Source organism: Acinetobacter sp. YH12136 (assembly GCF_013418545.1).
GTDB classification, from domain to species: domain Bacteria; phylum Pseudomonadota; class Gammaproteobacteria; order Pseudomonadales; family Moraxellaceae; genus Acinetobacter; species Acinetobacter towneri.
Genome location: NZ_VPBV01000021.1, coordinates 1 through 51334 on the forward strand (window position 1 = coordinate 1; position 51334 = coordinate 51334).

A 51334-nucleotide genomic window follows, 5' to 3' on the forward strand; every position below is an offset into this window, starting at 1 on the left:
GCGACTCATGAGTGCTCGGTTATATGCGGGCCAATTGGTTGTGCGGTAGATTTTGTGTGTAGGCTTCTTCATTTGAAAATTATATCGCTGAAAAAGCCTTTACAGATAGGTTTGTGCAACAAAGCCCCAAATATGTAAGAGAGGTGTTGATTTTCCTGAAATACTAAAATAATCGTTTAATAAAGTTGTGTAATAAATATTGGATGTGAGAGTGACAGTTGCTGCTGCTGTTTTTAAATACTGAACCCATTCTTCAGGAGTAAGAATGAGGTAAAAAGCAATAGAGCAAATTGATAATACAGTAAAAAAAGCTGGCGCTAGACGTAGCACTCTTCTTTGATAGAAGTGTTTAAAAGAAAATGATCCTGATCTATTTTTTTCCGACAGAATATTTTTTGTAATGAGATATCCTGAAATAACAAAAAATACATCTACACCTATAAATCCACCTGAAAAAAAAGAAAAATCTAAATGATTCAGTATTACTAGTAATACTGCAAGTGCACGTAAAATATCGATATGCGATTGATATTCTGACTTCATAGGATGCTAAGTCATTTTTTATAAATAGAATTTAAGGGAATGTAGCAGAAGAATTGCGATTTGAGAATCGCCTTATCATCTTTTGATGTTTTTCAGATATCAGAATAGTTAATTGATTTAATTCAAACTGACATAGCTCCTTGTTTGATGTGGACAAACTTGAAAAATTTGTCGTTATAAAAGCATGTCTATATGGACAAAATATAAAATTGAGTAAATTAATAGAATTCAATAATTTGGAGCGTGTCCATACAAAGTAACTTATGGAATGTTTAATATTAATGATCGTTGTTGCCATTATTGGTATTCTTGCTGCTATTGCGATTCCTGCGTATCAAAACTATACGATTCGAGCAAAAGTATCAGAGGGATTATCATTAGCATCTGCTTTAAAAACTGCGATAAATGAAAGTTTCCAAAGCAAGGGGCCATCGTCTATGGCGTGTACAAACGCTGTTACATGTGCAACCATTGGCACTAATCCGTTGGATACTACTGCTTTAACAGGAAACCTTAACGTGGCATCGGTTACAAGTGCTGCTAATGGTATTATTACTATTACCTATAAGCCAGCAGTAGTTCCTACAGCGACAAATCGTTTAACAATTAATCCTGTTGCTGCTAATGGTACAACGGCTTTAGATTTAAGTGCTGCTACTAATGCTGGACAACAAATAAATTGGAAGTGTGGCGGAACGGGCACAACTTTAGAATCTAAGTACAGACCTGCTAATTGCCGTTAATATTTTTTAAGTAGAAAGGAGTATTGATACTCCTTTTTACTTAAATTAGACTTTATTTAAAATGACCAAACGCTTTAAATTTTTTCTCAATCATTTATTTATTTCTTTTCTCATTGCTTCATTAGTAATTGTACTCGTCTTTTTTATTTGGTATCCGTCGCCACTTGCCACAGCTGTTGGCGTAACGCATATCTTTTTAATGCTATTGGTCATTGACGTAATTTTAGGACCTCTTTTAGGCTTATTGGTCTATAAAGAAGGTAAAAAAACACTTAAATTTGACCTCAGTGTCATTATTCTAATTCAAATCACGGCTTTGTGTTATGGAGTGTTTAGTATTGAACAAGGTCGTCCTGCATGGTTGGTTTATAATGTAGATCGTTTTGAATTGGTTAGAAAAAATGAATTAGTTGATACGAATATTCAGCACGCACAACCTCAATTCCAAAAGCCTTCATGGTTTAAGCCGCAATATGTTGCCACTGAATTTACCAAAGATACACAACAACGCAATGATGAAATGTTTGCAGAAGTATTTAGCGGTATTTCAATTGCACAGCGTCCAGAACGCTATGTAGAACTCACTCAAGCAAAAACCCAAATCCAACAACGTGTATTACCGCTTGTAGAACTGCAACAGTACAACCCCAAAACAGACGTTGAAAAAACTTTAGCAAAATATCCAAAAGCAGATGCTTGGCTACCTTTAAAAGCCAATGCGGTCGATATGGTGGTTCTAGTCAATAAAGAATCTGCAAGCATCATCAAAATTGTAGACTTAAGACCGTGGAAATAATGTCTTAAGTCAAAAATGGGGAATCTAAGTATTCCCCATGCAATTATCTCACTTCAAAACAGGTAGAATTACAATCAAACTTGCTACACAAAGCACTATCATCTTGCCTAAAAAAATATAACATAGAGCCAGTTTTTTGGTCTGTTTTTCTTATGAAATCTGCATTGCTATTTTTGGCTGCCATCCTCATCTCCCTTGCATGGTTATTGCCCATTCACTACCGCCCATGGGTTACCTATACAGGCGAACTCTACGCATTTTTTGCCCTGTTTGCCCTTGCAGCCTGCCTGTTTAAAGAAAAATTACAGATACCTAAAATTAGCCTGCCATTACTAGCACTGTGCAGTGTTCCCTTCTTTCAGTGGGGCTTTGGCTTAGTGTACTTCTTTGACAAAGCTCTGCTCAGCAGCGTGTATATCTTTAGTTTTTGGTTAGCAATCATTTTTGGTTACAACCTCACGCAAAACAACAGCGAACGTGAACGCATCTTCGCAGGCCTTAGTTATGTGCTGCTTGGCGTGGGAAGTATGACCGCATTCATGGCAATTTGCCAGTGGCTGACACTCGATCAATACCTGCCAATGATGGTGGATATTAAAATCGGGCAACGTCCTTATGCCAATTTCGCCCAACCGAATAATATGGCGACCTTTTTGGTGATGTCGCTTATGGCATGCCTATATTTATACGAAAAACAAAAACTTAAAACCGTATGGATTGTGATTGTTGCTGCCATGATTTTGGTCGGTGTGGTGTTGAGTCAATCACGGACTTCATGGTTGGCGTCGCTGTGTCTCTTGACCTATTTGAGCTATCAACAATACCGTGGCGTGATGCGGATTAAATGGCGCTATAGCTTGCTGTGGTTTGCCGCATTTATCGGGCTGATTTTTATCGCACCTGCTTTTAGTCAATTGCTCTCACAAAGTGCAGACCTTTCGGTGCAATCTCGTGATGTGGTACAGCGTGCCACAGGTGATATGTCACGTTTGGCGATTTGGCAGCAAATGCTCGCTGCAATTGAATATCAACCGTGGTGGGGCTATGGTTGGCATCAAACCAGTGTGGCGTATGTCACGGTTAGTGAATTTGTACAAGGTCCTGTGTGGATTCGCAGCGCACACAATTTCATTTTGGACTTTTTACTTTGGAATGGTGTGATACTAGGCGTGCCATTTTTGGCGTATTTGGGTTATTGGGGTTACCAGTTGCATAAATATACCCAGTCGGTGGAATCGGTTGTGGGGATTTTAATGCTCGGTGCATTTAGCGTACATGCTATGCTGGAATTTCCGCAAAATTATGCCTATTTTCTGCTGCCTGTAGGTTTTATTATCGGCATGGTTCAGTCACAACGTGTGTTAAAAGGCTTAATTTTATCGCCAATTTATTTACGCAGTACTTTTGTACTTGGCGCATTGTTGTTGATGCTGATTTATCGGGATTATGAGGTGATGGTGCCCAAACTGAATCAGTCGGTACGCTATGAACAGACACCTGAAAAAATCACCCATCAAGAGCGTATTTTGGTACTTGAAGAATTTAACCGCCGCATTGCGTGGATTCGATTAAATCCGTATAGCCTACAAACGCCTGAACAATTGCAGGATATCCATGAAATTGTGTTGAATTATCCAACCCGCTACGATTTATTGAAATATGCACGCGTATTAGCATTTAACGGTTATGAAGCAGAAGCCAAAAAGCAATTATGGTTGTTAAGCGCTTTGTGGCAGGTCAATGTAGATTATGCAACTTTATTGGATGAGGCAAAGCCGCGCTGATTTGTGTAGCGCAAGGAGGGGGATTTGAAAATAGTGAGCCAAATATGGTGAAAATTTTCAATGTTGAAAATCTCTCCCAACTTCTCTTTAAAAAGAGAGGGGGTATTCATTATAAAATTGATTTCATGTGCGAAAATTTAAAGAGATGCTGAACTTTTGTTCAGATAAAGGGGGTTGTGTTAGAATTGTATGATCTATTCACACAATAAGGCATGCTGATGGCGAGAACTACAAGTGTAACAATTGGCCCACAACTCGATAACTTTGTGAGCAAACTGATTGAATCTGGACGTTATGGTTCAACCAGTGAAGTGATGCGATCTGCACTAAGATTATTGGAGCAGCAAGAAAATCAAACTGCAGCTTTAAAGCAAGCGATTGAAGCAGGTGAGAACAGTGGAGAAAGTACACTTAGCCTAAAAGATATTGCGGCTCAAGTGAAGCAGAAGCATCGTGTATAAGCTATCAAATTTAGCTGTCGACGACTTCACTGCTATTTATGAATACACCTTACTTAATTTTGGTGTAGCTCAAGCTGACCAATACACGCAACATTTGGAAAATACCTTTCATTTGTTAGTGAGTTCACCGCTGATTGGTTATGCATGTGTAGATATTGGCGAGGGAATACGCCGTCACGATCATCATCAACATGCTATTTTTTATAAAAAACAGGATTATGGAATTTTTATTATTCGGATATTGCATCAACAGATGCAACCCATGAAACATTTTTTTGCGTTATAAATACTTTTTTATAAATCCAAGAATTTAAAATGCGCATAAGTAAAATATATTGATATTGAGAGCTTCTTCATTAGAGATAGGCAAGATACTGAATTTTAGGTAAAGTGCCCCAAAAAACAAAAGACTGGAAAACCAGTCTTTTGAGTTATCTAAACCAGATGAATCTTAGAGTTGGCTTTGAATATAGTTTTCAATGCCTACCGTTTCAACCAAATCAAGCTGTGTCGTTGCCCAATCTAAATATTCTTCTTCTTTCTCTAAAATTTCCTGAACCAAATCACGGGTTACATAGTCCAATTGTTGCTCTGCTAAAACCACCGCTTTTTGAATCGCTTCAATATTTTCTTGGACTTTACGAACATCGCAATTCAAAACTTCAACTGTATGCTGACCGATATACAATTTGCCCAAGTGTTGTAAGTTTGGTAGCCCTTCTAAAAATAAAATACGTTCAATAATTTTGTCAGCATGTTTCATTTGACGAATCGACTCTTTATATTCAGCCGAACCCAGTTGCTCAATGCCCCAATCATTAAACATACGTGAATGTAAAAAATATTGGTTAATTGCAGTCAGGTGATGATACAAAACTTGGTTGAGTTGATTAATCACATCACGATTGCCTTTCATTGCAGCACTCCATCAACAATTTCTGCCTTAAACCGCTTAAGGCAATCTATATTTCTATCTTAAACAAGACTGGGCAAAATGGCGAGTGATTTAGGGAACCGCAAATGAAAATCGCAATCAAAAACAATTAGCTAGGCGGTGTGAAGAAATGTAAGATAAGAAAAACCCGCTGTAGTCGAAAGCGGGAGAGGGAAAACCGAGTAAAAATTATAATACTGAAATGCGGGAGAACAATAAAACGTCAGCTTTAGGCAGCAACAGCAAGACGAGACGCAATCTGTGCAATTTCATCGCTAATGATGGCGCGAGTTTCAGGTGCACAGCGACCACAACAGGTGCCCAAGTCAAACATATCGCGAATTTCACGATAGCTGTCTGCACCATTGGCAACGGCTTCTTTAATGTCTTGATCTGTAATACCACGGCATAAGCAAACGTACATGAATGCAACCACAATAATGAAATAAGATAAGTGTTATTATTGATAATTATTATCGTTTGTCAATAAAAATCATTTAAAAAGTCATTTATTGTAATTGGGTTTTTGAATTAAAAAATGCCACTCAATAGGTGGCATCGTTTATTGGTTTTTAAGTATTTGAATGATAATGACTTATGAATTGATAATCACCACGCCATCCATTTCAACTAAAGCACCTTTAGGTAAGCTGGCCACACCTAAGGCTGCACGCGCAGGGTAAGGTTGTGCAAAGTATTCCCCCATAATCTGATTGACCAATTGGAAGTGAGATAAATCAGTCAGAAAAATATTTAGCTTGGCGATATCGGCCAAAGAACCACCCGCAGCTTCACAGACTGCTTTTAAGTTATCAAACACGCGGCGAATTTGCGCTTCAATGCCTTCTACCAATTCCATGCTGTACGGGTCTAAACCAATTTGACCTGATAAATAAACCGTATTCCCCACTAAAATGGCTTGAGAGTAAGTACCAATTGCTGCAGGTGCATTTTCAGTATGGATGACTTGGCGAGACATTGATTTCTCCTAAAATAATGTACGAACATCATAGACCATCCGACTGCATTTCAGTAGCCTTATGAGTCAATAATGCAAAAGCGGTGAATGTGCGGCACAGTAAAACCATGCAACACATTGAATTAACAAGCTTTGGCTTCTTCTACAATGCTGATGGGACGCGCTAAACGGCTAATCCGTGGGAAACCGTAGTGCATACGCAAATCACGAATAATTTTGGCAATTTGCTTACGGTTATTGACCACAATATTCACATGAGTCTTGCCATCGTGGCTGCGTACCATTTCCACACCCGTTTTGGCCTTACGACACTGATAGATCAAATCGGAAATTTGTTCGTCATTCATATCCATATCAATGCTGAGGTAAGCGGTAAAACTCACGTCATCGACATCTTCTGAAGTCCATTGTAGCGGCATGATATTTTCAGGATGTTGATGCTGCTCATGCAGTAAGTTGTTGCAGCGCGCACGATGCACAATCAAACCACGACGTGACAAGTTGCCCTGAATTGGATCGCCCAGCACCGGGTTGCAACAGTGTGCATATTTGACGTCAATACCTTCTGTACCTTGAATCAGACGGTCAGAATGTTCGTTGCTATCCTGATCAAGTGCGTAAATGTGGTTTGCCACCAACTGCGGCAATAAATCACCGACTGCAATTTGCTCAAATAAACGGTCTTTGGAGTCGATATGACGCCATTGCAACACATTTAACCAATCTGCTTCGGTCAAGTCTTGAATCGAGTGATTAAACAATTTCAGCGCACGGTTCAGGGCTTGCTGACCTACCAAACGCTGTTCTTCAATATCCTGATCACGCAGAATGTTTTGTAAGGCACGACGGGCCTTTTGGGTATTAATAAAACTTAGCCAGTCTGGGTTTGGTGTGGCTAACACATCGGTGATGATTTCGACCACTTGCCCGCTGATGAGTGGCGTCGAAAGTGGTTTGCTTTCACCATTAATTTTTGTACCGACTGCGTGGTTACCTAAGAACAAACTGGCTGCATAGGCAAAATCAACAGCGGTGGCACCTTGCGGCAATTCATGTAAATGTCCGTGCGGGGTATAAACATGAATTTTCTCTTGGTGCAGATAATCCAGTAAATCGCTAAATGTAGTTTTGGCACATTCACCATCAATCAACACATTCAAGCTTTTCATAGAGGCTTGAATGGCAGAACGACAAGCTTGTGGTGCGTTTTCACCCAAGACCACGCCAAAACGTGCGGCTTTACGCATCAATTCGGTTTGAATGGTGAGTGATAAGGTAGTTTGCTCACCTTTTAGACGCATCATCAGCGATTGGTTGCCACCTGGCAGTGGGCGACGGATATGATCTTCATAATGTAAGACCTGAAAGCTGTCACGTAAAATATCAGCCAAACGGTCACAGTCGGCAATGCTTTGCAAAATAATTTCGAAGGCGTGGCTGTGGGTCAGTTCTTGTAGATCAATATCGTTTTTAACAAAGTGGCGCAGTAATTCTATATTGTTATTTTTCTTTTTAATACGGCCTGCAATTTGATTGTCTTGCAGCAGGTCGGCAAGATTTTGTTCCCATTTAGATTGGTATTCGCAGCGTTTTGGTTTGGTGTGCAAAAGGGCAGCTTGCACATCGTTATACATATCTAAATCAAGATTTTGATAACACAGATGTTCAAGGTTATCCGCCATTTCATTCATACCCACGATACGTGCCATAGGTACAAACACATCAAAAGTTTCTTGGGCGATACGTGCGCGTTTGTCTGGTCGCAGCGCATCTAAAGTGGTCATGTTGTGATAGCGGTCTGCCAGTTTCACAATAATGACACGTGGATCCTGTAAGGTCGCTTGCAGAATTTTACGGAACGATGCGGCTTTGTTGTATTCCTTGTCGCTGGAATGGCTAAGTTTGGTCACACCATCGACTAGTTCGGCAACGGTGCGTCCAAATTTTTCTGTGATGTCATCTTTGCTGTAGTCAGTATCTTCAATGACGTCATGCAATAGGGCAGCAATGAGCGTGTCGGCATCCAAACGCATGTGCGCCAAAATACAACTGACCGCAATCGGGTGTAACACATACGGTTCACCACTTTTACGGGTAACGCCATCATGCGCATGCTCGGCATAATCGCAAGCCGTAAGCACCTGTTCGACTTCACTTACGCTAAGGTAAGGTTCGATCATGGCTTGAAGCTGTTGTTTGGCTTGGCTGACCATCGTGCCTGGCATATAACACCCTTTAAAATACAAGTGATAACGAATCTACAGTTAGACCTTATAATGAAAAGCATATTGCATGACTTGTCAATTTTTTTCGTACCAAAACATAAGGTCATTAGACCATTTAAAATTAGGTCTTAATCCTTATGTTATAACGGTTTTTAGCGCAAGATTAAAGTTCAGACAACAAAAAAGCCTAGTAAAAAACTAGGCTTTTTCAGAAAGTCGTTCTTATTGGAAAGAAAAACCATCTAAATTCAAGTTATTTGCTGAAAGTGCGAGGTCAAGACTCGAAGTTTGATAATCTTGATCACGTTGTTTCAAAATGTCTTTAGAAACGTGACCTTCTGCAATTTCACGTAAAGCAACAACGGTAGGTTTGTCGTTGTCCCACTCAACGGTAGGTTCTATGCCTTGACGTGCCAATTGACGCGCGCGCTTGCTTGCCACTAGTACAAGCTCAAAGCGGTTGTCTACATGGTCTAAACAATCTTCAACGGTAACGCGTGCCATAAGAATTCTCGTTCGAATAATAAATTTAAACAGACTGTGCAGTATAAGGTGCTTTGCTTATAGACTCAAGTTTTAATCACGCGCTTGGCGGGCTAATTAACTTTTGAATCAAGGCTTGATGACGATGTGCCTGCTGCGCCATCACCAAACGATTAGCCGTAATCACCGATTCTAAATCGTGCAGAGCCTTATTAAAGTCATCATTAATAATCACATAGTCAAAATTGACATATTGTTGCATGTCTTCAACTGCGCAGCCTAGACGATGTTCAATCACATCGACTGCATCGGTGCCACGGTTAGACAAACGCTCGCGTAAATCAAACTGACTTGGTGGAAGAATAAAAATTTGCTTCGATTCAGGAAAAAGATTGCGTACTTGCTGAGCGCCTTGCCAGTCAATTTCAAGTAACACATCGTGACCTTTGGCTAACTGCTCTTTAACGGTTGCTTGCGCAGTGCCGTAATAATTGCCAAACACTTCTGCATATTCAATAAAACCGCCTTGCTCTACCAAGTCGATAAAATCTTGTTTTTGCGTGAAGTGATAATGCACACCATCGAGTTCGCCGGGACGTTGACCACGTGTTGTGTGAGAAACTGAAACGTGTAAATTATTTACACGCTCAAGCAGGGCTTTAACGAGGGATGTTTTGCCTGTTCCTGAAGCGGCAGAAACGACAAACAATAGACCCGACATGATATTTTTCCTGATATGATAAAATATCTTCTCTATTTTAGAGTAGACGCCCCTTAAACAAAATAGCCAAGATGGCTTTTGTTGGCATAAATTTTTAAACATCCCACCTATTTAACTTCAACATAGAGGGTTCTATGGAAATTGTATTGGCGAATCCACGTGGTTTTTGTGCAGGTGTAGACCGAGCAATTGCGATTGTAAATCGTGCCCTTGAGTGTTTTAACCCACCTATATATGTACGTCACGAAGTGGTACACAATAAATTTGTGGTGGACGACTTGCGTCAGCGTGGTGCAATTTTTGTAGATGAGCTGGACGAAGTGCCAGATGACAACATTGTGATTTTTAGTGCACACGGTGTATCTAAAGCAGTACAACAAGAAGCAGAACGTCGTGGTTTAAAAGTGTTTGATGCGACTTGTCCATTGGTCACCAAAGTGCATATCGAAGTCACTAAATATGCGCGTGAAGGCACCGAAGCCATTTTGATTGGGCATGAAGGCCACCCAGAAGTTGAAGGCACGATGGGGCAGTACGACAAGAAAAATGGTGGCGAAATTTATTTGGTAGAAGATGAGGATGATGTGGCTGCACTTGCGGTTCAGCATCCAGATAAAGTGGCTTTTGTGACACAAACTACTTTGTCAATTGATGATACTGCTAAAGTCATTGATGCCTTGCGCCAAAAATATCCGAATATTCAAGGGCCACGCAAAGACGATATTTGTTATGCCACCCAAAACCGCCAGGACGCTGTACGTGACTTGGCTAATCAGTGTGATGTGGTGTTGGTCGTGGGTTCGCCAAATTCATCTAACTCCAACCGTTTACGTGAACTTGCAGAGCGTATGGGGAAACAAGCCTACTTGGTGGATAATGCAGATGAATTAAACCAAGCATGGTTTAAAGCAAATACCAAAATTGGTGTGACTGCGGGTGCATCTGCACCTGAAATTTTAATTAAACAGGTGATTCAACGTTTGCAGGATTGGGGCGCAACAGCACCTGAAGAGCTAGCTGGACGTGAAGAAAATATTACCTTTAGTTTGCCCAAAGAGTTACGTATTCCTGTAACACAGGCTTAAACTGCGAAGCATATAACACTTTAAAAAACTGATTAAAAATAGGCAGATAACCGTTGAATGACGGTTATCTGCTTTTTTATGCCTTTTATCCTGAAGTGTGAGGGTTTTGTAAAGTTGTTGGTTATTATTTTTAATAGGGCAATGTCTGTGTCTTGGGGGGAGTATGCGAGAAAAAGAAAACGGGTTCACCTTAATAGAATTGATGGTGACGATTGCGGTGTTGGCGATTATCGCGATGATGGCGGCTCCTTCGTTTGGGGATTTGGTTCAGAAACAACAGCTAAAAAAAAGTACAAATGAGCTAATTGGTGTATTAAGTCAAGCACGTTCCAAGGCTATATTGGAAAGACGTAACGTAAAAGTGGAATTACATGAATCTGAAACTATCTTGTCGGCTAATTCTCAAACAATAATGTATTGGATGCCTTATGGTGAAACGGTTTTAACGAGTTCTGTCAAGGAAATTGTCTTTGGTTTGAGTGGTGGCGTTGTTGGTGCATCAGCAGATACTACATTTGTATTATGTGGGAATGGAGTAAAGCAAGTTATTGCAGTTTCAAGAATGGGGACAGTCCAACAAGTTGATAAGGGGGTATGCTAATGAGAACAATAAAAAATCAGAATGGTGTTGGATTGATGGAGGTTTTGATTGCATTGCTGCTCTTAACTATAGGAGTAATGGGTTTTATTATCTTGCAATATAGAGCTGTTGAGGCAATAGCAGAAAGTGGATCAAGAGTTCAAGCTATTAATTTGGGGCGTGATTTGGCTGAAAGAATGCGCGTAAATCGAGGTGCTGAAAATGTTTATGCTTATCATTTGAATACACCTAGCAAACAATTAGATTCAAAAAATTGCTTTACAGGCTTGAATTGTACGAGCACTGACTTTGCAGATTTTGACGTAGCACAAATTGCACGTAAAGCACGTACTATGGGTATGACGATAAATTATCTATCGTGTCAGGGCAACGTAGATGGGAGACGTTGTATTTATGTGGCTTGGGGGGACACAGCGCCTACCCATGGTGATATTGATGAGGGTAACTGTACTGCGAGTACAGCATATGATCCTAATTCCACGTGCTTAATTATGGAGGTCTACTGACATGCGGAATCAAGTGGGCTTTACACTAATTGAGTTAATGATTGCACTGATGTTAGGTTTAATTATTAGTGCTGCTGCTATGTTATTGTTTTTTACAGCATCACGTAGCCAAACATTGCAACAAGGGCAGAGTGGTTTGCAAGATGATGCTAACTTTGGCTTAAATGCAATTGTCAAAGATATTCGTTTAGGAAACCTAAACGCAGTTCAGGCAAGTATCAATGATTATAGTGCCTTTGCAGGCATCGTATTTCGTTCAAGTGAGAATGCAATTGAAGTAAGTAGTGTAAATCGATCAAACTTACCGCTCACAATCGAGGGAGATACTGCCGATATTAACCTGCTTTCAAGAAGTCATGGTCATACTGTAGGGGCTAAACCTCAATGGACTGGTGATTCAAATGTAAATAACATTTTGAGTGATCAATTAACCATACAATATTTACCTCAATACATTAAGGATAATGATGGTGATTGGTATGGTGGTTTTGATTGTGAAGGTAACCCTCTAAAATTTACAGAGGCTGAAGGGCGTCAATATGTAGTTCAAAGATACTTTTTACGTGAGGATGATAATAAGTCTGATAATGAGCCCAATAAACCTTTAGCTCTTGCATGCGATTCTGGTCATTATGCAGTGAAAGATGATGCCATAGGAATTGGTGATCCGGATTCAATCCAAGACTTTGGTGATGCAGGTCAAATTATTTTAAAAAGAGCAGATTATTTTAGAGTTCTTTATAGTATTCAAAATGGTGCAAATCATCGCTATGTAGATGCAAAGACGTATCTAGATTTAGCTGCCCCACGTCCTCGTATATTAGCAGTACAGCTCGGAATATTAGGGCGTTCAAATCAGTCAGTTGGAAATGATAGTACCTTTAAAGATGATCAAGTATTTCAAGTTCTAGATCAGGCTGTAACAATTAAAATGCCTGCTTCGAATTTGCCTAAATATGCAAGGCAAGTTGTTACGCAGACTGTGGCATTACGTAATACATTTGGGGAGAGAGGATTATGATTAAACAGCAGCGTGGTGCTACGCTCATTGTAGTCTTGCTCATACTTTTAGCGATTTTAGTGCTTGGGACTTTGGCAGTGAAACAGGGGTTAATGTCTCTTAATATTGCAACGAATAGCCAGGCACAGCAGCTATTAATTCAAAACTCTGACTCTGCATATTTTAATATAGAAAAAGAAGATAATATTATTCAAGCACTTAGTAGTTCAGGTTTGTTTGGTTACATAAGTGGTGCTGATGACCGCAATAAAGAACTAGTTTTTTGTTATCGAGGGGCAGAACCGAACTTTTTTGATATTAACCGTGCAAGCATTATTTATTGGGAGGCTGGGAAATCTGCTCCAACAAACAATGAATTTGGTCTAGATGGATATTGTGATGCAAGTAAAAATGAAACTAGAAATTTTTTTACAAGTGGTCGTAAAGTTGTCATGACGCAGGTTGCAGTTAAGTTCTCCAGTATTGCACAAAATGATCCATTTTTTGGCGCTCAATTCGGTACCGATGAAGAGCTTGTAAAATTTGATCGAAGTAAAGCTGCAAAAGTTTTTGCGGTTTCAGTCATGCCGACGCTCTCAAATGCGTCATCTACAGATATTAATAGCTGTTTTGCAAACCATATGAGTGAAGTCACGATTCCTGAGGGTACAACAGTTCCAGATGAAGATGTTGATAATGCTAAGAGTGTCACAGATTGTTTAAGCGATCTGAATGTTCCGTTTACTTCTCACGTGACTGAATATGTCATTGTGCAAGACTTTGTATAGATTTGGAGTGATGAAATGAAACAACAAATAAATTATTTTCTAGGTTCATGTCGTTATAAAGTTCTAGCTGCAAGTGTTGCTGCAGTGTCAACGGCATTAATTACCACTAGTGTGACTCAGGCAAGTGATATTGAAATTTATCAGGATGCAAAGTCGGGAACTGTGACTTTGATGTTCGTATTAGATATTTCTGGAAGTATGGTTCAGAACAAGGATGGTTTCACTCAAAACAGGATGGAGCGTGTTAAAGTTGCAATGAAAGATGTGCTACTAGGTAGTAGTACAGTAAAAAAAATTGATGATGATAAAGTAGTAGGTTTATCCACCTTACCTTATTTTACAGGCTATAATAACACAGAAAAAAGAACACAGGTTGTTATTCCGGCGAGACGCTTAGATGCAAAAGTAACCGTGGGTGGAAATCAAATCACCCAACGAGAGCTGTTAAATAATACAATTCAAGGGTTGCAACGACAATCTGGTACTCCTACAGCAAATGCTTATGCTGAAACAGCAGCTTATTTATTTGGTGAGAAGACGATTGGCGAGCCACAAACGCTGAACTTAGATAATAAACTCAGATACCGTTCTTATCACTCTAGTTCAAGTGGGAGGTGGTATCAAGAATGTGTGGTATATGATGCGAATCATAATTGTACTTCTTGGAGTAAAAGGCAGTCAACGCCAATTGCTAGAGCTACAGGTACAGGAGATGAATATACATGTACCTTTACAGATGAAGGTTATCAACGCAAGGATCAAAAGTGTTGGAACTTCAAAGGTGAGTTAACAATAACTGATACCCCTAGTGGTTCAGGTTTTGATATAGCTTCTAGCGATACAAAAGTATCAGGGGGAGTTAAATATGAGTCACCTACCTCATTAACACAGACAGATGAGCAAAAGGTATGTAGTGGTCAAGGTATTTATTTGTTGACCGATGGTGAGCCTAATAATGGCGATCAAGCCGGTTCCATGATGAAACTGGCATTGGGTTCCAAAGCAAGCGATTTTAGTTGCAGTGAGAGTGGTAGTGGTTGGGATTGTATGCACAAATTCTCACAGAATCTACTCGATGCAAGTCGAAATCCAAAAAACATAAAATTTAAAACAGCTATAGTTGGATTTGGTAGTGGTTTCAATAACGTAACTTCATACGATCCGAGAAAAACTCAGGCCGAGAATATTAGCGCACTTGGTTTTATAAATACTGATGTAAAAAAAGCAGCATATCTCGGGATTATTGGGGAGGGTGGATGGTATTCAGGTAATAGTTCGCAAGATGTTGTTGATAGTGTTAATGCATTCATTAGTAACTTATCCAAAGATATTCCATCTGTGACGACAGGTTCTCCAACTGTACCGCGTGATGCATTGAATCCAGCAGAGTTACAGGACGATGCTTACTACCAAACATTCCAACCCACACCAAATACTAATTATCAGCTATGGGTAGGTAACTTAAAAAAATATAAAGTTGGTGTTGGCGGTGTATTGAAAGGTAGAAATAATGCAGATGTATTTAATGATAATGGTAGTTTAGTAGAGCCAACTTATGATGACAATGGCAATATTACCAATGCAACCTATGATTTCTGGTCTAAAGCGATTGATAATGCGGTAGCTACTAGTGATGAAAATACAGTAGGGAGTCGTAAGTTTGCGGCTCGTGGTGGTGCTTGGTCTCAATTGCTATTGGGGGCTAAAACTGATAATCAAACACCTCAACGTAAATTATTAACGAACCGTAAAGCTGTGGGCTCGGGAGCTTCAGTTGTATTTGGAGGAAGTAGCGATCTTCGCCAAGTTCAACTCTCAGATTTAACAGATTCTCCTTATAAAGATGATCCGAATCGTGGTCATTTGGTTTCATTATTAGGCTATAACATAGATGTTGATAGCCCACCAACCTCTATTTCAAATTTAATTGCACAGCCGACATTACGTCAGGTTGGTGCAGTTATGCACTCCTATCCTGTACTTGTCACAAACAAGGGGAAATTAAGTTATAACTCAACTGCTAAATTGATGGAGTCTACCAACAGGGAAGATTATATTTTATTCGGAACAACACAAGGTTTGCTGCATGTGGTTGATGCAAATACGGGGGTGGAAAAATTTGCTTTTGTTCCTGATGAAATGGTGAGTAATCAGAAAGATGCCTTCAGGTTATCAAGTGTAACTACCGGTGGTCTGCAAAAAATGTTTTATGGAATTGATGGCCCATGGACGCTGGATACACGTTATGTGGTCGATAATTCAGGTGCTTTAACAGTAGGTGCAGGTCGAACTTCTAAGCAAAAAGGTTGGCAAATCGCATATGGCGGTCTGCGCATGGGGGGGCGTAGCTATTATGCACTTGACCTCAGTGATATCGATACTCCAGCATTAAAGTTTCATATTGATCCCGCAACTCAAAAAGTCTATAGCGGATCATCAAGCAAAACATTCTCACAGTTACAATATATGGGACAAAGCTGGTCTAAACCTTCTATTGCATGGGTAAATTGGGGAGGTGTGCGTAAACGAGTTATGTTTGTAGGGGGGGGATATGATGCAGGTGGTGTAGATGGAGATGCGCGTGATAGTAGCCGTGTAAAAGGAATTTATGGTGGTTATGAAAATCATGACTATAACCAAAGCAATCAAAAAGGTGCGGGTGTCTACATGTTTGATGCCGATGATGGAGATCTATTGTGGTGGGCGAGTAATAATGCGCCTGAAACTTCTGCTACTACAGTGGCTGAAGGCGTAATTACTACAAAACACTCCAATCTACAATATAGTGTGACCAGCCAAATTCGTACAGTTGATCGCGATGGGGATGAGCTAATTGACCATATTTATTTTGGTGATTTAGGCGGACAGTTATTCAGGATTGATTTTGATAATAAGCAAAATGTAATAGGTGCAGTACCTCAAACTCCAGTTCGACTACTGGATTTAAATGCTGCCGAGAAGAGCCCTCGTTTTTATGATATGCCAAGTTTCTCATTATATAGCTCAAGTGGAGAAACATTTGCATTGATTTCAATAGGTAGTGGTAATCGCAGTCAACCATTGCAAGACTTTTCTGCTGCTGATAGTAGTTACGATTACGATGCAATTTACAATATTTATGATAAAGATGTAGCACGACGAGATCTTTTTACACGAACGATTACTGCAACTGATACAGGTTTAAATACGGAAAACATTACTAAATCTCAGTTAGGAGAGATTACGGATAGTAATCGCTTCTCAACGGCAACTTCAGTAGCCCCTTATTCAGCTAAGGGGTGGTACTACCAATTCCAAAATTGTACAGCTGGTGTCAAGCAATACGATCAGGAAGGTAAGTTAATACCAACCAAATGCGATCTCTATAAAAAGCAAAGTGAAAAAGTGTTCGGAACACCACTTGCAATGAATCGTAAACTCTATGTATCCACATTCGATGCAAGTAAGCCTGGTATTTCTGGCGATTGTGGAGCTGGAGTGAAAGGTGAAAGTATGATTACCGCCTTTTGTTTGCCTTATGGACAGTGTAAAGATACTTTAACAGAGGCACGTGGTGTCATTGGTGTCGGGATTCATACAGTGACTGTTGGAGGGTTAGATAATAGTAATAGTGGTGATGATAATGATGAGTGTGTTGGTGAGGATTGCCCTCCAAAAGATTGTGAAGGCGAGGCCTGTCCACCAATTGCCATTGGTGATACGAGTGCAAAGAACTATTGCATTGAAACTAGCGGACGAATTGCATTAACCGTAACAGGTGGGTTTGGTTCTGGTGAACAGACTAAAATGTGCTTAATTCCACAGCGTTGGTATGAAAAGCTAAGTAGCAGCAATTAGTAGGTGAAATATGACAAAACGTACTTTGCCTATGAATGGGTTTACTTTGATTGAGCTAATGGTTGTTGTTGTAATTGTGGCTATATTAGCCGCGATCGCAATCCCTTCTTATAACAGTTATGTGAGGCGTGCAAGCGCCTCAAAAGCTCAAGAGCAAATCCAACAAATTGCAATTGAATTAGATAAACATAAGTCGAGAAATTTTAGTTATTCGGACTTCATTCTTCCTAATAATCTTAATGTCTATCCAAAGGGTGCAAGTGGATCTAGTGTAAAATATCAGTTCACTTCGGTTGTTGATAGCACTGGGCAAGCTTGGGTTATTACGGCAGAAAGTAAAGATAAGAGTAATTATAGTTTCCTAATGTCAAATAGCGGCTTACGCTGTAAAAATAAAAGTTGGGAGAATATTAGCACTACGAATTTAACGTGTGGAGCAAAAGCAGCGGGGGCTGAAGAATGGTAAAAAATATCAGGGGCTTTACGCTAATTGAGCTCATGGTTGTAGTTGCAATTATTGGTATATTGGCAGCAATAGCATTTCCGTCCTATCAAGAGCATGTACAAAAAACAAAACGTGCGGAAGCACAATCCGAACTTCTTGACATAGCTCATAGGTTGCAAAAATTTAAAATTGCAAATTTTTCTTATATAGCATATGAAGTTGATGATGATGATCCAACGGTGGATAATCCAAAGCCAGTTACCTTAACTGATATTAATCATACAGGGTCTATTCCTGTACAAGGAGATAGACTCTATACAGTTGAGTTAGAAGATGTCGGTTTAACAACTTGGACGTTAGTTGCTACTCCTGTAGACGATACAGTAGTAGAAAATACTGGCGTAATTTGTTTAAATCATCGAGGTCAAAAGTTTTGGTCTAAAACAACAATGTCATCTGAATTATGCAAAGAGGGTTTATCTACTACCTCAAACTGGGACGGCAAATAACTTTTAAATTCAAATCTGCGGATAAATACGTTTTGATCTTTCATTCAGGGCAAATTTCACGTAAAATACTGCCCTCTATGAAAGGGGTTTGAAATGTATCGATGGTCGATGCAGGGATAATCCGTAAAAACTATAAGGTTGTATCATGGTAGTTATTCGTCTTACTCGTGGTGGTGCTAAAAAGCGTCCATTCTATCAAATCATTGTAACTGACAGCCGCAATGCGCGTGACGGTCGTTTCATCGAACGTATTGGTTTCTTCAACCCAACAGCGCAAGGTAAAGCAGAAAAACTTCGTTTAGATGCTGACCGTTTTGCACACTGGGTTGCCCAAGGCGCTCAACCATCTGAACGTGTTGCTTCTTTAGCTGCTCAAGCTAAAAAAGCTGCAGCTGCTGCATAATTTTTACAAATTAAGTAGTAGGTAGCCCATGACACCAACACAGAATGTACCCGAAGATCGTATTCAGATTGGACAGCTACGTTCAGCTTATGGATTAAATGGGTGGCTCTGGGTCTATTCCAATACAGAACCCATGAGCAACATATTTGACTATCTGCCTTGGTACATTGAAACCAAAGCAGGTTGGCAAATGGTCGATGTAAAACGTTGGAAACCACATGGCAAAGGCTTGGTGGTCAGCTTAAAAGGTGTGAGTGATCGCACCGCAGCAGACAACTTAGTTGGTGCAAATATCTGGATTTCAAAATCGCAACTGCCTCAACCAGGTGTGGATGAGTATTACTGGTCAGATTTAAAAGGCTTAACTGTGTTAGGTCTGGATGATGACGAACAGGAAATTAATCTCGGTCAAATCCATGAACTGTTTGAAACAGGTGCTAACGATGTGATGGTGGTTCGCGCAACTGCTGCCAGTGTCGATAGTGAAGAGCGCATGATTCCATGGCATAAAGATGTGGTGCAACGTGTTGATCTCGAAGCGGGTCGTATCTACGTGAATTGGGGTGTAGATTATTAATCCTTTCAGGATTCACATAGCAGGAAAATAGAGGAGTCTGCGGTGTTTTTTGCAGTCATTACGCTTTTTCCTGAAATGTTTGAAGCGATTACAGCTTACGGTATTAGCGGACGCGCAGCAAAACGCGATTTAATGCAAATTACTTGTATTAATCCACGTGATTTTGCACAGGGCAACTACAAACGGGTGGATGAACGTCCATTTGGTGGTGGTCCAGGTATGGTGATGATGGCGGAGCCGTTGGCGCAAGCAATCCAACATGCCAAAAACCTTGCACAGCAAGCGGGGGCAGTTCATGTGCCAGTGGTGTATATGTCACCACAAGGCAAAACCCTAAATGAAACTGCAGTACAGCAATTCGTTGAATATGATGGATTGATTGTATTGTGTGGTCGTTATGAGGGTGTCGATGAGCGTCTAATTCAGCATTATGTCGATCAGGAATGGTCGATTGGTGATTACGTTTTATCGGGCGGTGAACTGCCAGCGATGGTGTTGTTGGATAGTATTATCCGGAGACTTCCGGGTGCGATGTCTGATGAACAATCACATGTGCAGGACTCTTTTGTGGATGGTCTTTTAGATTGCCCACAATATACCAAGCCAGACCATTTTGAAGGGTTGGATGTGCCTGAAGTATTAAAGTCGGGTCATCATGCCAATATTGAAAAATGGCGGTTTTTGCAGCGTTATCAACGGACTTTAGAGCGTCGACCTGAGTTGATTGAAAAAGTTGAGTTGAGCAAGCAGCAGAAAAAATGGCTAAAAGATGAGCGAGGGTGAGTAAAGCATTGCTTTACCCGAGCGCAAGGCGAGAAGCTATGCTTCGAGCAAACTAAACTGCTTAATGTAAATTAAGTACTTAAATAGGCTCTTTATGCATTGAAGCGGTCAGGCATAAAGGGAAAGTCAATCGGGCCTATGCGCTTTAGCCTCTAGACCCAGTGGAAATCAGACCTCTTCTGACCCACACATACTGGAGATACCCCATGAGTGGTAAGCATCCTTTAGTACAAGCTGTTGAAAATGCACAGCTTAAGCAAGACATCCCAGCTTTTGCACCAGGCGATACAGTTATCGTTCAAGTAAAAGTAAAAGAAGGTGATCGTGAGCGTCTTCAAGCATTTGAAGGTGTGGTAATTGCGAAGAAAAACCGTGGTTTGAACTCTGCGTTCACAGTACGTAAAATTTCTAGCGGTGTTGGTGTTGAGCGTGTTTTCCAAACTCACTCTCCAATCGTTGCTAAAATTGAAGTGAAACGTCGTGGTGACGTTCGTCGTGCTAAACTTTACTACCTACGTGAACTTTCTGGTAAAGCTGCACGTATTCGTGAGAAATTACCAGCACGTAAACAAGGTTAATTTTAACTTTGCTTTACAGCTAAAAAATGCGCCGTTTAGGCGCATTTTTTTATGTCTGGTATTTGAGTTTATAAACCTTGCATTTTTAAGCGATTGGCATGTTGACGATATACATCAACAGGATCTGGTGCAAAGATATCTTTCATGCCCAAGAGTTGATTGACTTCATCTAAGTGGTTCCAATAGTAGTTATCACGAATGGTTTTACCAAATTTGGCGCTGCAGCGTGATACCAAACCATCATTATCACGACCATTATCAATCAACAAACTGGTCGCCAACATGGCTGAGTCTGGATCAAGTAAATTAGTGACAGCCGTATTGCCCGTAAATGAATAGAACTGGATGCCTTTTTCTTGATAAGCGCCCTCACCACAACTTGTCGTTGGCATACCCATTGGGAATTTGCTGTTAAATTGTGCTGAACCTGTGGTGCTCAAACTGTTGGCACCTGCCAATGAGTCATGTGGATAGCTATTTGGATCTAAACCTTGTGCCCAAGTAATGGTTTTAGACACTAAATTGACCATATCAATTAATGGTTTTTCTAAGGCCGAACCTTGGACTTTTAGAATAAAGTCGGCCACAGGTGAGCCTTTATTCGGTGCACCGACAGCAGTCAGCGATGCGACTTTAGATGGCATCACGCCTGCAACATAACGAATGGTTGGTCCACCATGTGAGTGACCAATTAAGTTGACCTTGCTTGCGCCTGTAATCGCAAGAATTTCATCGACTTGTTGTGCCAATTGTTCGCCACGAACTTCTGATGAGTTAAATGGAGATACGCGGGTTGCCCAAGCGTTAGCACCGTTACGTGCTAAATTGGGTAAAATTTGGTACCAATAATCGACACCTAACTGATCTCCACCAATATTGATAAAGCCTGCCATACCGTGAGTAAACACAATCGGATATTTGGTTTTGGCATAACTGGAGATCACGAAGTTAGATTTGACCTGTTCTGCATTGGATGCGTGCGCGGTACTGAAGGTACTAGCCGCAATTAAGCCTGCAATGAATAATCCATATTTCATATAACATCCTCTATTTTATTGTGCTTTCCTAGCATGACAATATCTATTGTCAAATATCATTATTCAGGAAATTTGCTAGATTGCAAGTTCTGAATGATTCATGGTTATTGAACTTCTTGCACTTGAGTTTCAAGCACAGGAAGATGGTTTTGCCAAGATTGAAATGAGCTTTACTATTACAAACCTTGTAATTTCAATCGGTTGGCATGTTGTCGATACAGTGCAACTGGGTCAGGTGCAAACAAGCCCGTTAAGCCAAACATCATGTTGGCAAGGTCGGTATGATTTAGTCGGTAGTTGTCACGAATGACGTGTCCAATGTGGGTACTACAACGTGCGACCATGCCATCGTTGTCTAAATTGCCATAAGACAGTGGGCCGAGTTGCATTAAAACAGTGTCAATATCCAGTAAATTGGTGGCTTGTGCTACACCTGTCCATGAATAGTAATGAATCCCGCGATCTACTTTGGCACCGCTGCTGCTGCAATTTGCGGCCAAGGCTGTGGTTGGAAAACGACGGTTAAAATCTGCAGACGCTGTTTCGGTTAAAGAAGCCATCGATGCATCAAAATCGACAGGCATGTCTGGCTGTTGCTGCGCCCAAGTAATGAGAGGCGCCACCATATAGTCGCCTAAAATATTAAACGCGGTGCGTGATAAACGATTATTTTGAATATCATCGGCAACTTTGGAGCCACGGAATGTACCTGCAACGCCCGTAATTGATGCCACATATTCAGGTTTGGTCGCAGCTACATAACGTACTGTTGGGCCACCATGTGAGTGACCAATTAAATTGACTTTGGATTTGCCAGTGATTGCCATGACTTCTTCGACTTGGGCAATCAGTTGCTCACCTCGAAATTCAGTACGGTGTGCAGGGGAGAGTTGTGCGGCAAATACGGTTGCGCCATTACGTGCCATATCTGGCAAAATTTGATACCAATAATCCATATTAAAGGTTTCATTGCCAATGCGTGACCATCCGAGCCAGCCGTGTACCATGAGCAATGGATATTTGGTTTTGGCATAGTCAGATTTGGCCTGTTCCTGAATAGGCAACACGCTTGGAGCAGCTTGAGCGACACCCATTGAACCGAGCAAGCAGCCAGTGACAGCCAATGTAATTGCCCGTATGTTAGAGATGATGGTCATAAAACAATCCTGTGTTCTTTATTTTTGTTACAAGTGAAGTGGTGGCTTCGCTTCCCTCTTGAAAGCTCAGATATGCAAATTGCCGTTGGTTACGGCACGGTGTTGTGAGTCATCCTCGACTATTTTTTGTACGCTCAGGTATTTTTTCATGCGTAATTTAGAAAAAACATATCATTTGGGGACAGTTATTGCGCATTGTCCCAGAGATTTGTAAATCTACATGCATATTGATATCTATTTAATATTTATAGACATTTGTATATTAAATCGTTGTGGTGAGTTTGTACTAAAACAGCTTTTCAGGCATAAAAATAGGGCATGTTGAATGCCCCAGTTGTTCTATGCAATATGTTAGTCAGCAAAAGGTAATTTTCCACCTTGATCATGTACCTGTTCAAAGGTTTCTAAACGCAATTGCTCTTGTGGATTTTGAAAATGCTGTCCGCGTAATTGTTTCACGGCTTGTTGCTTGGCTTGATCATTCATTCCACTTTGCATGATTTGATCACGCGTACTTAAATAATCCTCTACTCGTGATTTCCACTGACTGCGTTGCCCATCTAATTGTTCTAAACGCTGGGTGGCTTCAGGGCCAACCAGATTTAAACGCATTTGTCGAATTTCAGCAGCAGAGCCGCCGCGTGCTTTAATTGCTGCGGTTAAACTGCGCAAATCCTGTAAAGTATTTAACTGTTCTAAATTCTCCTGCCAATCTTGCGGGAGTTGTTTAAATAATTCTTGTAATTTCTGCGCTTTTTCAGCTTCGGACAATTTTTTATCATCCATCACCGCCATACGTTTTAAGGTGTATTCGTGGTAGATATCTTCCGTACCAAATAAACCTTCAATTTCATAATCTGAAAAATACTGTTTACGCAGGTTTTGCATATTGCTAAAAATGCTGCGGTAATATTGCGGATCTTCCTGACTCAAGTTCGGTGTTTGCAGTTGCCCCAACGCATTTCTGTAGTCTAAATAACGCTGCCATAAATCTAAAATTTGCGATAAAGCAGGCTCTTTATGGCTTTGCGTAATATAGGCTTTAAAATCTGTACTGATTGCTTCAAGGCTCTTTTCGCCATATTGGGTAATAAAATATTCAAAACAATTGCGGGTTTGTTCATTAACGATCAGACGATTACTTGCATCCAGTTTAAGCTGACAATTGACTTCGGTGTCCTGCTGACTTGGGCTTAAAAAATTTGCAGCAGGGTTATTTTGCATGGCTTGCTGCATGCTCAAAGCTTGAGATGTTTCATCATTTGAGCTTTGCTGGGGTGATGTATCGGGGGAGTTTGATTGTGGCATCAGCCAATACACCAAAGTTGAAATGAGCAGTATCACTACGCCTAAAACAATCCATATTTTATGTTTCTGCATTTCAATGCACCTGTATATCCATTTTATTTTTTTAATCATAAGCGCTCAAATATGCCATAAAAGTAAATCGCTGTTCTAGAAATGTTGTCATTTATCGCGGCAGATTGTTACCATGGCGCAGTTTTGCTTTGACTTATGTGTGCTATGAAATCATCTGCGGCTAAAATCCAGCGTCGTGCCATTAGTGGTGTATTTTTATTGAATAAACCTTTGGGCATCAGCTCCAATGCAGCATTACAAAAAGTGCGCTGGTTATATCGGGCGCAAAAAGCAGGGCATACAGGAGCATTAGATCCATTGGCTTCAGGTTTGCTGCCGATTTGTTTGGGTGAAGCGACCAAATTTTCGCACTATTTACTCGATTCGATGAAACGCTATCAAACCACCATTCAATTGGGACTTAGCACCACCACAGGAGATGTTGAGGGTGAAGTGCTGTTGCAGCAGGCTGTACCTGCATTGAGCCAAGAGCACATTGAGCAGGTATTGGCACAATTTCAGGGCGATTTGATGCAAGTTCCGCCTATGTATTCTGCCTTAAAAAAAGAAGGCCGTCCGTTGTATGAATTGGCACGACAGGGCATTGAAATTGAACGTGAAGCGCGCCCAGTCACCATTGATGCCATTGAATTGCTGTCTTTTACTGAACAGAGCATCACTTTGGATGTGACTTGTTCTAAAGGCACGTATATTCGTGTATTAGGTGAAGATATTGCCAAAGCCTTGGGCACTTACGGACATTTGACCTATTTACATCGGATTAAAACGGGACATTTTGACCTGATTCCGAGTTATAGCATTGAATATTTGGAAAGTTTAAGTGAAGCAGAACGTGAGGCTTTATTGCTGCCTGCGTATGCACCTGTGCAGCATTTTCTACACATTCAAGTCCCTGAAGGACGCGCTGAATATTTTAGTCGTGGCATGGAAAGTAATATTGACCATCCTGCAGCAGCGCAAGTGTTGGTCTTTGATGGTGAAAAGTGTTTAGGTTTGGCTGAAATTACAGATAAAAAGCGCTTGGTACCGAAACGGGTTTTAAATCTCTAAATTTTGCTCAGATACATAACTTGAATAAAGTGGGTAAGTGAATTAAAGCTTTCTATACAAATAGTTGCAGGAATTCGGATTGATCCTCTATACAGTAGCTAGAGGATTAAAAAACGAAATCAAAACTGACTCCAAAACCGATGTGGATGTGCGAGTAGATTCTTATCAATCTGTTCGCCGCGCATGGGTTAAAAATAGAGGGCTGCACATGAATATTTTTGAAGCTTTACGCCAAAGTCACGACATCCAACGAGATTTAGCCCGCCAACTGACGCAAACTTCAGGTGATAGCCCTGAACGTAGAGCGGTATTTGAACAACTTAAAAATGAATTATTTGCGCATGCAGTGGCAGAAGATCGCTATTTTTATATTCCCTTAATGATGACTGATGCGGGTTTAAATATCACTCGCCATGCTTTGGCAGAGCATCATCAAATGGATGAATTACTCGAACAATTAACCGAAACGGAAATGAGCAACACGGGTTGGCTGGCAATTGCCAAGCAACTGTCAGATAAAGTGCATCATCATTTAAAAGAAGAAGAACATGGCTTTTTTCAGCAGGCAGGCAAAATTTTGTCTGAACAGCAAAAACAAAGTCTAGCCAAGCAATATTTGGCAGAATATGAAAAATACCAACAGATGTCTAAAAACAGTTTGGTTTAAACATTCTGCGGCTGTTTGGATTTTTTTACTGCTCTAAAAGTAACGCCCACCGAAGCTAACATAATGCAGCATAACGCGAGCCATTGCAGTGAAGTAATTTTCTCACCCAACAATACCAAGCCTGTCAGTGCAGCCAAAGCAGGCGATAAACTGGAAAGTGTGCCATAACTCATTTTGCTGAGTTGTTTTAAGGCCTGTAAATCCAGCGCATAAGGAATGGCCGTGGCAAGCACTGCAATGGCAAGCGCCTTGCCCCAATACTGGGTTTCAAACAGTGCGGGGGCATTGTTATACAGTCCGAATGGAATCAAAGCCAAAGCCGAAATACTGATGGCGATGGTCAGCGCGTGCATGCCAATATTTTGTTGCACCACTTTTTGCCCAAAATAAATATAAAAAGCCCAGCACAATCCTGCACCTAAGGCACATGCTGCACCAAACAGACTAAAATGATCTCCCTGCGCTTGTCCCCAAGGCACCATAAGAATAATGCCTAAAATCGCCAACAATACCCAGACATAATCTTTACGGTTTTGAATGGACAATAAAGCTAAGCCCAAAGGCCCGACAAACTCTAAACCCACCGCAATACCTTGCGGCAACTTGCCCAAAGACAGATAAAACAGAATATTCATTAAGCCCAAGGCTGCGCTATAGCACAATAAATCACGCCATTTTAAATGTGCGAGCCGCGACAGAATTTGCCATGAGCGAAACATGATTGCCACAATTACACTGGCAAAGCACAGTCGCAAAATCGTCACAGTAAGTGGGTCAAGCACCTGAAACAATTGTTTGGCAAAAGAAGCACTGATTTGATAGGAGATCATGGATAAAACCATGAACAACACCGCAGTGAGTTGGGCGTTTGGCATGGGGCAGAAAAATACTCAACAGTGTGGAAATGGGAAGGTCAGGCAGATTATAGCAAGTTTAAAAATACAGGGCTGTGGCAACTCAAGGTTACTCATAGATCAGGCATAAAAAACCACAGTGCTAAGACTGTGGTTTTTTGTAGCATCAGCGTGTGGTCTTAGAACAAGACACGTACGCGAATTGTGCCTTCAACTTCGTGTAAAGTATCTAGTGCTTCTTTAGATGCAGTCGCATCAACATCCATCACTAAATAACCGACATCACCTTTGGTCATAAGTGACTGACCAGAGATGTTGATGCCGTGTTCAGCAAACAAGTTGTTGATTTTAGACAATACACCTGGAATATTTTGGTGAATGTGTAATAAACGGTGTTTGCCTTCGGTTAATGGTAGTGCAATTTCTGGGAAGTTCACTGCAGATAAAGTCATACCTTTATCTGAATATGCAACGAATTTCTCTGCAACTTCTAAACCAATGTTCGCTTGCGCTTCCATGGTCGAACCACCCACGTGCGGTGTTAAAATCACGTTTGGCAGGTTGCGTAGTGGAGAAACAAACTCTTCACCATTGGCTTTTGGTTCTTTCGGGAACACGTCAACTGCAGCACCTGCAATATGACCTGATTTGATCGCATCAGCCAAATCTTCAATCACCACACAGGTACCACGTGCTGCGTTAATGAAAATAGAGCCTTCTTTCATTTGTGCAAATTGTTCTTTTGCCATGAAATTGCGGGTAGAGGGTACATCTGGAACGTGTAAAGAAACCACGTCTGCATTTGCCAATAATTCGCCCATTGAGCCAACTTGACGTGCATTACCTAAAGGTAATTTGGTTACTGCATCATAATAAATCACGTGCATACCCATGCTTTCAGCTAAAACTGAAAGTTGAGAACCGATTGAACCGTAACCCACGATACCTAAAGTTTTACCACGTGTTTCAAATGAACCGACTGCAGACTTGTTCCAGCCACCTGCATGTGTATCGGTTGATTTTTCAGGTACGCGACGTAGCAATAAAATTGCTTCAGCCAATACCAATTCTGCAACCGAACGGGTGTTTGAATAAGGGGCATTGAAAACTGGAATACCACGTTCCATTGCTGCAGTTAAGTTCACTTGGTTTGTACCAATACAGAAACAACCTACCGCAATTAGTTTGTTCGCAGCTTCAAAAACTTCTTCAGTTAGCTGTGTACGTGAACGAATTCCAATGAAATGCGCATCTTTAATCGCTTCTTTTAACGCATCGCCCTCAAGCGCCGTTTTACGATAATCGATGTTGGTATAACCCGCTGCATTTAACACGTCGATTGCGTTCTGGTGTACGCCTTCTAACAACAAGAAACGAATTTTATCTTTAGGTAATGAAAGATGTTGGCTCATTACGGCTCCGCTACAAAGGCCAAATTTAGTGGCGGTATGATAACATAGGAGATGGGTCGATATACATTTCCTTTATGACCAAGAGTGCAGGTATTTTTTGTCAGATATAATCTCTTTCAGAAATATTGCCCAAAATTGCCCTGTTCTTACCACGTTATATTATCGGAATTGCCAATATTCACAGGTTTTTCAAAAAAATCGCTTATAATAAGCGGCGCACATGAAAGCCAACCCACGCTGTTGCTTTGATGCACATATTTAGTCTGCAGTATCTTCATCTTCAAATAGATCAAGATGTGCAGACAGTCGCTTTTCTTCCTGTTTAATTCTTGCTAGGTCTGCAAACGATGAATGCTCCAGTCGCTTTAACCCCTGAGTTATTGACCCAATTAACGGCAATAGTCGGTGAAAACCGTATTAAAACGGATGTCGATAGCCTCCAAAACTGGGGTCGTGACCATACAAAGCATTTTGATCCGAACCCATCGGTCATCGTTTTTCCATCAAGCACAGAGCAAGTACAAGCCATTGTAAAACTGGCGAATCAGTTTAATGTGGCCATTACTCCATCGGGCGGACGCACAGGTTTATCTGCAGGTGCAGTGGCAGCCAATGGTGAAATTGTCGTCAGCATGGACAAGATGAACCAAATCTTGGAATTTTTCCCTGCAGACCGTATGGTTCGCGTGCAAGCGGGTGTGGTGACTGAGCAACTACAAAACTATGCCGAAGAACAAGGCATGTATTATCCAGTCGATTTTGCATCTTCAGGTTCTTCACAAATTGGCGGTAATATCGGCACCAATGCGGGCGGTATTAAAGTCATTAAATACGGCATGACCCGTAACTGGGTGTTGGGTCTGACTGTGGTAACAGGCAAAGGAGATATCCTGCGTCTGAACAAAGGCATGATCAAAAACGCAACAGGTTATGCGCTGCAACATTTATTTATTGGCGGTGAAGGTACACTCGGTTTAGTGACCGAAGCTGAAATTAAACTAGAGCGCCAACCGCAAGATTTACAAGTGATGGTGTTGGGCGTACCTGATTTTAATTCGGTGATGCCTGTATTACATGCTTTCCAAGCTAAAATTGATCTGACTGCATTTGAATTCTTTGGTGAATTGGCGATGCAAAAAGTCTTGGATCATGGTCATGTGCAACGTCCATTTGAAACCGAATGTCCATTTTACGTGTTACTTGAATTTGAAGCGCCATTTGAGCCAATTATGGACAAGGCGATGGAAATTTTTGAACACTGTATGGAACAAGGCTGGGTGATGGATGGCGTATTGAGCCAAAGCCTAGACCAAGTTGAAAGTTTATGGCGTTTGCGTGAAGACATTTCTGAGTCGATTGCACCGTTTATTCCATATAAAAACGATATTTCAGTATTGATTACTCATGTTCCTGCATTTATTCAGGAAATTGATGCAATTGTGGCAGAAAACTATCCTGACTTTGAAATTTGCTGGTTCGGCCATATTGGTGATGGTAACTTGCACCTGAACATTCTTAAACCTGCCGATTTAAGCAAAGACGAATTCTTTGCCAAATGTCAGGTGGTAAATAAGTATGTATTTGATACTGTGAAGAAATATGATGGTTCTATTTCTGCAGAACACGGTGTAGGCATGACCAAAAAACCATATTTGGAATATTCACGTTCGGCTGAAGAAATTGAATATATGAAAGCGTTGAAAAAGGTTTTTGACCCTCAAGGCATTATGAACCCAGGCAAATTATTTGATTTGTAATTCCTTTCGCCTTTCATTTATTTAAGTGAATTGAAAAACGCATCCTCGTGATGCGTTTTTTTATGCCGCTGTTTTAATTTTACATTTCTGTTCTAGCGTTTCTGCTCGAACAAGGCATCATAGAAGCATAAATAATAATCAACATTTTGGAGGAGTTATGTTGCGTTTAATCACGGTTTCCGCATTGGGTGTTGCGTTATTGTCAGGCTGTGCGACTACACAGAATATTATTTCACAAGTTACGCCTGCAGAAACACCTTTGGCGCAGGTACTCAAACAACGTCCAGATTTGCGTAAAGAATTGGCTACCGTTGAAATTCGTCAATACTTTAACCGTGTCGAAGCACCAACTGCGGCAGAAGTAAAAATTACCGAAACAGGCTTAATGGATGATTCGGTACGTTCAATTCGTAGTATTTATCACTTTAAAAATATTAATGGACAATGGCAGCAGGGTGATGTGCAAACCGCTTACTTATGCGCACGTGGTAAAAATACCAAGACTTTCCAAAGCAAAAAATGTCCTTAAATTGCTGTAGGGCTTAGGTAAATCTTGCATGATGTTCTAAAAATGCAACAAAGCGTCTGTGGATAATACTCGTGTTATCCACAGCTTTTATTTAGGATGACTTCATTCGATTCAAAAACGTGTGAGCGCAGCATGTCCATCAAAACTCTAGCATTTCTACACCGCAATGATCGCCTCATTGCCGTGGGTAGTTTTATCCTGTACTTTCGGTATTTTCATATTATGAATTGGGCAATACCGTATCGCCTTAACCCGCTGAAGGAGGTGATGCCTAACTTGGTCTGATGTCACATCAAGTGCCGCAATTTATTTAACGGACTTAAAAAATGCGCCATAAATTTGCCATTCAACTCTGTTAAACTGCAGCTCAATTTTCTATTTTTATGGGCTAAACGCGGCTGACTTGCATCGTTTTGTCCTTTATAACTCATGCCACAGCAGCAAAAAAATACCATTCAACGTGCCACACTCATGTTTCCCTTGGCTTTGGTCTTGTTTGAGTTCGCGGTTTATATTGGCAATGACTTGGTTCAACCCGCAATGTTGGCCATCACACAAGATTTTGGTGTCAGTAGTGCATGGGCAGCTTCGTCCATGTCATTTTATTTGCTGGGGGGTGCTTGTGTGGCGTGGTTATTGGGGCCACTCTCTGACCGTTTGGGGCGCAGAAAAGTATTGTTGGGCGGCGTGGCATTTTTTACTCTGACCTGCTTATTGATTCTATTAACTCAGGATATTGAAAGTTTCCTAGCCCTTCGTTTTTTACAAGGGTTTGGCTTGTCGGTCATTAGTGCGGTCGGCTATGCGGCTATTCAGGAAAACTTTGCAGAGCGTGATGCAATTAAAGTCATGGCGCTCATGGCAAACGTCTCTTTACTTGCTCCCTTGCTCGGCCCAGTATTGGGTGCATTTATGATTGAGCATGTTTCTTGGCACTGGGGGTTTATTGGCATAGCACTGTTGGCATTTTTGAGTTGGTTTGGATTGAAAGCCAAAATGCCTGAAACTCAGCAAAGTATTCCTAAACGTCCGTTTCGAGATGTGTGGGATGATTTTAAGCATGTCTTTCAAAATACCAGATTCTTAGGTCTGACATTGGCGCTGCCTTTATTGAGTATGCCCTTAATGTTGTGGATTGCATTATCTCCCGTGATGTTGGTTGAAGATTTAGGCTTTAGCAGTCTGCAATACGGTTTAGCACAGTTTCCTGTTTTGGGTGGTTTGATTTTAGGCAATTTGGTGCTGATGAAAGTCATTGACCGTTTGCCTTTAGGCAAAACAGTCTTGATTGGCCTGCCTTTAATGTTGTTGGGCAGCGTGCTGATCGTACTGGGTGCAATTTGGCAAAGCTATTTTGTGTGGTGTTTGGTGATTGGCATGAGCCTGATCAGTTTTGGTGAGGGGATGAGCTTTTCGGTCTTATATCGTTTTGCCTTAATGTCATCGGAAGTGTCTAAAGGCACTGTTGCTGCCAGTGTTTCAATGCTATTGATGCTGTGCTTTTTTATTGTGATTGAACTGGTACGTGTTTTATATATTCAATTTGATATTTGGGCTTATAGTGTGGCTTGTTTGGTGCTGATAATGCTGTGGTTTAGTTTGCCACGCATGATGCTTAAACAGGTGATGCAGGAGCGAGTTGCTGCAGGGCAGTTTTAAGAGTGTAAATTTTTCTGCTGCATCATCAAATAAGGCGATGTTGTATCGCCTTGCAATATTTGATTTAGAAATCAAATATCAAATAATGTGTAATGTGATAAACGCTAAAAAGGACTTGTAGATTAAGCCTCTACAGGTTGTTCCATCTTTTTCAATTTAGCATCAAAAACAAATGGGCCAAAAGGTAAAATTGATGCAATTAAGCCCAAAATAAACATTTTAAGAGACCATTTTTGTTTTTCACAAACCACAAAAAGCACCACTAAAAATGCGATAAACAATACGCCGTGACCCATACCTACATATTTCACTAAAATTGGGTTATCGAACATATATTTCATTGGCATGGCAATAAATAACAACAATAAGAATGAAATACCTTCGAGTAAACCAACCAGACGTAATGTTTTAATGTTCATGCCAATCTTTTTAAAGTGGATAAAAATGCAGTGTAGCTGAAATTTAGATATTCGCAAAGATGAGCGGCTGTGATCTCTGCACATTTATAAGTTAGACAAGATGTTTGCAAAATTGAGCTGTTTTCTGCTAGTTCGTAGCAAGTTTTTCAAAAATTAGTGAGTGTGGATATGAAACACGACTGATATAAAGCGAGACGAGCTGCATTGAGCTTATTTTTAGAATAATCCACAACAAGATGATTTTACTTTTTTGCGGATAAGTCGAAAGGCACGTGTATAACCCTTAACTTATCCACAATTGATTTTAAATGTTTTATTGAAAATGTATAAAGCGGGTTTAAATGACCCCACAGGCGATTCGCTCACCACCACCGCCCAATGGTTTTGGATGGTCGGCATAGTTATCGCCGCCTGCATGAATCATTAAAGCCAATCCTTCAACTTGTGCCAATGTTAAACGTGGTGCAATCACGGTTACTTTGGCTGTTCCATCGCTTGCAACACTTAAAGCAGGTAAATCACCTAAATGTCCTGTCAGTGGTGTGCCATGATGCGGGACATTTTTCGGATTAAAATGCCCGCCCGCTGCCAAAGCAGCAACCATTTTTCCATCTTTTTCTGCTGCTGCACATGAACCTTTTTCATGGATATGAAAACCACGTTCACCTGCAGGGAGTTGCTGGAGTTGGGTGTGAATAACTAAGCCTGCTGCACTGTCACGCAGTTCAACCGTACCTAATTCTTTGCCAATACCTTGTGCTGAAACAGCATGCATTTTCACTAATTTTGATTTTTCTTGTGAGGTTGCAGTGGTGCTGCAGCCCATGAGTACGAGACCACTAAAAGCAGCAAGACTAGCAAATTGGAGTATTGAGCGCATAAAAGACATCCTGTTTGTTGTGCATAATATTTAGGGATGTCTTGATTGAAGCAAAGTTAGCTCCGTTACAATACAACGTTTGCGTAGTAGTATGTATGTACTGTGTTGAGCTGATTTATTCAGATCAACACAGCCATGTGAGCAATATGATCAGTAAAACAGCTTAATCAAGCTTTGAATTGGATGATGAATCGTCTTCAGGGAGATCATGCGCAAGGGTAGCTTTGGGCATCATTAATCCTTCATTGTTGTTTTCATGCAACCACTCACGCCAAATAGCGAGTAAGACTGCCAAAATCACAGGGCCAATAAATAGACCAATCAGACCAAAACTGGCAATTCCACCTAAAACTCCAAACATGATCAACAGGAATGGAATTTGAGTGGCACCCGAAATCACCAAAGGACGAATCACGTTATCAGCAGTGCTGACCACACACACGCCCCACGCCATCACACCAATGGCTTCCATGGTATGCCCTTGGCTAAATAACCACAGCGACACCGAACCATAAGCTAACGGTGGGCCAAACGGAATTAAGGCAAATAAGAAAGTCACAATGGTCAGTACCATCGGATTAGGTACCCCAGCGACAAAATAGCTCACGCCTGCGAGTAAGGCTTGCGCAATTGCGGTGAGTCCAACGCCATAGACCACAGCACGTGTGGTTTCAGAAATAGTATCTAAATAGTGATGAATACGTGGCCCAATCACCATTTCCAAAGCTTTGCTGACTTGATGCAAAATGGTGTGACCATCGCGGTAGAAAAAGAATAACGATAGCAGGGCAAAACCAAGTTTGATTAGGTTTTTGCTGACTTCATTAATCACCACTTTGCCGTAATTTAAATGCCCTTGAATCCATAAGGAAATGGATTGCACAATGCTGTTCGGATCGTGATTAATTTCTTTAAGGGTGCGGGTGACTTCTTTACCAATAATAGGTAAATTGCGAATGAAATCAGGGACATTTAAGTGTCCGGAAAAGACCTGTTTTTGTAATTCGTAATATAAGTTGCGACCTTCATGTTGCAGGATAAAAATGGCAAAAGTGAGTGGAATGCCGACCACCAACGTGACCATCAGCATCATTAAGGCTGCGCTAAGCGTAGGACGATGACCGCATAAACGTAGCACCGACTGATATAGTGGCCAGCTCATATAGGCAATGATTGCTGCCCAAACAACAGGAACAATAAAATATTTGAGTATGTGAAAACCCAAAAAGATCAGGACAAAAAACAGTCCAAACAATAAAATTTTTTGTAATGTTGGCGCGTACTGTTGCACTGAATTCACTGAAACATTCCTAAGGTCATGTGCCATATTAACTGAAAAAAAAGCTCCCGAAAACGAGAGCTTGGTAAGTTCTGGTGAATAAGTTCTAAACGGTGGCGATTCTAGGCTTTAAAACCATTGAGCAGGGTCATCTACAATGGCATTCAGTACAGGCTGCCATTGATCTTGCATTTGCAGATAAGTTTTTTGGGTTTTATCAAAAATACTTAAACCTTGCATTGCCAATTGTCCGTAAGCGGCACGTTCTGAAATCCATGCCACAGGCTGTTGCTCGATTTTCTGGAAAAAATCCTGAATATCTTTAGAGCTGGCAGAGTTGGGTTTGACCCGATTGGCCAACAGCAAAATTTGGACTTTGCCTTTACGAATCCGCTTAATGTCTTGTAAGTGTTTTAAGAAGCGACGGGTGGAGTCAATGTCAAAAAATGAAGGCTGTAGAGGTGTGATAATGGCATGTGCTTCGCTAATCAGCTGCTCGGCATGCTCACCCGATAACGCACCAGGTGCATCAATAATTAAATATTCAATGTTTTTGGGTGCATCGCCAATCGACTTTTCATGACGCCAATCTAAACTTTGAATTGGAGCGGCTGTTTCTGGTCGTTGTTTTAACCATTGCAGCGCAGATTTTTGATTGTCGGCATCCGCCAAAGCAACTTTATAGCCTTTTTGTGCAAGCGCAGATGCTAAACTAATAGCCGTAATGGTTTTTCCACAGCCACCTTTTTGGTTGGCAATTAATATAGTTTTCATGACCCTCGAATCGATTTTAATCTGCTCATCCCTAGCATATCATTGTTTTGTGCTCGGAATATGACAGTTGACAAAAGTCGTATCGAGTTCTGCAAAAAAGGTTTAGGAAGGTTTTATGTCAATCTGGATGGCGATGCTGATTGGTGCCTGTATAGGCGTGGTGCTGACCACCTTAATTTTAAGCAATAGCCGCAATGGACGGATTAAAGCCGAGTATGAACAATATATTGCAGAAATTGAACTGTCACATCAGCAGGCATTATTGCAGGCACAAAAGCGCAGTGTAAATACCAGTCGTGCGGTACTGAAAGGCAAAATGGCAGAGCAATTAGCACCGATTATGCCCGAATTTCAGTATTTACCGAGCGATGCCAAATTTTTAGGTGATCCTGTTGATTATATCGTGTTTGATGGCTATACCGATTATCGGGATGGCAATGGGCATGCCGAAGATATTGCAATCGTCCTAATTGATATTAAAAGTGGTGGCGCACGTTTGACCAAAGGTCAGCAAGCAATTGCGCAGGCCATTCAGCAGGGCAGACTGCGTTTTGAAACCATTCGGATTGATTTTGAGGATTGTGATTAAAGAGGTTTATGTACTCGCGCCAATAACATGCGCTGTGCAAGACTTGGAATGCCTGCAATATCAATATATTGGACTTCACCCAATTCAAAACCAGTTTCGAGTAGGGCAATTTCAATGTCACGGTTTAAGTGACAGCCATCTGCAACTTTTTTTTGAAGAGGCGTGAGCAGATGTTGTAAATGCTGAACATTCAAATTTTGTCGATTCAAAACGTGTTCTACGAGGTGCAAAGTACCACCTGGTTGTAAGACGCGATAAATCTCTCGTAGGCTTTGTTCTAGGTCTGGAATACTGCACAATCCACGTGGACACCACATGCTGCAATTGATTACTTGCAAAAGGCAATTGTTCTGCGCTTGCGGTGATCTGCTCAACCACGAACGGTGTTGCATCAATTGGTTCCTGCGCCAATTGGAAAATTACTGTATTGGGTTCTAATGCATACACGGTATCTACACCCTGATAAAAAGGTAAATTTAAACCTGTGCCAAAGCCAATTTCCAAAACTTCTCCCGATACGCTCAATAAAAGCTCTCGTCGCAAATCCATTAAGGATGGGGTTTGCATGACTTGATTCAGCAAGTGCGGAAAAATATGTTTTTGAAAAAATTTATCCACTGGAGCGTAAAACCTCGTGGTTCAGCACGAGGATATAAGCGACTGGAGTAAATCATATGAACGACACGAAATGTCTTTTTAAATACTTGTACTATAGTCACTATTAAGAAAAATACTGTTAAAATAATTGGATGAAGACACTCAAATTACGCATAAAAGACAAACATTGCAAGGTGCTAAATCAGTTAGCATCCGAAGTAAATTTTGTCTGGAATTATGTCAATGATTTGTGTTTTAAGCATCTACAACGTAAACAACAATTCTTTTCAGCATACGACCTTGCAAAATACACGAAAGGCACATCGAAAGAATGCAACTTGCACAGTCAAACTATTCAGGCAGTGACAGAAGAATTGGTCACAAGACGCAAGCAGTTCAAAAAAGCAAAACTAAAATGGCGTGTCAGTAATAAAAAATCAGCTAGACGTTCACTGGGTTGGATACCGTTTAAAAAGGTTGCAATCAAATATGCTGATGGCTATGTTCAATATGGCAAGCATCAATTTAAACTATGGGATAGTTACGGATTAAGTCAATACAATATCAAAACAGGCACATTCGTAGAAGATAGTCGTGGACGTTGGTATGTTTGTCTTGTTATAGATTCACCAAAGCAAGCTAAGCCAACGTCAAGCAAAGCCATAGGTATTGATCTAGGTTTAAAAGATTTAGCGACTTGTTCAGATGGCGTAAAACTTAAAGCCCCTCAAATCTATCGGCAATATGAGCGAAAACTTGGTATTGCTCAACGTGCAAAAAATAAGAAACGTGTCACAGCCATCCATGTCAAGATTAAAAATGTAAGACAAAACATGCTGCATCAATTCAGCCGAAAACTGGTGAATGAACATGCAGCCATCTTCGTTGGCAATGTGAATGCCAAAGCATTAGCGCAGACCAAACTAGCCAAGTCTGTGCTAGATGCCAGTTGGACAACACTAAGAACCATGCTCAAGTATAAATGCGAGAACGCAGGGGTATGTTATGAAGAAGTCAATGAAGCCTATACCACCCAAATTTGTTCGTGCTGTGGCTCACGCTCTAGTAGTCCGAAAGGTAGAGCAGGTTTAGGAATAAGAGAGTGGCAGTGTGTGGAGTGCGGTACGCTCCATGATCGGGATGTAAATTCCGCACTGAATATTCTTGCGCTCGGACATGAGCGTCTAGCAGTAGGAATCTCCGTCCTTTAGGTCGAGGAGGATGTCAAAGAGCATGTGCAGATCTAATTATTGATTTTTATGCCGATAAGCTTAGCTGAAATTACAGGGTTTTTGCCATGTCAGAATGAGCCAATGACTGCATTTTGTTACCAATTTCAACTATTGTATTCATAATCTGTGATTAAGATAAATATAGATAGATGAATTTGTTAGGTAGACTTTAGAATGAACACACATATTTCGCTAAAACTTATGGCATTGTTAATGACTTTGGCTTTGCCATGTTCTGTCTATGCCTCAGTCGAGCGTAATATTGCCAAAGGCTTGCCTCCTGTCGTGAAAGGTCAGTCGATTGAAGTGTTGCAACCTTTTAAGGGTGATTTTCGAATTTTGGGTTCAAAAACCTATCAGGATGATGCCCAAGCCAAATTTTCTCCGATTGATTATGCGGTGAGTTGGGGTTTATTTGCTGAGCCTGAAATTGCCCGTCATATTACCGTCAATCAATATGACCGCTATTTAAACTGGAAAATAGACCGTTTACCTGTGCCTGCAGATCAAGCCATGCAAATGGTATCTAATATGCATATCATTCCTGCCAACCCAAAAATTGCCAAAGACATTCAAAAAGTAAAACGTGGTGATTTGGTGCGTTTAAAAGGTGAGTTGGTTGAGGTGAAAGATCAGGACTTGGTTTGGACGTCATCGCTTACCCCTACCGATACGGGGGATGGTGCGTGCGAAGTATTTCGCGTCAGTTCAATTCAGTGGATTGAAAAGGTTAAAAGTTAGGACAGGGTGATGAATTGCTATTTGCGCATGGGTTTGAGTGGATGTGTTGTGGCATTGGGCTTAAGCGCATGCACAGGTATGAATTCAAGCATTGATGGGCAAACTTTTAAATTTACAGCGCAGCAGCAATGTCCCGCATTGTTAGAGATGGATGTCGGACAAACTTTAGAATTACAACTGAATGAAAACCCAAGTACAGGCTATCAATGGAGTTTGGTAGAGTCACTGAAGCTATTTGATGTAGAAAGTATTTATCATACTGCTGAAGCTTCATCTTCTGCTCAAGTAGGGCAAGGTGGACAAAAAATATTTTATTTTCAGGCAGTCAAGGCTGGTCAGGAATTGCTCCACGTGAAACATGCCCGTGCATGGGAAAAAACCGCAATACAAGAATGGCAATGTCGGGTGCGTATTTCTTGATATGTTTGATTATGCTAAACAGCTTGAATTGTTGTGAGATTTAGCAGCAAAAAATCTATAATTTTCTTAAAATAAAAAGCCGTGTGAGGCTGTTTATAATCAGTATCGCACGTCTTTCCTATCTAAATTTAAAACTAAAATACTAAAAATTATTTGGCGCTAAGGGCTAGCGTTTCAAACTGAATACCATCCCAACCGTGCTGCATAAACTGGCGGATATTTTGATGATCAATTCCTTCAGGTGTCGCAAGTACCGAAGCATAATGTTCCGCAAATAGGCTGAGGGTTTGCGCCTGATTTAAGCCATTGAGTTTCGCAAATGAAAAGATTTTGGCACTGCCTTGATTTTCAGTGGCCGCATTGTTTTGTTGTCCATTTTTAAATGCGGTTGGGGTGTGGTTATAGTGTGCTTCAATGAATGCAATCACATCGGCAAATGTTGCACTGCCTGCCTCAACTTGAGCCAATAATTCTTTTGCCATGACATCCTCCACATGTGCCTAAATTGAAATAATATGCAGACTAGCGCAATTTGGTTTTGAGTGGAAAACTTTTTCGTGTATTTAACTTATGTGATTTAGGAAGATGTAAAATCTGAGCAAAGATATGGATGCTTCGGGCAATAATATCTTGAAATACAGAGAGAGATCACATGTGACTAAAAATTATGGCTGTGAGAAATACACGACATAGCTGCAAAAAGGACAGTAGAACAGATGAATTGGCTATTGGTGGCAATTGGTGGTGCATTGGGGGCAAGTTTACGTTATGCCGCAAGCCTGTATTTATTTAAATCGGCACAGCATTTTCCATGGGCAACGTGGTCGGTCAATCTGTTTGGCTGCTTTTTGGCAGGTGTATTTTTTGCATTGAGTCAGAAATATCCTGTGTTGCAGCAGGAAGCCCGCTTATTACTGATGGTAGGTATTTTAGGTGGCTTTACCACTTTTTCCAGTTTTAGTTTGGAAACTTGGCAACTCTTAAGACATGGACAGCAAGGTATGGCGTTTAGTTATGCGCTTTCCAGTGTGGTTTTGGGAGTGATGTTGCTGGGATTGGGTTTTTATGTGATTCAACAGTTTTTAAAACATTAGATTAGGGTCTGTACCAAATCAATCGTTGAGTAGAAAAATCCATTAGATAAAAATTATAAATAAAAAGAAGCCCAAGCTGGAGGAGAGTGCTTGGGCTTTGAAGATAGAGGATATCCCATCGTTTCGATGAGCAATCTTGCTATGTTTAAAATATAAAACAGAAAACTTAACTGAATATGAAGTGATTGTGAGATTTTGCAATAAAACTCAAGCTTAGCGTTTGAAACGTGCAAAGCGTTTGTTGAAGCTTGCCACACGTCCTTCATTGCTGGTTTGACGTTGTTCGCCTGTGTAGAACGGATGCGATGCGCTTGAAATATCCAAAGTCACATAAGGATATACTTTGCCTTCATATTCTTTACTTTGGCTGCTTTGTAAGGTGCTGCCAATCACAAAATAGGCATTGGCGTTGGTGTCGTGAAATAAAACTTCACGATATTCTGGGTGGATATTCGGACGCATGAGATTTCTCCAAACTAAGTGTATATTTAAGTAAATGTTATAACATAACATTTGATTTGGCAAATAAAACCCACATGCATTCTTTCTAGTGAGTTTTACATAAAAATTATCCAATCTTTTTCTAAACCCGTTGTATAAGGGCTTTCATTGAGGGAATAGTGTCTGCACAGATTAAATAATTTTTTCTATTTGAAGTGAAAAGGCATCGTAAGAACAAGTTTGACCCGTGCTATTTTGAGGCATAAAATGGCATTTAGTGGTGTAAATGGAGCATATGATGACAACATTGGTAAAAAAACGGGTTCAATACACGGTTGATCAGGCAATTATGGAATCAGCAGAATACATTATGACAAAAGTTGGTCTGACGCCTGCTACTGTAATGAGCATGGTTTATGCTGAAATTGCACGAACTGGCAAAATACCTGTCACGACTCAGGTGAGTGACGAGGATTTGAATACAGCAAGATTAATCGCGATGAGCCATAATGTTCCTAGTGTAAAAGTGTCTAGCGCTGCGGATACTGCTGCTTTTTTAGAAGATGATGGCGGCTACTAATGACCCAACAACTCTATTGGGCTTATGTTGGCTTTACAGATATTGCCGATGGTAAGACCAGACCTGTGTTGTATATTCGCCAAACGGACACCGACTATGTTGTATTCCGTTTAAGTAGTCAGTACGAAAATAAGTCTGCTTTTATTAAAAGCAAATATGTGGAAATTAAAAACTGGCAACAGGCTGGTTTAAAAAAGCCATCGTGGATTGATACAGTACAAACATATCAGCTGCCTATCCAAAAAACACAACTCACTTATATTGGACAACTGTCTGCCGATGATCTGGAATGCTTAATCAAACACCTTGAAATTCAATAATTTGAATTTCATCGTTTCAACTTGAATGAATCGGTTTAGATAACAAAAAATCCTCCTACATTTGGGAGGATTTTTTGTCTGGATTATAATTTTAGTTACGGAGCATAAAACAGATTGGGCTTTATTTTCAGCATCCTTTGCTGAGTCCAAAGTTGAGTCTAAGCTCGCGGTGGAACCAACTCCTCAAAAATATCATTTAAATTATCATGTACTTTTAAATGAATTAAATTCCAATAATGCCCTGAAACAGTTCGATTCACCATTAAGGTATCGGGAGAAGGCTTAAACACATCCCAATATTTCAATGAACTTTTGACCAACTCAACGCCATCATGATGGGCAGAATTTTCAGCAAAATCATAATGTGTGGTTAGCGGACGCATCAGCACTTCTAACCATTGCGAATATAAATCTTCAGGGAATTTACCCAATGCAGAAATTGCCTGCAGTGCATCTAGATGCTGTTCAATTTCGGCAATATCTTGCGCACGCGCAGCATGAATCAGTTGTCGAAAATGATGCACTACATCATTCGATAGAGTTTTGACGCCGCCGTAATCATAAATCACCACAGAACCATCTTGGCGGAACGCAAAGTTGCCCGGATGCGGGTCGCAATGAAAGCGTTTTAAATAAAAGATTTCTTGACCCATGGCACGCAATAAACGTCGTCCCAAAGTGTTGCGGGTACGCTGTGACCATGTGCTTGCCGTTTCTATATTTTCACCTTGTTCCAAACTTAAGGTGAGAATATGCCGCGAAGAATAGTCTTTAAACACTTGTGGGATAATAATTTTATCATCCAAAGCCGCGTGAAAGGTACGCGCTACTTCTAGGTTTTGTGCCTCAATCTGGTAGTTCAGCTCATTGTCTAAACTTTCCTGAATTTCCTGAAATAGACGGTCTTGTAATTTACGGTCTATTTTAAGTACACCCATTAAACGCAGTGCCAAACGGACTTGTTTCAGGTCACTTTCGCAGGCTTCATCGACCCCAGGATATTGCACTTTGACCACCACTTGCTCGCCATTGGGTAAAATGGCTTTATGCACTTGCCCAATAGATGCGGCTGCAAACGGAGTTTCATCAAAGTGTTTAAAAATTTTGTCGAGCGGTTTACCGAGTTCTTTTTCAACTTGTGCCTTAATTTCAGCAAAAGGCATGGCAGGTGCTTGGCGCTGTAATTTACTGATGGCTTTGGCAACTTCAGGCGGAAAAATATCTTTATATTGCGAGGCAATTTGCCCGACTTTCATCACCGCACCTTTCATTTCGCCTAAGGTATCAGCAATTTGGATACCAATATCCTGAAACAATTGGCTGCGTGCCGCATTTTTTTGTTCTTCATCTGCGGTGAGGTTTTTAATCGAGTTCGATACCGTTTTGGTTGCAATACTTGCTGTCATGCTCGCAAGTTTCATAAAGCGACGACCAGGTGTACGCGCCGTTTTTGCCATGCGATGTTCCTCAAGATCATCTTTACTATCTTTTGATCATAAGTGTTCGTGAGCAAAATGCCTACTTTTAATTGTTAAAGTATTTTTTGATCACAAGACCCACGTGCCAAAACGTATTTTGGCATGTAGGTGAGTAGGCTGAGGTTTATGCTGTAAATTGGCGTTCCAGTCGTTGATTGTTGAAATATAAACGGGTCAGAAGTAACACACAGGCAATGCTTAAACCGACAATCAGCCCGACCCAAACCCCTGCAGCGCCCATACTGCTGTAACGAGTTAAATACACGCCAATGGGGAAAGCCACAACCCAATAAGCAAGCATGGTAATCCACATTGGGCCCTGAGTGTCTTGCATGCCACGCAAACAACCTGCTGCGCTAATTTGCCATGCATCCATGAGTTGATAGGCAATCGCAAATAATAATAGAGACATCGTCACTTGCGCCACTTGCGGGTCGCGGGTGTAAATTGAAATGATTTCAGGACGGAAAAACCACATCAGCGTCATTGTAGAAAAGGCAAATACAGTTGCAGTTGCAAAGCCTAAGCCTTGTACTTTACGCATGGCGTGAATATTTTGTTCGCCATAATATGTGCCAATACGAATGGTCAGGGCAATTGCCAAAGACATGGGAATCATAAATAACTGAGATGTGACTGACATGGCAATTTGATGGGCTGCCAGTTTGGTTTCTCCCAAAGGACTGATTACAATGGCGGCAGTACTAAAAATACTCACTTCAAAGAAAATGGCTAAACCAATGGGCAGTCCTAACAGCAAAATACGTTTAATCCAGACCGCATCAATCGCTTCCCATTGGCTAAATACCTGCGTGCTTTGATAGGCGCGACTTTTAAAAATATAAAATGCCAAAGTTATAAACATTAACCATTGCAAAATAGCAGTGGCAAAACCGCAACCCGCACTGCCCAGTTCAGGCAGAGGCCCCCAACCATACATAAACATAAAGTTCAGTGGAACCAATAAAACCAATGCCAACAGACTAATTACAGTCACAGGGCGTGGATAGCCCAGTGCTTCTGAATAACCGCGCAAGGCAGCATACATGGTCACGGCAGGCATCCCAAAACCAATGGCATGTAAAAATAAGCCTGCTTTGGGCTGTAAATTTTCAGGCACACCAAATAATGGCAATAGTGCAGGCATGAGCTGTAAAATCAGCCCTGCAATCACACCTAAAATAAACGCAATCCATAAAGACTGACGGGCGATGGTTGCAATTTTTTCTGGGGTACGCGCGCCTTTAGCCTCGGCGACTAAGGGTGTGGTAGCAATCATAATGCCACTGAACAGCAGCATAATGGGCATCCACAAACCGACCCCAACAGCAATAGCAGCTAAGTCGGTGGCAGACATGTGACCTGCCATAATGGTATCAATCAGACCTAAACCTGCTTGCGCAAATTGTGTGACCAAAATTGGAATCATCAGTTGAAAAAGCTGTTTTAATTCAAAACGGGTCGTGGTCACAGAATGTATATTTGACACAAAAAATCTCAATGCATGAGGTGCTTAGCGTTTGGGTATTAGCGTTGTAAAGTGAGAAGCACACCAATAAAAATCACCACGCTACCTAAAAGACGTTGCCAATTGATACTGACTTTTTCAGTGCCCAAGAACCCAAAATGATCAATCAGCATTGATGTGACCATTTGTCCAAAAATAATCACCCCAGACAAAGTAAGCAAACTTAGTTTTGGAGCACTATAAATACTCATGCTGATGGCATAAACCCCTAAACATCCGCCAATCCATAAATACCAAGGAATGTTGAGCAAGGTGCTGAGGTTGGGTTTCTCGACTTGTTGAAAAAATACCAGTATGGCTAAAACTATTGTACCAACCAAAAAAGAGAAAAGGGCAGCTTGTAGCGGAGAATATAAATATTCACGCAATTGGCTGTTGATTGCAGTTTGAAATGCCATTGCAATCCCGATGCCCATCGCCAGTGGCAAAATTAAGAGTAATTGGCTGGATATCTTCATCATTTTCACATTTTTTCTTATTAAACAGATTCTAGTCTAAAGCAAATTCTAGGGAATACATCAGTGTCCTGCTGTAGTCATGTTAAAATCTGTATCACTGTTTTGATTTTGCATTGAGCCTGTCTTTGAACCCACTTCATCCCATTGATATTCCTTTATCTTTATATATTCACATGCCGTGGTGCGTGCGTAAGTGTCCGTATTGTGATTTTAATTCTCATGCTGTGCCTGACGGTAAATTGAGTTTAGATTTAGAGCAAGAATATCTACAGGCTTTGCTGGAAGATTTTAAAACTCAGACTCAGTTTGCGCAGGGTCGAAAAATCCACAGTGTCTTTATTGGCGGTGGTACACCTTCGCTGATTTCAGCACAGGGTTATCAATGGTTATTTACACAGCTTAAAGCTGTGCTAGCTTTTGAAGATGGTTGTGAAATTACGTTGGAAGCCAATCCGGGAACAGTGGAGCATGATCCCTTTGCCGATTATTTGGCTGCAGGGATTAACCGTTTGTCGATTGGCGTGCAAAGTTTTAATACTGAGCATTTAAAAAAATTAGGGCGTATTCATTCTAATGATGATGCGATTGCCGCAATTGGCTTGGCGCGTGAAGCGGGCTTTCGGCGAATTAATGTCGATTTAATGCATGGCTTGCCTGAACAGACTTTGCAGCAAGCACTGCAGGATTTAAAACTGGCAGTGGAACATGGTGCAACGCATATTTCATGGTATCAATTGACTATTGAGCCTAATACTGTTTTTTTCCGCACTCAGCCAATTTTACCTGTAGATGATGTCTTGGAAGAAATTCAAGCGCAGGGTGAAGCCTATTTAACTGCGCAAGGTTTTGTGAATTATGAAGTGTCTGCATGGCGTAAAGAGTTGCCGTCTGCACATAATTTAAATTATTGGCAGTTTGGCGATTATTTGGCGATAGGTGCGGGGGCGCATGGCAAAGTGACTTTGCATGATGGTGTGTATCGCTTCCAAAAAACCCGTTTGCCGAAAGATTACTTAGCCAAAGTACCTGCGGAAAACTTGCAGTTTAAAGCAATTGCAGCCGATGAGTTGCCATTTGAATTTATGATGAATGCACTGCGCCTGAATGATGGGGTTGAGGCAAACTTGTATACTGCCCGCACAGGTTTAAACTTGGATGATTTGCAGGATATTTTAAATACATTGCGTCAGCGGCAATTGTTGCAGGATGATCCGAAGCGATTGGCATGTACTGCGCAAGGGCATGTGTTTTTAAATTCGGTGTTGGAAGCGTTTTTGTGATTTGAGTTCAGCTCAGGCATCTGTCCTAACGCTTATCGAATATTGTGCTAGAGCGACAGCTTGTGTCTTGCACTGCATGCTATTTAAGGTAAATTTTGTTATTGTAATGGCTTTGTTATTGTATCGCCTTGAAGGTTTGAGATGAACTCTACTAGTCCAAAAGTTTTAAAGGCTCATGGTGAATTAGTGGTAAACAAAGAGGAAAACCTTTCCCTCTTTGAATCAATCCCTTTTTATCCAGAATACCCAAGTAAATTTAAATTTATTGACCTATTCGCAGGAATTGGTGGATTTCGGCTAGCGTTACAAAATCTTGGTGGCGAGTGCGTATTTTCATCAGAAATAGACCTATATGCCCAAAAAACATATTCCGTCAATTTTGGTGAAACGCCTTATGGTGATATCACTTTAGAGTCTACTAAAAATGCGATACCTGATCATTTCGATATTTTATGTGGAGGCTTCCCTTGTCAGGCTTTTTCAATTGCAGGTAAAAGATCTGGATTTGAAGATACACGCGGTACGCTATTTTTTGACGTTGCGGATATTATAAAACGGAAACAACCTAAAGCTTTCTTTTTAGAAAATGTTAAAGGCTTAATTAGTCATGATAAGGGAAATACACTTAAAACTATTTTAAAAACATTAAGAGATGATTTAGGTTACTACGTTGCTGAGCCTCAAATTATAAATGCTAAAGATTTTGGTGTTCCCCAAAATAGAGAGCGAATTTTTATTGTAGGCTTCCATAAAGATACTGGAATTCAAAATTTCTCTTATCCACAACCATTAAATAAAAAAACCTGTTTTGCCGATATAAAGGAAACTCAGGTTGTACCTACTAAATATTACTTATCTACACAGTATTTAGATACCTTGGAAAAGCATAAAGCTCGACATGAAAATAAAGGAAATGGTTTTGGTTACGCTATTATTCCAGATCACGCAATTGCCAATGCCATAGTTGTAGGTGGAATGGGGAGAGAGCGTAATTTAGTTATAGATCATAGAATTACAGACTTTACTCCAACTACTAGAATTAAAGGAGAGGTAAATCGGAAAGGTATTCGGAAAATGACGCCAAGAGAATGGGCACGGTTGCAGGGGTTTCCAGATCATTTCAAAATCGTGGTTTTAGATGCCTCAGCCTATAAACAATTTGGAAATTCTGTTGCTATTCCAGCGATACAGGCAACTGCAAAAGAAATATTAAAAGCATTGAAGATTGGTGAGTATGATTACAGCAAATAAGGGGGAATGGAGTGAACTCTATGCCCTTTTTTAATTACTATGTGATGGGGGGTAAGTGCGGGTGATGAAAACTTAAATAAAATAAATAATTTAATTTATCCTGTAATTAGAATTTTACGTCAAGAACATCATCATTTATTCACTTATGTACCGCATAAATCAGAGGGTATAGTAGAGATTTTGCGGGGTGAAGATGTTTTTCAGATACCATTACAGGAACTCAGAGATATTACTCAGTTTTTGCTGGCAGAATTACAGAAAAAGCAAACGGCATCATTTACTATTCCAGATGTGGAAAACTTTATATCCAGATACCAATCAAATAAGATTAAAGCAAAATCTAGTGCGAAAAGTGATATTAGAATCGTAATTTATGATGCAAAAATTGGAACAATGCCTGAATTGGGATTTAGCATAAAGTCAAAATTAGGTAAACCATCCACATTGTTAAATGCAGGAAAGACGTAAGCGTCCGCTGAACACACCTTCTGAATTCATCCTATAAGCCTTAATTTAGTCCCCACTTAGAAACAAGTGGGGACTTAAATTTATGACTACAAATAATCAGACATCCATCGCATCTCTTGCGAAAAAACGAAGAACATACAGTGCTGAATTTAAACAGCAGATCGTTCAGGCTTGTAAAGCACCGGACGTTTCAATTGCTTCAGTCGCTTTGCAACATGGATTGAATACAAATCTTGTATCCAAATGGATTCGCTTAATTGATGCTAAGCCAGGGAGTGATCGCTCACCACTACCGAATAAACCTGCATTTATTGCCTTATCTTGCTCTGCACCATTAGATCCTACTCCTACTGACATGTTAAAAGTTCAAATTACTTTACCCCACTCAAAAGCAGAAATTGGCTTGAAATGGCAAGTATCAGAAATACCTGCCTTGGCAGAATTACTCAAGGTGCTGGCAACATGATCCGTTTCGATGAAATCTGGCTTTCTACCCAACCTCTGGATATGCGAGCAGGGATGGATACTGTCATGGCTCAGGTGGTGAGAGCCTTTGGCTACATTAAACCGCATTGTGCTTACCTGTTCTGTAATAAACGTGGCCATCGCATGAAAGTGCTGGTACATGATGGACTGGGCATCTGGCTGTGTGCCCGGCGGCTGGAACAGGGAAAATTCCACTGGGCTAAAGTTCACCAGGGTGAAAGCGTAGCTCTCAACCTGGAACAGTTACAGGCATTAATCCAGGGTTTGCCTTGGCAGCGCATTGGACGACAGCAGGTGGTCACGATGCTCTAAACCAAGCTCGGCTATTCTGCTATCCTCCAAACGTTCTATTTCATTCTTCTCATGACCTCAGGCATACTGCGGTCATGAATACGCTGCCAGATTTAAGCCAACTGACCCATGAACAACTGCTGGAATTCACCCAGCAGTTGGCGATGCAGCATCAACAACTCGCAGAAAATAAACAACAATTAGATGCTCAAGTTCAACATCTGGAAGTATCAAATCAACAATTAGATGCCAAAGTTCAACATCTTGAAGTCACCAATCAGCAATTAGATTCTAAAGTTCAACATCTTTCTATTCTCAATCAAAAATACGAGCATGAACTGGCGCTGTTTAAACAGCATAAATTCGGCAGTAAAAACGAACATCTCACCGCAAAACAAATCCATCTGTGGGATGAGGCGGTCGAAGAAGATATCGCAGCCGTTGATCTGGAATTAGAACGATTAAATGCAGATAAAACCCATGCAGCGACACAGAAAGCCACAGTCAACAAACCTAAACGTCGACTGCTGCCAGATCATCTACACACCATCCGTATTGAGCATGAACCTGCATCAACCCAATGCAGTTGTGGCTGCCAGTTACGTCGTATCGGCGAAGATATCAGTGAAAAACTGCATTTCAGACCGGCACAGTTCTATAAGGAACAGCATGTACGTGGCAAATGGGTCTGTGATCAGTGCGACACCCTGACTCAGCAAGCGATGCCCGCCTATGTGATTGATAAAGGTATTGCCAGTCCTGAACTGCTCAGCCATGTGCTGGTATCGAAGTATGCCGATCATTTGCCGCTGTACCGTCAGCGCCTGATCTATCAGCGGGCTGGCATTGATCTGTCCAGATCCACGTTATCTGACTGGATTGGTCGCTGCGGTGTGGAACTGGAACCTCTGGCCAATGCCTTAAAACAGGTGGTGCTGCAACAGCGGGTGATCCATGCCGATGAAACGCCGGTCACCATCATGCGGATGGGTGAGAATGATAAAAAACCGAAGAAAGGTTATGTCTGGGCCTATGCCACTACACAGTACAATCCAGTTCAAGCCGTGATCTATGACTTTCAGGATAGTCGTTCAGGTCAGCATGCTGAAGCGTTCCTGAAAGACTGGCAGGGCCATCTGGTCTGTGATGATTACAGTGGTTATAAAGCACGCTTTAAATCAGGTCAGGTCATTGAGGTGGGCTGCATGGCGCATGCGCGTCGTAAATTCCATGAACTGCATGTGACCAAAAAAAGTCAGGTCGCTGAACAGGCATTAGTGCTGATTCAGAAACTGTATGCCATAGAAGCAGAACTCAGGAAAAAGACCGATGGTACAGCAGAACAGCGCCGCGAATACCGACAACAGCATAGTCAACCGGTGATGCAACAACTGTATGAATTGCTCAACCAACATCAACTGACTGTGCCATCGAGTTCTCCAACCGCCAAGGCGATCAATTACACTCTGAAGCGTTGGCCAGCTTTAAGCCGCTATCTGGATGATGGCAATCTACCGATTTGCAATAACTGGGTGGAAGTGCGACACGAAGTCGCTTAATGAAGTTGTTCCCCCTGCGGGAACCACCCGTGTCACCGGGTGAATCTAGAAGGCTGAATAAAGAGCGCCTTCGACAATGTAACGAGGCACCGCAAGGTGCGGGGTATCAATCGTGAGAGGCGTACCCTTCTGGCAGCCATAGCCGGACAAGGGCTAGATAATCGGTATGGTGAACACATGTGAATCTGCGTAACGATCGTTAAGTTGAACGAGCGGAAATGGCTGATACGCTCGAACCAAAACGGTAATGGAGGTGGGAATTGCGTCTTTCGACTACGCATTCGTGACCCATACGCCTCCCGGTCGATAGCAGGCACCTAAGCCGATGTACTTCAGTAAGTGGAACGTGGAAATCCCGTATTACTCCCATTGGGAAAGCAGTTTGCAAAAACTGCCCATGGTGATGCGGGCGAAGGAACGAGGAAAAAGCGAATGCCAGTCTGTAATGGGTTGGATAGAGGTTGAAACATTACCCCACGCGAAAGCGGGCTGACGTCCTTATGGTCTCTCATCACAAGAGAGTGTGTAGAACCCTTTTAATGGAGGGAGAGCAAATGAATGCAGCAGTATCAGCGTGTGCACCTTCCAGCACATCGTGGGACAGCATCGATTGGATTGCTGTACAGCGTCATGTCAGAGGGCTGCAAGCGCGTATTGTGAAGGCGGTACAAGACGGCAGGCATAACAAGGCGAAAGCTTTGCAATGGCTGCTGACTCACTCGTTTAGTGGCAAAGCATTGGCCGTCAAACGAGTGTCTGAAAACAAAGGCAAAAACACGGCTGGGGTCGACAAGGTGACTTGGAATACACCCAAGGCCAAGACCGGTGCGATGATGTCGTTGAAGAGGCGAGGTTACACGCCCCTTCCGCTTCGGAGAGTCCTTAT

56 protein-coding genes and 3 pseudogenes are annotated in these 51334 nt (G+C 41.2%); 37 read left to right on the forward strand and 22 right to left on the reverse strand.

Annotated features, from left to right (window positions below):
- Positions 1-99: 99 nt before the first annotated feature.
- Entirely contained in the window at positions 100-543 is a 444-nt protein-coding gene (locus tag FTU71_RS10130; protein WP_180111943.1) for an acyltransferase, read from the reverse strand.
- 281 nt (positions 544-824) lie between these two features.
- On the opposite strand from FTU71_RS10130, the gene FTU71_RS10135 reads away from it, so the two are divergent.
- From FTU71_RS10135 to FTU71_RS10155, 5 genes are all read left to right on the forward strand, one after another.
- A complete protein-coding gene (locus tag FTU71_RS10135) occupies positions 825-1286 on the forward strand; it encodes a pilin (RefSeq protein ID WP_306669737.1) in 462 nt (153 codons plus the stop codon).
- 61 nt (positions 1287-1347) lie between these two features.
- Positions 1348-2082 (forward strand): TfpX/TfpZ family type IV pilin accessory protein, encoded by a 735-nt coding sequence (gene tfpZ / locus FTU71_RS10140; RefSeq protein WP_180111945.1) that lies wholly within the window; start codon positions 1348-1350, stop codon positions 2080-2082.
- Positions 2083-2234: 152 nt separating this feature from the next.
- Positions 2235-3866 carry a PglL family O-oligosaccharyltransferase gene (locus FTU71_RS10145; protein WP_180111946.1) on the forward strand — a complete coding sequence of 544 codons (1632 nt, stop codon included), beginning with the start codon at positions 2235-2237 and terminating at the stop codon, positions 3864-3866.
- A 218-nt stretch (positions 3867-4084) separates the two neighbouring features.
- Positions 4085-4327, forward strand: coding sequence for a type II toxin-antitoxin system ParD family antitoxin (locus FTU71_RS10150; RefSeq protein ID WP_004974509.1), 243 nt, complete (start codon positions 4085-4087; stop codon positions 4325-4327).
- Complete coding sequence (locus tag FTU71_RS10155) at positions 4320-4613, forward strand: type II toxin-antitoxin system RelE/ParE family toxin (RefSeq protein WP_070153485.1); 294 nt, start codon at positions 4320-4322, stop codon at positions 4611-4613. Before FTU71_RS10150 ends, FTU71_RS10155 begins: the two co-directional genes overlap by 8 nt.
- Positions 4614-4778: 165 nt before the next feature.
- Here FTU71_RS10155 and bfr read toward each other — a convergent pair whose 3' ends face one another.
- The 6 genes from bfr to gmk all read right to left on the reverse strand — a co-directional run bounded on the left by bfr (position 4779) and on the right by gmk (position 9669).
- The gene (bfr, locus tag FTU71_RS10160; RefSeq protein ID WP_131260631.1) at positions 4779-5243 is read right to left on the reverse strand and encodes a bacterioferritin; all 465 of its coding nucleotides are present in this window, start codon (positions 5241-5243) and stop codon (positions 4779-4781) included.
- A gap of 247 nt (positions 5244-5490) precedes the next feature.
- Positions 5491-5685 (reverse strand): bacterioferritin-associated ferredoxin, encoded by a 195-nt coding sequence (locus FTU71_RS10165; RefSeq protein ID WP_004974511.1) that lies wholly within the window; start codon positions 5683-5685, stop codon positions 5491-5493.
- Between the two features lie 171 nt (positions 5686-5856).
- Positions 5857-6240 carry a RidA family protein gene (locus FTU71_RS10170; protein ID WP_004809961.1) on the reverse strand — a complete coding sequence of 128 codons (384 nt, stop codon included), beginning with the start codon at positions 6238-6240 and terminating at the stop codon, positions 5857-5859.
- Positions 6241-6362: 122 nt separating this feature from the next.
- The gene (locus tag FTU71_RS10175) at positions 6363-8465 is read right to left on the reverse strand and encodes a bifunctional (p)ppGpp synthetase/guanosine-3',5'-bis(diphosphate) 3'-pyrophosphohydrolase (protein ID WP_180111947.1); all 2103 of its coding nucleotides are present in this window, start codon (positions 8463-8465) and stop codon (positions 6363-6365) included.
- A gap of 222 nt (positions 8466-8687) precedes the next feature.
- A complete protein-coding gene (gene rpoZ, locus FTU71_RS10180) occupies positions 8688-8969 on the reverse strand; it encodes a DNA-directed RNA polymerase subunit omega (protein WP_004809957.1) in 282 nt (93 codons plus the stop codon).
- A gap of 76 nt (positions 8970-9045) precedes the next feature.
- On the reverse strand, positions 9046-9669 hold the full coding sequence (gene gmk / locus FTU71_RS10185; RefSeq protein ID WP_004974513.1) for a guanylate kinase: 624 nt from the start codon (positions 9667-9669) through the stop codon (positions 9046-9048).
- Positions 9670-9803: 134 nt separating this feature from the next.
- Here gmk and ispH point away from each other — a divergent pair, with 134 nt between their 5' ends.
- From ispH to rplS, 12 genes are all read left to right on the forward strand, one after another.
- Positions 9804-10754, forward strand: a complete 951-nt coding sequence (gene ispH / locus FTU71_RS10190; protein ID WP_016658473.1) for a 4-hydroxy-3-methylbut-2-enyl diphosphate reductase — start codon at positions 9804-9806, stop codon at positions 10752-10754.
- Positions 10755-10917: 163 nt separating this feature from the next.
- A complete protein-coding gene (locus tag FTU71_RS10195; protein WP_180111948.1) occupies positions 10918-11355 on the forward strand; it encodes a Tfp pilus assembly protein FimT/FimU in 438 nt (145 codons plus the stop codon).
- Positions 11355-11861 (forward strand): type IV pilus modification protein PilV, encoded by a 507-nt coding sequence (gene pilV / locus FTU71_RS10200; protein WP_180111949.1) that lies wholly within the window; start codon positions 11355-11357, stop codon positions 11859-11861. The genes FTU71_RS10195 and pilV overlap by 1 nt, the downstream gene beginning before the upstream one ends.
- Position 11862: 1 nt before the next feature.
- Entirely contained in the window at positions 11863-12882 is a 1020-nt protein-coding gene (locus FTU71_RS10205) for a PilW family protein (RefSeq protein WP_180111950.1), read from the forward strand.
- Positions 12879-13649 (forward strand): pilus assembly protein PilX, encoded by a 771-nt coding sequence (locus FTU71_RS10210; RefSeq protein WP_180111951.1) that lies wholly within the window; start codon positions 12879-12881, stop codon positions 13647-13649. The genes FTU71_RS10205 and FTU71_RS10210 overlap by 4 nt, the downstream gene beginning before the upstream one ends.
- Before the next feature lie 15 nt (positions 13650-13664).
- Positions 13665-17486 (forward strand): PilC/PilY family type IV pilus protein, encoded by a 3822-nt coding sequence (locus FTU71_RS10215; RefSeq protein ID WP_180111952.1) that lies wholly within the window; start codon positions 13665-13667, stop codon positions 17484-17486.
- A gap of 10 nt (positions 17487-17496) precedes the next feature.
- Positions 17497-17952: a type IV pilin protein gene (locus FTU71_RS10220; RefSeq protein ID WP_306669738.1), complete on the forward strand. Its 456-nt coding sequence runs from the start codon at positions 17497-17499 to the stop codon at positions 17950-17952.
- Positions 17946-18440, forward strand: coding sequence for a type IV pilin protein (locus FTU71_RS10225; RefSeq protein WP_180111953.1), 495 nt, complete (start codon positions 17946-17948; stop codon positions 18438-18440). Before FTU71_RS10220 ends, FTU71_RS10225 begins: the two co-directional genes overlap by 7 nt.
- A 145-nt stretch (positions 18441-18585) precedes the next feature.
- Positions 18586-18843, forward strand: coding sequence for a 30S ribosomal protein S16 (gene rpsP / locus FTU71_RS10230; protein ID WP_180111954.1), 258 nt, complete (start codon positions 18586-18588; stop codon positions 18841-18843).
- Between the two features lie 28 nt (positions 18844-18871).
- Positions 18872-19420 carry a ribosome maturation factor RimM gene (rimM, locus tag FTU71_RS10235; protein WP_168418483.1) on the forward strand — a complete coding sequence of 183 codons (549 nt, stop codon included), beginning with the start codon at positions 18872-18874 and terminating at the stop codon, positions 19418-19420.
- Between the two features lie 42 nt (positions 19421-19462).
- Positions 19463-20203 carry a tRNA (guanosine(37)-N1)-methyltransferase TrmD gene (trmD, locus tag FTU71_RS10240; RefSeq protein WP_180111955.1) on the forward strand — a complete coding sequence of 247 codons (741 nt, stop codon included), beginning with the start codon at positions 19463-19465 and terminating at the stop codon, positions 20201-20203.
- Between the two features lie 206 nt (positions 20204-20409).
- The gene (gene rplS / locus FTU71_RS10245) at positions 20410-20781 is read left to right on the forward strand and encodes a 50S ribosomal protein L19 (protein WP_004974529.1); all 372 of its coding nucleotides are present in this window, start codon (positions 20410-20412) and stop codon (positions 20779-20781) included.
- Positions 20782-20849: 68 nt separating this feature from the next.
- Here rplS and FTU71_RS10250 read toward each other — a convergent pair whose 3' ends face one another.
- From FTU71_RS10250 to FTU71_RS10260, 3 genes are all read right to left on the reverse strand, one after another.
- Positions 20850-21818 carry a triacylglycerol lipase gene (locus tag FTU71_RS10250; RefSeq protein WP_180111956.1) on the reverse strand — a complete coding sequence of 323 codons (969 nt, stop codon included), beginning with the start codon at positions 21816-21818 and terminating at the stop codon, positions 20850-20852.
- A 176-nt stretch (positions 21819-21994) separates the two neighbouring features.
- Positions 21995-22912 carry a triacylglycerol lipase gene (locus FTU71_RS10255; RefSeq protein ID WP_225531238.1) on the reverse strand — a complete coding sequence of 306 codons (918 nt, stop codon included), beginning with the start codon at positions 22910-22912 and terminating at the stop codon, positions 21995-21997.
- 414 nt (positions 22913-23326) lie between these two features.
- The gene (locus FTU71_RS10260; RefSeq protein ID WP_180111957.1) at positions 23327-24355 is read right to left on the reverse strand and encodes a lipase secretion chaperone; all 1029 of its coding nucleotides are present in this window, start codon (positions 24353-24355) and stop codon (positions 23327-23329) included.
- 144 nt (positions 24356-24499) lie between these two features.
- Between FTU71_RS10260 and truB the strand changes: the two genes are divergently transcribed.
- On the forward strand, positions 24500-25405 hold the full coding sequence (gene truB, locus FTU71_RS10265; protein WP_180111958.1) for a tRNA pseudouridine(55) synthase TruB: 906 nt from the start codon (positions 24500-24502) through the stop codon (positions 25403-25405).
- A gap of 208 nt (positions 25406-25613) precedes the next feature.
- Entirely contained in the window at positions 25614-26072 is a 459-nt protein-coding gene (locus FTU71_RS10270; protein WP_179989062.1) for a hemerythrin domain-containing protein, read from the forward strand.
- Here the strand turns inward: FTU71_RS10270 and FTU71_RS10275 are convergent.
- Positions 26069-26947 (reverse strand): DMT family transporter, encoded by an 879-nt coding sequence (locus FTU71_RS10275; protein ID WP_004974539.1) that lies wholly within the window; start codon positions 26945-26947, stop codon positions 26069-26071. The genes FTU71_RS10270 and FTU71_RS10275 overlap by 4 nt on opposite strands.
- A 158-nt stretch (positions 26948-27105) precedes the next feature.
- Complete coding sequence (serA, locus tag FTU71_RS10280) at positions 27106-28338, reverse strand: phosphoglycerate dehydrogenase (protein ID WP_168418491.1); 1233 nt, start codon at positions 28336-28338, stop codon at positions 27106-27108.
- 347 nt (positions 28339-28685) lie between these two features.
- On the opposite strand from serA, the gene FTU71_RS10285 reads away from it, so the two are divergent.
- From FTU71_RS10285 to FTU71_RS10300, 4 genes and pseudogenes are all read left to right on the forward strand, one after another.
- Positions 28686-30095 carry an FAD-binding oxidoreductase gene (locus FTU71_RS10285; protein ID WP_180111959.1) on the forward strand — a complete coding sequence of 470 codons (1410 nt, stop codon included), beginning with the start codon at positions 28686-28688 and terminating at the stop codon, positions 30093-30095.
- A gap of 157 nt (positions 30096-30252) precedes the next feature.
- Positions 30253-30624 (forward strand): hypothetical protein, encoded by a 372-nt coding sequence (locus tag FTU71_RS10290; protein WP_004974545.1) that lies wholly within the window; start codon positions 30253-30255, stop codon positions 30622-30624.
- 138 nt (positions 30625-30762) lie between these two features.
- Positions 30763-30872: pseudogene (locus tag FTU71_RS10295) on the forward strand (pirin family protein); the annotation flags it as partial.
- A 181-nt stretch (positions 30873-31053) separates the two neighbouring features.
- Complete coding sequence (locus FTU71_RS10300) at positions 31054-32283, forward strand: MFS transporter (protein ID WP_180111960.1); 1230 nt, start codon at positions 31054-31056, stop codon at positions 32281-32283.
- A gap of 122 nt (positions 32284-32405) precedes the next feature.
- On the opposite strand, the gene FTU71_RS10305 is transcribed toward FTU71_RS10300, so the two are convergent.
- The 4 genes from FTU71_RS10305 to FTU71_RS10320 form a co-directional block, all read right to left on the reverse strand.
- Positions 32406-32702, reverse strand: a complete 297-nt coding sequence (locus FTU71_RS10305; protein WP_168418496.1) for a DUF3817 domain-containing protein — start codon at positions 32700-32702, stop codon at positions 32406-32408.
- Between the two features lie 337 nt (positions 32703-33039).
- Positions 33040-33582, reverse strand: coding sequence for a superoxide dismutase family protein (sodC, locus tag FTU71_RS10310; protein WP_180043379.1), 543 nt, complete (start codon positions 33580-33582; stop codon positions 33040-33042).
- A gap of 163 nt (positions 33583-33745) precedes the next feature.
- Positions 33746-34882 carry an AI-2E family transporter gene (locus tag FTU71_RS10315; RefSeq protein ID WP_004974553.1) on the reverse strand — a complete coding sequence of 379 codons (1137 nt, stop codon included), beginning with the start codon at positions 34880-34882 and terminating at the stop codon, positions 33746-33748.
- 108 nt (positions 34883-34990) lie between these two features.
- Positions 34991-35635 carry a ParA family protein gene (locus FTU71_RS10320; RefSeq protein ID WP_004974554.1) on the reverse strand — a complete coding sequence of 215 codons (645 nt, stop codon included), beginning with the start codon at positions 35633-35635 and terminating at the stop codon, positions 34991-34993.
- A gap of 115 nt (positions 35636-35750) precedes the next feature.
- Here FTU71_RS10320 and FTU71_RS10325 point away from each other — a divergent pair, with 115 nt between their 5' ends.
- Positions 35751-36224: a Holliday junction resolvase-like protein gene (locus FTU71_RS10325; RefSeq protein WP_004974557.1), complete on the forward strand. Its 474-nt coding sequence runs from the start codon at positions 35751-35753 to the stop codon at positions 36222-36224.
- On the opposite strand, the pseudogene FTU71_RS10330 reads toward FTU71_RS10325, so the two are convergent.
- Positions 36221-36791: pseudogene (locus tag FTU71_RS10330) on the reverse strand (class I SAM-dependent methyltransferase). The gene FTU71_RS10325 and the pseudogene FTU71_RS10330 overlap by 4 nt on opposite strands.
- A gap of 182 nt (positions 36792-36973) precedes the next feature.
- On the opposite strand from FTU71_RS10330, the gene FTU71_RS10335 reads away from it, so the two are divergent.
- The 3 genes from FTU71_RS10335 to FTU71_RS10345 all read left to right on the forward strand — a co-directional run bounded on the left by FTU71_RS10335 (position 36974) and on the right by FTU71_RS10345 (position 39214).
- Complete coding sequence (locus FTU71_RS10335; protein ID WP_179989852.1) at positions 36974-38032, forward strand: RNA-guided endonuclease TnpB family protein; 1059 nt, start codon at positions 36974-36976, stop codon at positions 38030-38032.
- A gap of 222 nt (positions 38033-38254) precedes the next feature.
- Positions 38255-38794, forward strand: a complete 540-nt coding sequence (locus FTU71_RS10340; RefSeq protein WP_373684958.1) for a hypothetical protein — start codon at positions 38255-38257, stop codon at positions 38792-38794.
- 9 nt (positions 38795-38803) lie between these two features.
- Positions 38804-39214: a protease inhibitor I42 family protein gene (locus FTU71_RS10345; RefSeq protein WP_136144550.1), complete on the forward strand. Its 411-nt coding sequence runs from the start codon at positions 38804-38806 to the stop codon at positions 39212-39214.
- A gap of 149 nt (positions 39215-39363) precedes the next feature.
- Here FTU71_RS10345 and FTU71_RS10350 read toward each other — a convergent pair whose 3' ends face one another.
- A complete protein-coding gene (locus tag FTU71_RS10350) occupies positions 39364-39696 on the reverse strand; it encodes a HopJ type III effector protein (RefSeq protein WP_154320287.1) in 333 nt (110 codons plus the stop codon).
- Between the two features lie 234 nt (positions 39697-39930).
- Between FTU71_RS10350 and crcB the strand changes: the two genes are divergently transcribed.
- Complete coding sequence (crcB, locus tag FTU71_RS10355) at positions 39931-40308, forward strand: fluoride efflux transporter CrcB (RefSeq protein ID WP_004974593.1); 378 nt, start codon at positions 39931-39933, stop codon at positions 40306-40308.
- Positions 40309-40521: 213 nt separating this feature from the next.
- Here crcB and FTU71_RS10360 read toward each other — a convergent pair whose 3' ends face one another.
- Positions 40522-40770, reverse strand: a complete 249-nt coding sequence (locus tag FTU71_RS10360; protein ID WP_004974599.1) for a type B 50S ribosomal protein L31 — start codon at positions 40768-40770, stop codon at positions 40522-40524.
- Between the two features lie 277 nt (positions 40771-41047).
- Between FTU71_RS10360 and FTU71_RS10365 the strand changes: the two genes are divergently transcribed.
- Entirely contained in the window at positions 41048-41329 is a 282-nt protein-coding gene (locus tag FTU71_RS10365) for a type II toxin-antitoxin system RelB/DinJ family antitoxin (RefSeq protein WP_136144463.1), read from the forward strand.
- A complete protein-coding gene (locus tag FTU71_RS10370) occupies positions 41329-41649 on the forward strand; it encodes a type II toxin-antitoxin system PemK/MazF family toxin (protein ID WP_004974601.1) in 321 nt (106 codons plus the stop codon). Before FTU71_RS10365 ends, FTU71_RS10370 begins: the two co-directional genes overlap by 1 nt.
- A gap of 158 nt (positions 41650-41807) precedes the next feature.
- On the opposite strand, the gene FTU71_RS10375 is transcribed toward FTU71_RS10370, so the two are convergent.
- The 3 genes from FTU71_RS10375 to FTU71_RS10385 form a co-directional block, all read right to left on the reverse strand.
- Positions 41808-43106: an AarF/ABC1/UbiB kinase family protein gene (locus tag FTU71_RS10375; protein ID WP_179994100.1), complete on the reverse strand. Its 1299-nt coding sequence runs from the start codon at positions 43104-43106 to the stop codon at positions 41808-41810.
- Between the two features lie 145 nt (positions 43107-43251).
- Complete coding sequence (locus FTU71_RS10380) at positions 43252-44616, reverse strand: MATE family efflux transporter (RefSeq protein WP_278517693.1); 1365 nt, start codon at positions 44614-44616, stop codon at positions 43252-43254.
- A gap of 38 nt (positions 44617-44654) precedes the next feature.
- Positions 44655-45116, reverse strand: coding sequence for a DMT family transporter (locus tag FTU71_RS10385; protein WP_131260603.1), 462 nt, complete (start codon positions 45114-45116; stop codon positions 44655-44657).
- 122 nt (positions 45117-45238) lie between these two features.
- Between FTU71_RS10385 and hemW the strand changes: the two genes are divergently transcribed.
- The 7 genes and pseudogenes from hemW to FTU71_RS10420 form a co-directional block, all read left to right on the forward strand.
- The gene (gene hemW, locus FTU71_RS10390) at positions 45239-46393 is read left to right on the forward strand and encodes a radical SAM family heme chaperone HemW (RefSeq protein WP_180111962.1); all 1155 of its coding nucleotides are present in this window, start codon (positions 45239-45241) and stop codon (positions 46391-46393) included.
- 141 nt (positions 46394-46534) lie between these two features.
- Positions 46535-47644: a DNA cytosine methyltransferase gene (locus tag FTU71_RS10395; protein WP_180111963.1), complete on the forward strand. Its 1110-nt coding sequence runs from the start codon at positions 46535-46537 to the stop codon at positions 47642-47644.
- Positions 47645-47755: 111 nt separating this feature from the next.
- The gene (locus tag FTU71_RS10400; RefSeq protein WP_373684959.1) at positions 47756-48112 is read left to right on the forward strand and encodes an HpaII family restriction endonuclease; all 357 of its coding nucleotides are present in this window, start codon (positions 47756-47758) and stop codon (positions 48110-48112) included.
- An 82-nt stretch (positions 48113-48194) separates the two neighbouring features.
- The gene (locus tag FTU71_RS10405) at positions 48195-48578 is read left to right on the forward strand and encodes a transposase (protein ID WP_002114018.1); all 384 of its coding nucleotides are present in this window, start codon (positions 48195-48197) and stop codon (positions 48576-48578) included.
- Entirely contained in the window at positions 48575-48910 is a 336-nt protein-coding gene (gene tnpB, locus FTU71_RS10410; RefSeq protein WP_180111964.1) for an IS66 family insertion sequence element accessory protein TnpB, read from the forward strand. Before FTU71_RS10405 ends, tnpB begins: the two co-directional genes overlap by 4 nt.
- Positions 48911-48984: 74 nt before the next feature.
- Positions 48985-50427, forward strand: a pseudogene (locus FTU71_RS10415) (IS66 family transposase); the annotation flags it as partial.
- A 575-nt stretch (positions 50428-51002) separates the two neighbouring features.
- The coding region (locus FTU71_RS10420; RefSeq protein WP_180111965.1) for a reverse transcriptase N-terminal domain-containing protein at positions 51003-51334 on the forward strand (332 nt) is incomplete at its 3' end.

Bases quoted from the DNA above. Each gene is read 5' to 3' on its own strand.
- FTU71_RS10130 (WP_180111943.1), bottom strand. From the start codon at position 543: ATGAAGTCAGAATATCAATCGCATATCGATATTTTACGTGCACTTGCA.
- FTU71_RS10135 (WP_306669737.1), top strand. From the start codon at position 825: ATGATCGTTGTTGCCATTATTGGTATTCTTGCTGCTATTGCGATTCCT.
- tfpZ (WP_180111945.1), top strand. From the start codon at position 1,348: ATGACCAAACGCTTTAAATTTTTTCTCAATCATTTATTTATTTCTTTT.
- FTU71_RS10145 (WP_180111946.1), top strand. From the start codon at position 2,235: ATGAAATCTGCATTGCTATTTTTGGCTGCCATCCTCATCTCCCTTGCA.
- FTU71_RS10150 (WP_004974509.1), top strand. From the start codon at position 4,085: ATGGCGAGAACTACAAGTGTAACAATTGGCCCACAACTCGATAACTTT.
- bfr (WP_131260631.1), bottom strand. From the start codon at position 5,243: ATGAAAGGCAATCGTGATGTGATTAATCAACTCAACCAAGTTTTGTAT.
- FTU71_RS10165 (WP_004974511.1), bottom strand. From the start codon at position 5,685: ATGTACGTTTGCTTATGCCGTGGTATTACAGATCAAGACATTAAAGAA.
- FTU71_RS10170 (WP_004809961.1), bottom strand. From the start codon at position 6,240: ATGTCTCGCCAAGTCATCCATACTGAAAATGCACCTGCAGCAATTGGT.
- FTU71_RS10175 (WP_180111947.1), bottom strand. From the start codon at position 8,465: ATGCCAGGCACGATGGTCAGCCAAGCCAAACAACAGCTTCAAGCCATG.
- rpoZ (WP_004809957.1), bottom strand. From the start codon at position 8,969: ATGGCACGCGTTACCGTTGAAGATTGTTTAGACCATGTAGACAACCGC.
- gmk (WP_004974513.1), bottom strand. From the start codon at position 9,669: ATGTCGGGTCTATTGTTTGTCGTTTCTGCCGCTTCAGGAACAGGCAAA.
- ispH (WP_016658473.1), top strand. From the start codon at position 9,804: ATGGAAATTGTATTGGCGAATCCACGTGGTTTTTGTGCAGGTGTAGAC.
- FTU71_RS10195 (WP_180111948.1), top strand. From the start codon at position 10,918: ATGCGAGAAAAAGAAAACGGGTTCACCTTAATAGAATTGATGGTGACG.
- pilV (WP_180111949.1), top strand. From the start codon at position 11,355: ATGAGAACAATAAAAAATCAGAATGGTGTTGGATTGATGGAGGTTTTG.
- FTU71_RS10205 (WP_180111950.1), top strand. From the start codon at position 11,863: ATGCGGAATCAAGTGGGCTTTACACTAATTGAGTTAATGATTGCACTG.
- FTU71_RS10210 (WP_180111951.1), top strand. From the start codon at position 12,879: ATGATTAAACAGCAGCGTGGTGCTACGCTCATTGTAGTCTTGCTCATA.
- FTU71_RS10215 (WP_180111952.1), top strand. From the start codon at position 13,665: ATGAAACAACAAATAAATTATTTTCTAGGTTCATGTCGTTATAAAGTT.
- FTU71_RS10220 (WP_306669738.1), top strand. From the start codon at position 17,497: ATGACAAAACGTACTTTGCCTATGAATGGGTTTACTTTGATTGAGCTA.
- FTU71_RS10225 (WP_180111953.1), top strand. From the start codon at position 17,946: ATGGTAAAAAATATCAGGGGCTTTACGCTAATTGAGCTCATGGTTGTA.
- rpsP (WP_180111954.1), top strand. From the start codon at position 18,586: ATGGTAGTTATTCGTCTTACTCGTGGTGGTGCTAAAAAGCGTCCATTC.
- rimM (WP_168418483.1), top strand. From the start codon at position 18,872: ATGACACCAACACAGAATGTACCCGAAGATCGTATTCAGATTGGACAG.
- rplS (WP_004974529.1), top strand. From the start codon at position 20,410: ATGAGTGGTAAGCATCCTTTAGTACAAGCTGTTGAAAATGCACAGCTT.
- FTU71_RS10250 (WP_180111956.1), bottom strand. From the start codon at position 21,818: ATGAAATATGGATTATTCATTGCAGGCTTAATTGCGGCTAGTACCTTC.
- FTU71_RS10255 (WP_225531238.1), bottom strand. From the start codon at position 22,912: ATGGGTGTCGCTCAAGCTGCTCCAAGCGTGTTGCCTATTCAGGAACAG.
- FTU71_RS10260 (WP_180111957.1), bottom strand. From the start codon at position 24,355: ATGCAGAAACATAAAATATGGATTGTTTTAGGCGTAGTGATACTGCTC.
- truB (WP_180111958.1), top strand. From the start codon at position 24,500: ATGAAATCATCTGCGGCTAAAATCCAGCGTCGTGCCATTAGTGGTGTA.
- FTU71_RS10270 (WP_179989062.1), top strand. From the start codon at position 25,614: ATGAATATTTTTGAAGCTTTACGCCAAAGTCACGACATCCAACGAGAT.
- FTU71_RS10275 (WP_004974539.1), bottom strand. From the start codon at position 26,947: ATGCCAAACGCCCAACTCACTGCGGTGTTGTTCATGGTTTTATCCATG.
- serA (WP_168418491.1), bottom strand. From the start codon at position 28,338: ATGAGCCAACATCTTTCATTACCTAAAGATAAAATTCGTTTCTTGTTG.
- FTU71_RS10285 (WP_180111959.1), top strand. From the start codon at position 28,686: ATGAATGCTCCAGTCGCTTTAACCCCTGAGTTATTGACCCAATTAACG.
- FTU71_RS10290 (WP_004974545.1), top strand. From the start codon at position 30,253: ATGTTGCGTTTAATCACGGTTTCCGCATTGGGTGTTGCGTTATTGTCA.
- FTU71_RS10300 (WP_180111960.1), top strand. From the start codon at position 31,054: ATGCCACAGCAGCAAAAAAATACCATTCAACGTGCCACACTCATGTTT.
- FTU71_RS10305 (WP_168418496.1), bottom strand. From the start codon at position 32,702: ATGAACATTAAAACATTACGTCTGGTTGGTTTACTCGAAGGTATTTCA.
- sodC (WP_180043379.1), bottom strand. From the start codon at position 33,582: ATGCGCTCAATACTCCAATTTGCTAGTCTTGCTGCTTTTAGTGGTCTC.
- FTU71_RS10320 (WP_004974554.1), bottom strand. From the start codon at position 35,635: ATGAAAACTATATTAATTGCCAACCAAAAAGGTGGCTGTGGAAAAACC.
- FTU71_RS10325 (WP_004974557.1), top strand. From the start codon at position 35,751: ATGTCAATCTGGATGGCGATGCTGATTGGTGCCTGTATAGGCGTGGTG.
- FTU71_RS10335 (WP_179989852.1), top strand. From the start codon at position 36,974: ATGAAGACACTCAAATTACGCATAAAAGACAAACATTGCAAGGTGCTA.
- FTU71_RS10340 (WP_373684958.1), top strand. From the start codon at position 38,255: ATGGCATTGTTAATGACTTTGGCTTTGCCATGTTCTGTCTATGCCTCA.
- FTU71_RS10345 (WP_136144550.1), top strand. From the start codon at position 38,804: ATGAATTGCTATTTGCGCATGGGTTTGAGTGGATGTGTTGTGGCATTG.
- FTU71_RS10350 (WP_154320287.1), bottom strand. From the start codon at position 39,696: ATGGCAAAAGAATTATTGGCTCAAGTTGAGGCAGGCAGTGCAACATTT.
- crcB (WP_004974593.1), top strand. From the start codon at position 39,931: ATGAATTGGCTATTGGTGGCAATTGGTGGTGCATTGGGGGCAAGTTTA.
- FTU71_RS10360 (WP_004974599.1), bottom strand. From the start codon at position 40,770: ATGCGTCCGAATATCCACCCAGAATATCGTGAAGTTTTATTTCACGAC.
- FTU71_RS10365 (WP_136144463.1), top strand. From the start codon at position 41,048: ATGACAACATTGGTAAAAAAACGGGTTCAATACACGGTTGATCAGGCA.
- FTU71_RS10370 (WP_004974601.1), top strand. From the start codon at position 41,329: ATGACCCAACAACTCTATTGGGCTTATGTTGGCTTTACAGATATTGCC.
- FTU71_RS10375 (WP_179994100.1), bottom strand. From the start codon at position 43,106: ATGGCAAAAACGGCGCGTACACCTGGTCGTCGCTTTATGAAACTTGCG.
- FTU71_RS10385 (WP_131260603.1), bottom strand. From the start codon at position 45,116: ATGATGAAGATATCCAGCCAATTACTCTTAATTTTGCCACTGGCGATG.
- FTU71_RS10395 (WP_180111963.1), top strand. From the start codon at position 46,535: ATGAACTCTACTAGTCCAAAAGTTTTAAAGGCTCATGGTGAATTAGTG.
- FTU71_RS10405 (WP_002114018.1), top strand. From the start codon at position 48,195: ATGACTACAAATAATCAGACATCCATCGCATCTCTTGCGAAAAAACGA.
- tnpB (WP_180111964.1), top strand. From the start codon at position 48,575: ATGATCCGTTTCGATGAAATCTGGCTTTCTACCCAACCTCTGGATATG.